Genomic DNA, 50,689 nt, shown 5'->3' with positions numbered 1-50,689 from the left:
ACTTTATTTAGGATAAAAAACTATCTTTATTAGTAAATACGACCTCATATTATACAACCTTCTTACGAATAATTATGTGGTATTACCAAACACAATAAAGATTTATTTCATTGCGAAATAATATTTATAGAGTATATTTGCACTTGCTTTTTAGCAGCAATAAAAACAAAAAAATAGTTAAGTTATGGTTTATAAATTTAGAGTAATTCTAGATGCAGAAGAAGATATTTTTAGAGATATAGCAATTCTTGAAGAAGATACTTTAGAAGATTTACACAATGCCATCTTCAATGCTTTTGGTTTTGACGGAATGGAAGTAGCTTCATTTTATACCTGCGATGAAACTTGGAATCAAGAGGATGAAATTCCACTTTTTGATACCGGAGATGTTCTTGGCGAACAAAAAACAATGAGTGATTATACTTTATCAGATATATTAGATAAAGAAAACACTAAAATTATATATGTCTACGATTTTATCCATATGTGGACATTTTTGGTTGAACTAGCTGCAATAGAAGACCAAGCTGTTGGTAATACCTACCCAGAAACTCTTTTCTCTCATGGTGAAATGCCAGATGATTCAGGAGAAAAAAACTTTGAAGCAGATATGCATGATGATATCTATGGCGAATTTGAAGATGATCTAGACGAAGACGATTTAGACATGTTTGAAGGAGACGATAGTTTCGAAGATTATGGATTTGAAGAGAATTGGAATTAAATTCTTGAGGTACTAAGGTTCTGAGTCGCTAAGATTCTAAGACTTTTCATTAAAGAATATTCTTATATTTATTGAAATTAAATTTTCTAAATATGAGCAATTTCAAAAAGCTTTTAATCTGGCAGAAATCAATGTCCCTAATTACCAAAATCTATATTTCAACAAATAATTTTCCAAAAGAAGAAGTCTTCGGATTAACTTCACAAATAAGACGAAGCTCGATTTCAATTCCAAGCAATATTGCTGAAGGATATGGAAGAGAAAGTAACAAAGATTTTTTACGTTTTTTAAACATTTCAATAGGTTCTTTATTTGAAATGCAAACGCAATTAGAAATTGCTAAAAATATATCATATCTAAACGAAGACGAATTTAATAATTTATATGAGGATAGTCGAGAAGTAGAGAGAATGTTGGTTTCTTTTATTAATAAATTAAAAGAAAGAAACTAAATCTCAGTACCTTTAAAACTTAGCAACTCAGAACCTAAAAAGATGATAAACCTTTTCAACACCCACATCGACACGCTTGCGATTCACCGCGTAGGAAACAAGAGCAGAAACGAAGCTATTTTTTTATCAGACCAACCATTTAATCTAAATGATGAGATTGTTCCTTTGATAAAAGAATACTTTTTCAAGCCTTTTAGAGAGAAAGAAGAAAACTATTATCAGTTTGCGCACGAAGTCGATTTGGATTATAACGACATGTTTAAATATGCTACTGAGATTTTTGACAATCCAGGAAATTTACAAGAAGTTTCAAAAAGGATTACTACGCATTTATACGAGCAATCAAACCACCCGCATATTAAAAACGGTGAGGTTTATGTAACGTATTTAACCAACTTAAGCATCGATAATAATGTTGTTGATGCAATTGGAATTTTTAAAAGTGAGTTACAAGCAGACTTTTTACAATTTGAAGAAAAAGATAGCAACCTTGAGATGATTTTGCAACAAGGCATCAACCTTAACAAACTAGACAAAGGGTGTTTAATCTTTAATTATAAAAAAGAGGAAGGTTATAAAATCCTAACTGTAGATAGTAACCGTTATGATGCACGTTACTGGTTAGAGCACTTTTTATCTGTAGATGCTTTTGAAGATGAAAACTTCATCACAAAAAAATATTTAAAGTTCTGTCAGAGCTTTGCAAAAGATGTAGTATTGCCAGCAGAAGACAAAAAAGAAGAAGTAATGTTCATGAACCGTTCTGTGAATTATTTTGCAAAGAACGACCAGTTTGAAGAAACTAACTTCCTTAACGAAGTATTAGACAATCCAGATTTAATTCCTGAATTTAAAAATTATAAAGTTGATAAAGGAGAGAAATACAGTATAGAAGATGTTACAACCTTCCCTATTGCAAACTCTGCAGTTTCTGATGCAAGAAAATCTATCAAAAACGTTATCAACTTAGATACTCATATACAAATTAAGATGGATTTTATTAATCCAGAAAGTGCTGAGAAATTTGTAGAAAAAGGTTGGGATGAAGAAAAACAAATGTATTACTACTTAGTTTACTTCAATAAAGAAGAGAAGAGTTAATATTAGTTCTTATTCAATTTCACACTTACTCAAAATCAAAGCCTCAACTGCATAGTTGAGGCTTTTTTTTATAAAATAAAGGCAAAAATAAAGGGCTTAGATGCTGTTTATTAGTAATTTTGTATACTAATAAATAATACTCCTATGAAATATCATTTATTCAACGAAAGCCCTTTTAAAACTCTAATCTCGTTTCATAAAATTATTGAAGTTTTAGAGCAAATTGCACAATCAGACGTCGATTATCGTTCTAATTATGCCAAGGCACTTTTGAAAGAAGTAGAGAATTTCCCTGAATTTAGAACAGGAATAGAAGATTTCTCGGTGATTAAAAAAAATGAAACTTTAATCAGCCATTTATTAGCCGATTTATTCCCTACAGCATTAACTAATAATGAAATTAAAGCTGTTACGGTTCCATTTCAGAACTTCACATTCAACTATACCGAAAGATTCAAAAAGATACTTAAAGACGCAGGTACAAATTTTGACGTGACCATACGTGACTTTGATGATCAGGAATTTTATATCACTAATTGTTGCTTAATTTTGAGTGCTTACTACAAACAAAATATAGACTTCAACAAACCTTTTTTCTATGATATTCCAAATGCTGACGGAATCATAAATCATTATCGAATTTTGTATAATGCCGATTTCATGGAAATAATTCCTTCTGACGATGCTCTAAAACTAACACAAGAAGATATCGATTTGCTGATTGATAATTATGATAATGTTGCTTTGTGGAAAGAAAAATTCCCTGTAGGGAGTTGGACTCTAAAAGGATTTGGTATTATTGTTTTATTTGATGCTACAACTGAGAATGCTATTTCTAATTTTAAAAGTAATCTATTAAAATCGGACGCAAACACTGTAGGAACTGATGAAATTATAACAGGCATTTTTAAATCAATTTTTAAAGTTCCTAACTTAAAAGTAGGTTTCATTATTTACAATCCAGAAGAAGAAAAATTCATCCGCCCGATGAAATTTGAAAATAAGCTACAAAGTTTTTTACTTTCTAAAGATCAGGAGATAGATTGTAAAAATGCTTTTTTTGGATGTTCTTTTGAAAATCTATTAAATAAAAAAGAACCACTTGTAATTTCTAATGTCAAAAAATTCATAGAAGAATCAGATAACAAAAGACTTGGTGAGCACTTACTAAAACAAAACATAAACAGTTGTGTTTTTGCGCCAATTATAAAAGACGGTCATTTATTGGGCGTGGTCGAATTAGTTTCGTCTGACCCAAGAGTACTTAATACCATAAATGCAACCAAACTAAACTTGATTATTCCTTATTTGGTCGATACCATCGAAAGATACAATATCGATATGCAACATCAGATAGAAGCAGTAATTCAGAGAGAATATACTACTATCCATCCGAGTGTTTATTGGAAATTTAGAAAAGAATCTGAAAAATATTTCCAAAACAGCAATCAGACAAAAGATTATATTTTTAAAGAAATTGTCTTTAAAGAAGTTTTCCCTTTATATGGACAAATTGACATTAAAGGTTCTTCGGAACACCGAAATGAAACAGTAAAATGTGATTTGAAAAATCAATTGGAAATGTTGCTGGAAATTTTTGAAAATCAAAAAGAAAATTCAAACTTAATTCTTCTGGAACAACGCAAGTTCGAATTACATTCGCTACTGGAAGAACTTGATTCACCCTTAAAAGCAGATTCAGAACAACACATTCAGCGGTATATTGAAGACGAAATACATCCGATTTTAAGAAACACCAAAAGCAATTCTAAAGCAGAGAAACTTGAACAAAAATACTTTGAAAGTCTAGACGAGAAAACTGGTTTATTTTATCAGGAAAGAAAGAAATTTGATAATGCAATGTCTATTATCAACAAAAAACTTGCTGCTATTCTTGATAAAAAGCAAATTGAAGCACAACAAATATATCCGCATTATTACGAACGATTCAAGACTGATGGTGTTGAACACAATTTGTACATAGGAGCTTCTATTGCGCCAACAAAACCATTTGATGTAATGTATCTGCATAATTTAAGATTGTGGCAGTTACAAACATTATGCGAAATGGAATTAGAGCATCATCAGCTTAAAACTTCATTGCCATACGACCTTGATGTTACCTCCTTGATTTTGGTATTTAGCTCCCCTATTTCTATCCGTTTCCGAATGGATGAAAAACGTTTTGATGTAGATGGAACTTATAATGCACGATATGAAGTTGTAAAAAAACGTATTGATAAAGCACACATCAAGGATAGCAAAGAACGTATTACCGAAAAAGAAAAAATAACGATTGTATTTTCTCATAACAATGAAGAAGCAGAGTATTTAAAATATATTAAATACCTACAATTCAAAAAAATACTAGAACCTCAAATAGAACAATTTGAGGTAGAAGATTTACAAGGTGTATCTGGTCTAAAAGCTATTCGGGTAAAAGTGGTAAATAATGTTCCATCTGCTCTAAAAATCACATATCAGGATTTACTAGATGAATTAAAATGAGTTTAAAGCATTCTGAAAGCTGCTACAAATGCTAAGACTGTAATAATGATACCAATCATAAAAAGATTGTAAGCAACTCTTAGCAAGCGGTATTTTCTTTCGAGCACAACTCCCAGATAATATAAATCTTTGATCATTGTACCGTATAGATAATCTTTGTCTTTCATCATTTCATTCATTGCCCATTCGTACTCATGCAAAGGCATTTTGTAAAAATTCCCGAAGAACAATAAATTGATTTTTTTTGCTTCGATATCTTCACGTGTAAAAACTCCAGTCGTAACTTTTGGCCTTGTCGAAAGTATGGCAAAAATTATAGTGATAACACTAGATATCAACATTATAAAAGTTGGGATTACCAAATGTGCATTCTTAGGACTATCTAATTTGGGAATAATTGTAGAAAGCGCTATCGAAATAATAATAGCATTTACAGACAAAAGAATATTGGCTTTACTATCGGCAATGCCACTTAATCGGGTATGATTACCCAATGTTACTCTAAAAAGGGTATCAATTCCTCTATCTGGTTTTTCTAATTTATTTTTTTTCTTTTTAGCTACTTCTCCAAACTCTCCACTAATTTTCGATTCTTGTTTATCCATTTCTTTATGAATCTTTTTTAAATTTTTCTCTTTCAAAGGTTGCCATTTTTCTTTGGCATAATCAGTATAAAAATGGTGTTTATTTTCTAAAAAATCAAGATTTATTGTTGCCCATTCTTCGTTTGAGAATAGCTTATTTTCAGTATTCTGCCATTCCAATCTTAAAAGTTCACAACTATAAACGTACTCAACAGTTGTAATATGAACATAGTCAGCATCTTTTATAATTTTTTCTAAATGCGTTTTAGGCTCATAACATTTTGCAGTAGCAGCAATTAAATCGGAAACTTTCTCGATAAACTCAACGGATTTATTTTTATCACTTAAAAAATCGGTTACAATTCTTACACTCTCTTTTTCATGATCGTTATTCCCTTTTACATACCCTGTATCATGAAACCAAGCTGCAACCAAAAGCATCTCTTTATCATCTACCCCTATATTTTCATTGGCACACAGCTCCTTAACAGCATTCACAACATTAGTTGTGTGGTTAAAATTATGGTACGAATATAAAATAGAAAGTTTATCTTTGAGTAAGTTATAAACAAAATCTTCGGACTGCTCTAATAGGGTCATAAACATATTTTTATACTACTAAATTATGAAATTGTTTTCGGATAATCATTTTATAAATAAGATTAACCCTTATTTAATTGGAATTTCAGGTTCATTTTTAATTCAATCTTGCGCAACACATCACGCACAATTTGGGAAAGATGTCAAAAATCCTATTTCACAAAACGCATTAGATACTTCAAAAATTGCCCATACTCTGTATTTAGTTGGAGATGCAGGAAATGCTGACGAAGTGCAAGCTCAACAAACGCTTGAACTTTTGCATAAAAGGCTTCAAAACTCAGATAAAAACTCGACACTTTTATTTTTAGGAGATAATATTTATCCTAAAGGTTTTCCTAATAATGATAACCCAGAAGCAAAAGATCTTGCCGAAAAAAAGCTAACAAACCAGTTAGAATTAACTAAAGGGTATAAAGGAAAAACAATTTTTATTCCTGGTAACCACGATTGGTATAGCGGAATTAAAGGAATGGAACGTCAGTCAAAATTCGTGACCACTTATCTAAACGATAAAAAAGCATTCTTACCACAAAAAACTTGTGCTATCGAAGAATTAAAAATCAATAAAAAAACTACTTTAATTGTTATAGATAGCCAATGGTTTCTAGAAGATTGGGATGATAACCCGACTATAAATGACAATTGCGACATTAAAACTCGTGATGCTTTTTTTGATGAACTAGAAAGTATTTTAAACAAAAACCAAGACAAAACAGTTCTTATAGCAGTTCATCATCCTTTAATGAGTAATGGCACACACGGAGGTCAATTTTCATTAGAAAAACAGTTATTCCCTCTTGAACAAAAAATCCCGTTACCAGTAGTTGGTTCCGTAATAAACTTAATCAGAAAAACTTCTGGAGTAAGTCCGCAAGACATACAAAATAAGACCTATACACAATTTATAAAAAGAGTAAAAACGCTTTTGCAAAGTCAGGATAATGTTATTGTAATTTCTGGTCATGATCACAACCTACAATACATTAACAATAGTAGTATAAAGCAAATTATAAGTGGTGCAGGTTCAAAATCTGAAGCTGCAAAAGCAGTATTCCCAAATGATTTTTCATACGGAGGGAATGGTTATGCTTCATTATCTCTCTACAAAAATGGAGATACAAGACTTGCTTTTTATGGAAATGAAAATAACAAAGAAAAACTCTTGTTTGATCAAAACATCATCACAGTAAAAGATACTGTTTACCACGAGAACCTACCAAGTAAATTTAATGCAATTACAAAAGCTTCTATTTACTCACCCGAAATGACTAAGAAAAGTATTTTTCATAAGTTTTTATTTGGGCAACATTACAGAAAATATTACAGCTTACCCATTGAAGCTACAACACTTTCCTTAGATACTCTTTTTGGAGGTGTAAAACCAAAACGTGAAGGAGGAGGACATCAATCTAAATCCTTACGAATTGTAGATAAAGACGGAAAAGAATATGTTATGCGTGCTTTGAAAAAAAGTGCATCACGTTTTCTTCAAGCCGTAGCATTTAAGGATCAGTTTGTCGAAAATCAATTTGATAAAACATACGCCGAGAACTTTTTATTCGACTTTTACACCACTTCTCATCCTTATACCCCATTTGCAGTAGGAAATCTGGCAGATAAAATTGGAGTATCGCATACTAATCCTGTTTTGTATTATATACCAAAGCAAGAAACCCTTAAAGGGTATAATTATAATTTTGGAAATGAATTATACATGGTTGAGGAACGTCCGGCAAGTAACCAAATAAGTGTAAAAAGTTTTGGTAATCCGTTGGACATTATTAGCACCGATGATGTAATGAAAAATCTTCATAAGGATGAAAAGTATACCATTGATGAAAAAGAGTACATAAAAGCCCGATTATTTGATATGCTTATTGGCGATTGGGACAGACATAGTGACCAATGGCGTTGGGGCGAATATCATGAAGGAGATAAAATAGTTTACAAACCAATTCCTAGAGATAGAGATCAAGCGTTTACAAAATATGATGGTGCATTACTTTCACTTTTAATGCATATGCCAGCGTTACGCCATATGCAGACATTTAAAGATGACATTAAAAATGTAAAATGGTTTAATCGTGAACCTTATCCACAAGATATTGCTTTCCTTAAAACTGCTCATGAAAAAGATTGGATTGATCAAGCCAAATATATTCAGGAAAATCTTAGCGATGCCGATATTGATGCAGCTTTTAATAATTTACCTAAAGAAGTACAAGATGGAACTCTTGCAGATATTAAACGCAAATTAAAACTTAGAAAAAAGGAGCTTCAAAAATATGCAACCGAATATTATAAAGTTTTAGAAAAGACAGTTTTAATAGTTGGAACCGACAAAAAAGACAAATTTATAATTACGCATAAAGCAAAAGACAAACTTGATGTTGATGTATATCGTATTAAGAAAACGGGCGATGAATTAATTTACACTAAAAATTTCACCGCTGGCAAAACCAAAAATCTTTGGGTTTATGGATTAGATGATGATGATATTTTTGAAGTAAAAGGAGATCATAATTCTCGAATAAATATTCGATTAATTGGCGGACAGAACAATGATACATACGCCATTACTAACGGAAAAAGAGTCAAAATTTATGATTTTAAATCAAAAAACAATACCTACAATATAGATTCTAAAACCAGAACAGTACTCACAGATGATTACCAAACTAATCTTTATGACTATGAAAAAGTAAAATACAATGCTTTCTCTGGTTTGCCTTTTGGCGGTTATAATCCAGATGATGGAGTAAAACTAGGGTTTATTGCTAATTATACTGTAAACAGATTTAAACAGAATCCATATACGCAAAAACACATTTTAAAAGCCAATTACTTTTTTGCAACCAATGGATACGAACTTATTTACGATGGGCATTTCCCTAAAGTTTTAGGCAAATGGGATTTTGATATTCAATCTATTTTAACCAGTCCTAATTTTACTATTAACTATTTTGGTTATGGTAACGAAACCGTTAATAATGATGAAGATTTAGGAATGGATTACAACCGTGTTCGTATGCGAGCTCTAAAAGTAACTCCATCTATTAAAAAAGTAGGTAAATATGGAAGTGAAATAAACTTTGCCACAACTTTCGAAAAAATCAGAATAGAAGAAACCTCTGGAAGATTTATAAATGTTCCTGGAGCTACTAATCCTGATGTTTTCCAGAGTCAGCAATTTGCTGGAGCAACAGTAAAATATAGTTTTGAAAATTACGATTTACAATCATTCCCTTCTATGGGGTTTGGATTTTCGATAGCTGGAAGCTGGAAAATGAATTTGGATAATAGCAAACAAAATTTCCCAACATTAGAAAGTAAAATCAACTTTAATCACAAAATTGATTCTAATGGAAAGTTTGTTTTTGCTACTATTATTAAATCAAAAATTCTCTTTAATAATAATTTCGACTTTTATCAAGGAGCAACTTTGGGTGGTGATTATGATTTAAGAGGGTACAGAAACCAACGTTTTTTAGGAAACCAATCTTTTTACCAAAGTAGTGATATCCGTTGGAATCTTGGAAAAATAAGAAAAAGCATCTTGCCTATGTCTTACGGAATCCTTGGCGGATTTGATTATGGTCGTGTTTGGGTTACAGGAGAAGATTCTAACAAGTGGCACCAATCCTTTGGAGGCGGTTTATGGCTCAACGGATTGGATGTTATCACTGCTAGACTTACTTATTTTAAAAGCGTAGACGAAAGAGCTAGAATTGCGTTTGGTATAGGATTTGGGTTTTAATTATTTTTTAAAACTATATTCATATACCATACCTCCTATTTTTTTTGTTTTTTCGTCGGCTATTAATAACGTTTTATTATCCTTAAAGGCAACTGCTTCTTTTTGAGAAAAATGACCTAAATCTATTTCGGTTTGTGTTCCTTTAAGGAAATTATCTCCTTGAAAATCTTGAAAAAGGATTATTTTATCATGACATAAAACAACTACTTTTTTAGTATCTAGGCTAATTGCAGCACTAGTAATTGCACAATGATTGTAGTTACTACATGTTTTAAAAGTGCCTACTAAAGTTGCTTTTTGTTTTCCAGCAGCATTTGGTATTTTATAAATAGAAGCCGTTCCGTCAAAATTCTTGCTTCTGTTTTTAGTAAACAAATAGAAGTTATTATTAAATTCGAAGAAACCTTCGACATCGTAAAACATTTCGGATTTCTTAGGAGGGAAATCTTTTTGTTCAGGATAAGCAAATGAAATTTTATAACTAGAAACGGCATTTTCTTTTCCTAAAGCTGATTTGTCAATTTTATAAATACATAAATCTTTACGAATATTATCGTTGTTTCCAAAATCGCCAATGTATAAATTCCCTGCTTTGTCTTTTGTAATATCTTCCCAATCTACATTTGTAGCATTTGTAATTGTTACCGTTTTGGCAAGTTCGCCTTGAGCGTTTAATCCATAAATTTTATTAGCATTACCACTATCTTCTAAAGTCCAGAGTATACTGTTTTCAGGAGAATAAATTATCCCTGAAACTTCTTTTAATTTCTTAGGCAGAGAGTATAACGTTTCCAATACGGTAGAATCTTGCTGACAAGCCAACAAAATAAATGCAACAATAATTGAGATATAATTTTTCATATAATAGTAATTTAAGATTCTAGATTAAATTAGTGTTTTTAAAATTCCTAGTGATAAAACCAAATGCTGCTGACATAATGTGTCCCATTGATTTTGCATTTTTAAAATTCAAATCATTAGTATAACGATACAATTCCATTTTTAGTTGATTCAAATTTGCTTCAGGCGAAATATTATCCTCACTCATAATATGCAATAATTTTTTAATTCTGTTATCTGCCGAGTGAATACGCTTGGCCAAAATAGCTCGTTCTTCGTCTTTATACTGTACTATCGATCGATCTTCTAATTTATCCTTAACCAACTCAATCATAGGATAATTTTCTTTGAAAAACTGAGGACGATAAACTTTAAAATTCCCTTCATAACATTGCTGATCAAAATCGATTGGACGAATTTTATATACTACTTGGTCAAAATCATGAATTGGGACAATAACATAATTATAAGCTCGCATATCTCCCAAAAGCCTAATCATACAACGTTCATTAAACTTTACAAACTCTTTGGCAATTTGTGATTTTTCGGTTTCGGTACAATTTTTAAGCAAGGTATTCATAAAAATATCTCCTGGAATACCAATTATATGCTCTTCGATTAAAGTGTCTTTATAAACCAAAAAATTTATTTTATCCGGAGATAATATTTCTTCTAATTCGAGACCATAAATTCGCGAAGCATCAGCCTTTTTTATATAAAAATGGACATAATTATCATTTAAAATATTTCGAACTTTAATCCTGAAAGGTTTAGAATTTCCAAACGTACAATAATCAATTGCATCGACATTTAAGTACTGAATAATATCTGTATTACCATCAGAATGCAAAAGAGAATAGATTTTTTTCAGATTCAAATCAATCTCATTTCTTTCGAACTCATTATAATAAACGCGAATCCACAAAGTGTCTTTATCATTCTTGTCGTACACAGTTATAGAACCAGAAAATCGCAATAAATCATCATAAAAAACCGAAACTTTTGAGATTCGCTCATAACGTTCTAAATAATCCAACAGTGGATTTGTTAATGGATAAGATGGTTTTTTAAAAAACATTAAAGGCTCACTCATTTTGAATATATTTGATACAAATTTACATTAAATAAAAATTGAACAGTAACAAAAACTAATCTCACACGTCTTACTAAAAACTAAAACCACAAATAATTTTGGAAACAATACTCACAATACAGAACCTTCATAAAAGATATGGGCGTATTCAGGCCCTTAAAGATATTTCTTTTGAGATTCAAAAAGGCCGCGTTTATGGAATTCTAGGTCCCAACGGAAGCGGAAAATCTACAACTTTAGGAATTGTTTTAAATGTTGTAAATAAAACTTCTGGACAATACAGTTGGTTTGGCGGGAAAGTACAAACTCATGAAGCATTAAAAAAAGTAGGTGCAATTATCGAAAGACCTAACTTTTATCCCTACATGACTGCCGAAGAAAACCTGAAATTGGTTTGTAAAATTAAGAGTATTGATTATTCTAAGATAAACGAAAAATTAGAGTTAGTAGGTTTAAACGAAAGGAAAACCAGCAAGTTTAGTACTTTTTCATTAGGTATGAAACAACGTTTGGCTATTGCATCTGCTCTATTAAATGACCCGGAAATCTTAATTCTGGATGAACCAACAAATGGTTTAGATCCACAAGGAATTCACCAAATTCGTGATATTATCAAAAAAATAGCCTCTCAAGGCACAACAATTTTACTTGCTTCCCATTTATTAGATGAGGTCGAAAAAGTATGTAGCCATGTTGTCGTTTTAAGAAAAGGCGAGATTTTATATTCAGGTCCAGTTGGAGGAATGTCAGCAAATGAAGGTTTCTTTGAAGTTCAGGCAGACGATACCGAAAAATTAATTACTGTAATCGAAACTCATCCTGCAGTAGACCGTGTTGCTAAAGAAGAAGGAAAAGTTTTAGTTTACTTAAAAAATGACTTGAGTTCAACTGACTTAAATAAGTTTTTGTTCTCACAAAACATCACCCTAAGTCATTTAGTAAAACGTAAAAATAGTTTAGAAGAACAATTCCTAGAACTAACCAATAACGCTTCTGCACAAAATAATTAAACCATGAAAAGACTTCTCTCTATAGAACTACAAAAAATCTGGAAAAACAAAGCCAGTCGTGCATTAACGTTAGCCTATTTTATCCTTCTTTCCTTTATCGCATTAATTGCCTCTATAAAATTTGATTTAGGCGTTTTTAAATTTCATTTAGCCGAAATGGGAATTTTCAACTTCCCTTTTATTTGGCATTTCAACACTTACATTGCAGCTTGGTTAAAGTTTTTCTTAGCAATTGTAATCGTATCTATGATGGCCAATGAGTATAGTTATGGAACTTTAAAGCAAAACCTTATTGATGGTTTAAGCAAGAAAGAATTTATTTTATCTAAATTCCTAACAGTAGTTTTATTTGCCTTTTGCTCAACTGTATTTGTATTTATAATGAGCTTAATTCTAGGATTATGCTTTTCTTCTTATACCGAAGTAGGAATCATATTTTCGGGAATGGAATATCTTTTAGCCTTTTTTGTAAAGCTAACGGGGTTCTTTTCTTTCTGTTTATTCTTAGGAATATTAGTAAAACGTTCCGCATTCGCTTTAGGATTTCTGTTAGTTTGGAGTATCCTTGAGGGTATTTTAAAAACTGTTTTTGCTTTTGTAATTTTCCCTGACAGTAAAATCGCCGATTACTTTATCAGATTACTTCCTTTAGAAGCTATGTCTAATTTAATTATAGAGCCATTTTCCAGATTATCAGTTATTAAAAGTATCGGAGAACAGATAGGAGTTGAAAACACTAAAAACTATAGTGTAGACTACATTTCAGTCATAATCGTTCTAATCTGGACTCTCTTATTTGTTTTCTTCTCTTATAAACTACTAAAGAGCCGAGATTTGTAGTATATTTGCTATATTTTTAGCAAATCATGGAATCAAAAAAAATAATATTAGCAAGTTTATTTATATTTTGCCTCGGAATAAAAGCCAATGCACAATACATAACTGTCGATGATACAAAGACCGCACAAGAATTAGTAGAAAAAGTATTAGTTAATAGTTCTTGTGCGACAACATCGGATCCTAAAGCATCGGGAGATAATTATACTACCGGAAGAAAAAGTTATGCTTACTTTACGGCAGGCACAAGTAACTTTCCTTTTAAAGATGGTGTCATACTGAGTACCGGTACAAGTCGAAGCTCCGTTGGTCCTTTTAACAAAAGTAACGGCGGTAACTCAAGCCCATTGTGGGGAGGAGATGCCGATTTAAATCAAGCATTAGGTATAACAACCTCTATAAATGCTACAGTTTTAGAATTTGATTTTACTCCTTTAACAAACTTTATAAGCTTCAATTATATTTTTGCTTCAGATGAGTACCAATCATACTACCCATGTGAATATTCAGATGGTTTTGCCTTTCTTATAAAAGAAGTAGGCAGCACAGATCCTTATAAAAATCTGGCTATATTACCAAATTCTGATTTCCCTGTTTCATCTACAACTGTTCATCCAAAAATAGAACCTGCCGAGGGAAGAAAAGGATGTCCGCCTGAAAATGAAAAATACTTTAATGGATACAACTCAACAAATCCAATTTCCAGTCCTATAAATTATGCTGCACAAACTGTCGTAATGAAGTCAGAAAGCGATGTAATTGCTGGAAAAACATATCACATTAAATTAGTAGTTGCCGACGATAGAAACATATATTATGATTCGGCTATTTTTCTTGAGGCTGGTAGTTTTACTTCTAAAATCAATTTAGGTATAGATCGAGATACAAGCACAGACAATCCCGTATGTTATGGCGACGAAGTAATCCTTGATACAAAACTTGGCTCACCTGCAGGAACAAACTACGCTTACGAATGGTATAAAGACGGTATAAAAGACAATGCTGCAACAGGTCCTACTTACACCGTTAAAGAAGACGGAACATACAGAGTAAATGTTCTTATGCATCCAACAACTTGTGAAGCTGATTCTGAAATAAAAATTGAATATGCTCCAGAAATTGTAGTAACTAATAGTTCATTAGTTCAATGTGATATAGACACAGATGGATACACAACCTTTAATTTAACCAAAGCTGATCCTTTAATAAAAAACAATGATCCAAAAGTAACTGTAGTATATTATGAATCATTAACAGACGCTGAAAATAAGTTGAATCAAATTCCTAATCCTACAACTTATACCAACACTCAACATATTGATGCATTACCTGTTAATGGAATAGATCAACAAATTCTTTACGCAAGAGTCGAAAACAAATACGGCTGTACTAAATATGCAGAGCTTTATTTAAAAATTGCTGGCAACATTGTACTCTCTCCACCTCCTATTGAAGTATGTGACCAAGATACTGATGGTGTTTATGAATTTAATTTAAACACACAGGTTACACCACAACTTTTAAATGGACTACCTTCTGGATTAGTGGTAAATTATTATTTAAGCGAAAGTGATGCAATTACTGAAACAAATCGTTTGCCTAATAATTTCAACAATACAATTGCTTTTGACCAAACCATTTATGCTCGTATTCTAAATGGTCCTGATTGTTATGCAGTAACTCCAATAAAATTAATAGTACATGTATTCGATCCTATTAATTTTGGAGATGAAACGGAGTATTTATGCAAAAACGCTACAATCTATTTATCTGTAGCAACTGGATTTGAAAGCTATTTATGGAATACAGGTTCTACCGCTGCATCTATTCCTGTTAATATTGCTGGTAATTACTCTGTAACCGTATCAGATGTAAACGGATGTACAAAGACAAAGAAATTTAAAGTCATAGCCTCTGATGTAGCAGTAATTACAGGGACTCAGGTTAAAGATTTTTCTGCAAATGAAAATTCAGTTTTAATAGAATATACAGGAATAGGAAATTATGAATTTTCATTAGACGGAGAAAATTATCAGGACGCCCCTTTATTCAAAGGTACACCTGCTGGAATTTACAATGCTTTTGCTAGAGATAAAAATGGTTGCGGAACAACAATGTCTGCTCCTTTTTATGTTCTTGACTATCCAAGATTCTTCACTCCTAATGGAGATGGATATAATGACACTTGGAAAGTTAAATATCTAGAGCATTTACCAGACTATACCATCTCTATCTTTGATCGTTATGGAAAATTATTAAAACAAATGAATACCCTAAGTGCAGGATGGGACGGAACTTACGGAGGCCGTCAACTACCATCAGATGATTATTGGTTTACATTAAAATTTGTTGATGGCACAGAAATTAAAGGACACTTTAGCCTAAAAAGATAAACATTAAATAAGCATCAACAGATTTAATTAATAAGTCTGTTGATGCTTTCTATTTAGACAATCAAAAATGACTTCATCTAATCAATAAATAAAATTTAATAGCTATCTAATTTTTTAATTCCTAAATACATAAAATATAAATCTTAATTTTAGAAATCATAAGACATAAAAAAGCCATTCACAATGTGAATGGCTTTTTTAGTATTATATAAATCCTGATTAGATTTTAAATCTTTTTCTATCAGTTTCAGTCAAATAGATTTTTCTCAAACGAATAGATTTTGGTGTTACCTCTACATATTCATCTTTTTGAATGTACTCTAAAGCTTCCTCTAATGAAAAAATAATTGGAGGGATGATTCTTGCTTTTTCATCATTTCCAGAAGAACGAACGTTAGATTGTTTTTTCTCTTTAGTTACGTTCACACACATATCATCTGCACGAGAGTTTTCTCCAATTACCTGACCTTCGTAAATTTCAGCATTTGGTTCAACGAAGAATTTACCACGATCTTGTAATTTATCGATAGAATAAGGAATAGCTTTTCCTTTTTCCATAGAAATTAATGAACCTTTGTTACGTCCAGAAATTTCTCCTTTGTAAGGCTCATATCCGATAAAACGGTGAGACATAATAGCTTCACCAGCAGTAGCAGTAAGTAATTGATTTCTTAAACCAATAATTCCACGAGATGGAATATTAAATTTAATAATCATACGCTCACCCTTAGTTTCCATGCTTAACATTTCACCTTTACGAACTGTTACGAACTCAACTGCTCTACCTGAAAGATTTTCTGGTAAATCGATTGTTAATTCCTCAATTGGCTCACATTTTTTACCATCAATTTCTTTGATGATAACTTGTGGTTGACCGATTTGTAATTCATAACCTTCTCTTCTCATTGTTTCAATAAGAACAGATAAGTGAAGTACTCCACGACCAAAAACCATGAATTTATCAGCAGAATCAGTTTCACCTAACTTCATAGCTAAGTTTTTCTCTAATTCTTTTGTTAATCTTTCTCTAATATGACGAGAAGTTACAAATTTACCCTCTTTACCAAAGAAAGGAGAGTCATTAATTGTAAACAACATACTCATTGTAGGCTCATCAATAGCAATTGTTTGTAAAGCTTCTGGATTTTCAATATCAGCGATGGTATCACCAATCTCAAAACCTTCAACTCCAATAATCGCACAGATATCACCTGCAATTACTTGCTCTACTTTTTTACGACCAAGTCCTTCAAAAGTATGCAATTCTTTTATTCTTGATTTTATAACTTTACCATCTCTTTTTACCAAAGAAATTGCCATACCTTCTTTTAAAACTCCTCTTTCAAGACGACCAATAGCGATACGACCTGTAAATGCAGAGAAATCTAAAGATGTAATTAACATTTGTGGAGTTCCTTCTGAAACTTTAGGAGCTGGAACATTAGCAATTACCATATCTAGTAAAGGCTCAATGTTTTCTGTTTGATTTTTCCAATCATCAGACATCCAGTTGTTTTTAGCAGAACCATAAACAGTTGGGAAATCCAATTGCTCTTCACTAGCACCTAATTCAAACATTAAGTCAAAAACTTTTTCATGTACTTCTTCTGGAGTACAGTTTTCTTTATCAACTTTGTTGATAACTACGCAAGGCTTCAATCCTAAATCAATTGCCTTTTGTAATACGAAACGAGTTTGTGGCATTGGTCCTTCAAAAGCATCTACTAGTAAACACACACCATCGGCCATGTTTAGTACACGTTCTACTTCACCACCAAAATCGGCGTGACCAGGAGTATCAATAATATTGATTTTTGTTCCTTTGTATTGAACTGATACGTTCTTAGAAGTAATAGTAATACCTCTCTCACGCTCTAAATCATTATTATCAAGAATTAAATCACCTGTGTTTTCGTTGTCACGAAATAACTGACAGTGATACATAATTTTATCAACCAAAGTGGTTTTACCGTGATCGACGTGGGCAATAATTGCAATATTTCTAATAGATTCCATCTGAGATTTTTAATGGGTGCAAAGGTACACTTTTTTTTAATATAAAAACTATTTAGAGAATAGTTTACATATTCTTAACCAATTACACTCAAAAAACACTTTTATTTCAAGGCTTTTAAATATCTTATAATTGATGTTTAATAATTTGGTAATTATTAATTATATTTGAGTAATGAAAAACAAAACCAATCAAATTACATTAATTTACTTTGTCATTTCTTTATTTCTGGCAATCATCTGCCATAAATACCTCCTTAACAATATTTCAAACACTCAATACTACTACTTCAGTTTCATAAAAGACCTTGTTTTCATCATCTTAACCGGACTACTTTACAGATATATCTTATCCAAAAACGACGAGAGAAACATCACAATTTTCGAAAAACTAAAGAAATCGAATGATGAAATTAAAGAATCAAATGAAAAATATAACATAGTTTCAAAAGCTACTAGTGACACTATTTGGGATTGGAAAATCCAAGAAGACAACATCACCTGGAATAAAGGAATCGAAAATGTTTTTGGATACAAACCCGAAGAAGTTGGAGATAATTCCAGATGGTGGTTTGACAAAATCCACCCTGAAGACAGCATCAGAATGTCGGTAAAACTATATTCATTTATAGAACAAAAAACCGAAAAATGGCAAGATCAATACCGTTTTAGATGTGCCGATGCTACTTATAAATACGTCCTTCACCGTAGTTTTTTATTAAAAGACGAAAACGGAAGAGCTATTAGAATGATTGGAGCCATACAAGATATCACAAAACAAAAAGAGGAAGAGCAGCGACTAAAACTACTAGAAACCGTAATCACCCAATCCCGAGATTCGATACTAATTACTGAAGCAGATTCTCATGATGGTAAAATTCCACGAATTGTATATGTAAATCCATCTTTCTCACGAATGTCAGGATACCAATCTGAAGAAGTAGTAGGAAAATCACCTAATATCTTTAAAGGCCCAAATTCCGACTCAAGCGAACTTCAAAAATTAATAAAAGCGATAAAGAACAAAGAAGAATGTTTAATAGAAACCATTAGCTACACCAAAAGCAAAGAAGAATATTGGGTTCGATACTCTATGATTCCAATTTTTAATGCTGAAAATGTAGTTTCGCATTGGATTTCTATACAAAGAGACATAACAGAAGAGAAAAAACTAGAAAAAGAGAAAGAACACCTTATTAGAGAACTAACTCAAAATAATAAAGATTTAAAACAATTCTCGTACATAACCTCTCACAATCTTAGATCACCTTTATCAAATCTAACTGGATTATTAAATCTAATAGAAGATATCCCGATTGAAAACGAAGAATTAAAAGAAATCCTAAACGGATTTAATAAGTCGACTCATTTATTAAACGAAACGATTAATGACTTAGTAAAAGTTATCATAATCAAAGACAATCCATCAATACAAAAGGAAGAAGTTTTACTAAATGAAGTTTTCGAAAACGTATTCAATCAACTAAATTTTCAAATCGAATTACACAAGCCAATCATAAAACTAAAGTTTGAAAAAGTAACTGTACTAAACATCAATAAAGCCTACATAGAAAGCATATTATTAAACCTACTAACCAATTCCATTAAATACAGATCTGAAGACCGTAAATTAAAAATCACTATTTCAGCTGATCAAATAGACGACAACATCATATTAACATTTAATGACAACGGAATTGGAATTGATCTTGAAAGAAACAAAGATAAAGTTTTCGGACTTTACCAAAGATTTCACAACTACCCCGACAGCAAAGGCCTTGGATTATACCTTGTAAAATCTCAAGTCGAAACAATGGGAGGTACAATTAGCATAGATAGCGAAGTCAATAAAGGAACTTCATTTACTCTAATATTCAAAAACAAATAAAATGTTTGATCAAATTTTATGCATAGACGACGACCCCATAGCACTAATGCTATGCAAAAAAGTAATCACTAAAGCTGCATTTTCCAATGAAATAATAACCGCACAAAACGGAGAAGAAGCTTTGTTGTATTTCAACACCCTTAAATACAACACCAAACTCAATGATCTTGATAATAAAAAACCAAGGCTTATTTTCTTAGATTTAAATATGCCTGTAATGGGAGGCTGGGAATTCCTTGATCATTTCTCTACATCTAATTACTCAGATTTTAACACCACCAATGTAATCATACTATCCTCTACCATAGATCCTGAAGATTTAGAAAAAGCAAAAAGATACCCAATGATACTTGACTTCCTCTCGAAACCCATCACACTACAGATGCTTGAATATATAAAAGACAAAATGGATTAAACAGAAAAAACTCCTTAAACAATTAAAACTAATTACTTAAGGAGCCTTTTGAGCATAAAAAAAAGCCCTCTAAAAGAGAGCTTTTTTATATATTTTAGCAAATTGTATGATTACAATTTAGCTACATGTTTCGTTAATTTAGATTTTAAATTAGACGCTTTGTTATCATGAATGATATTCTTTTTCGCTAATTTATCAATCATAGAAATTACAGTTGATAATTTTGAAGTAGCATCTTGTTTATCTGTAGCTATTCTTAACGCTTTGATAGCATTACGAGTAGTTTTGTGTTGATATCTGTTAAGTACTCTTCTTTTTTCGTTACTTCTGATTCTTTTTAATGCTGACTTATGATTTGCCATTTTCTTTTAATTTTAGATGTAATAATTATAAATACTAGTTAAAAAAGAAAAGCCTCCCACAATTGCAAAAACAATCACTTTAGCTTTAACTAATAAAACAAAAACCGAGACACCAGCTCTTATTTTACAAAACTTATTCACAACTAATTTTAGTAGTCCGTAAGGGAATCGAACCCCTGTTACCAGGACGAAATCCTGAAGTCCTAACCCCTAGACGAACGGACCAGTATTCTTCTAAGTTTTTTATTAATTATTCAAAATTGAAATTGTAGCCCGTAGCGGAATCGAACCGCTCTTACATGGATGAAAACCATGCGTCCTAACCGATAGACGAACGGGCCATTTTATTTTCAATCTTCAAATAACTTTTAACTCGCAAAAAAAAGTAGTAGCCCGTAGCGGAATCGAACCGCTCTTACATGGATGAAAACCATGCGTCCTAACCGATAGACGAACGGGCCTGCTTCTGTATTGCGGTTGCAAAGATACAACTGTTTTTTAGATGTACAATAGCTGAAGCAAAAAAAATTAAAAAAATTAATATGCCTTAGCAAAAAGCACCCTTCTTGAAGAAGAATCCCCAGTAAACACACAGGTTCCCGCTTCTTCTACCCCATCTAAAGGAATACATCTAATTGTTGCTTTTGTCAAATCTTTAATCTTCTCTTCTGTAGCTGCAGTTCCATCCCAATGAGCTGATACAAAGCCACCTTTATTCTCTAAAACATCTTTAAATTCATCAAAACTATTTACCTCTGTAATATGAGTATTTCGATAATCTAATGCTTTATTATACAAATCAATTTGAATTTGAGTCAATAAATCGTTCACATAAGTCACAATTCCATCTTTCGAAACCGTTTCTTTTGTCAAAGTATCTCTTCTTGCAATTTCAAAAGTTCCATTTTCTAAATCTTTAGGACCAACCGCAATTCGTATCGGCACTCCTTTTAATTCATACTCGTTAAACTTGAATCCTGGCTTTTGTGTAGTTCTGTCATCATACTTCACAGCGATATTCAGTTTTCTCAACTGAGAAACCAATTCATTTACCACAACCGTAATTTCATCCAGCTGCTCGTCTGTTTTATGAATAGGAACAATCACCACTTGTATAGGTGCTAAATTTGGAGGCAATACTAATCCTTTATCATCTGAGTGCGTCATTACTAAAGCTCCCATTAATCTCGTAGAAACTCCCCAAGAAGTTCCCCACACATATTCTTGCGTTCCTTCGGCATTTGCAAATTTCACATCAAATGCTTTTGCAAAGTTTTGCCCTAAGAAATGAGACGTTCCTGCCTGCAATGCTTTACCATCCTGCATTAACGCTTCTATACAATAGGTTTCTTCCGCTCCTGCAAATCGCTCTGTTTCTGTCTTGATTCCTTTTACAACCGGAATTGCCATAAAATTCTCAACAAACTCAGCATATACATTCATCATTTTTTCAGACTCCTCAACAGCTTCACTTTTCGTAGCGTGAGCTGTATGTCCTTCTTGCCACAAGAATTCGGCTGTTCTTAAAAACAATCGAGTTCTCATTTCCCAACGAACCACATTTGCCCATTGATTGATTAATAAAGGTAAATCACGATATGATTGTACCCATCCTTTATAGGTAGACCATATAATAGCTTCACTCGTAGGACGAACAATTAGCTCTTCCTCTAACTTCGCATTAGGATCAACCATAAGCTTCCCTGGTTTGTCGGGGTCATTCTTTAATCTATAATGAGTAACAATGGCGCATTCTTTTGCAAATCCTTCTGCATTTTTCTCCTCAGCCTCAAACATGCTTTTTGGAACAAATAACGGAAAGTAAGCATTTTGATGTCCTGTTTCTTTAAATTTTCGATCTAACTCAGCTTGCATTTTTTCCCAAATAGCATATCCGTACGGCTTAATAACCATACATCCTCTAACTCCTGAATTCTCGGCTAAATCCGCTTTTACAACCAGCTCGTTATACCATTTTGAATAATCTTCTGATCTTGTAGTAAGGTTCTTACTCATATTGAATAGTTTGGCACAAATTTTGTTTAACTTATTTTAACTAAATAGTTTCACAAAACTAACTATTTTTGTATTGTCCAACAATAAAAAATCCACAGATATGAAAACTAATATTTTTTTCCAAAAAAACACGGCTCTTTTTTCCATTGCAGTCCTATTGTGTTTTCTAGTAACTTCGTGTGGTTCTTATCAAAATAGTTCTTACTATGACAATGATGGCATATATAGAACATCATCTAATAATTACACCGAAAGAGTTACTACAAGCGGCACTAATAATCAATACAAAGATTATTTTAGCTCCCTACAAAACAATGATGAACCTACAGAAATCTTCACAAATGTTGATAATTACGGTTCTTATAACGAATCTGATGACAGTATAACAAACTCAAGCATTAGTTATGCTGGCTGGGGAAGCAATGTTCAGGATGTATCTGTAAACATATACCCAAATACTTGGGGATTATCTTTTGGTTTTGGCTATCCTTATTATGGTGGCTTTGGCTACGGTTACGGATGGGGTTACCCATATTATGGTGGCGGATGGGGATATCCATCCTACTACCCTTATTACGGATACAGACCTTATTATTATGGTGGCTACCGATACAATAACTACTCTTATAACTATGGCCGTAGAGGTTCTTACTATAATAACAGTATAAACCGTAACAATACATATTATAACAACAGAAGTTATTCTAGAAACTCTGACTACTCTACAAACAGAAGAGGAAGCACTAATTATACAAATTCCAGACCTACAGAATTCACTAACAGAAGAGGAAATAGTAACTATAGTGATTACAGAAGAACGGATTCTCAAAACTCTAACTATAACACTAACAGAAGAGGAAGCGGTAACACAAATTATACTGATTACAGAAGAAACGACTCTTATAACAACAACGGTAATTCTAATTACACAAGAAGAGATCAATCTTCAGGTTCACAAAATAGCACTTATACTCCAACACGAAGAAATAACAGCAGTAGCACTCCAAGCAGAAGCTACAATCCTGGTTCATCTAGTCCAACTAGAAGCTATACCCCTTCTAGCACTCCATCAAGATCATATAGCCCTAGCTCATCAGGTGGTGGCGGTGGCAGAATGTCTGGCGGCGGAGGTGGCGGAGGCGGAAGATCCTCTGGTGGTGGAAGAAGATAATTTACATCTTCTTTAAAACAAATTAAAACCTATTTATCTGAACATGAAAAAGTATATATTCCTAATCCTTACCGGACTATCTATTAGCGCAGCACACTCACAAGGTATATCTGACGCAATGCGTTACTCACAAGACAACCTAAACGGAACTGCTCGTTTCCGCGCTATGGGTGGTGCATTTGGAGCACTTGGTGGAGATTTATCTTCGTTAAATGTTAACCCTGCAGGTTCTGCTGTATTTGCAAACAATCAGTTTGGCGTAACATTAAGCAATTACAACACCAAGAATAACTCCAATTATTTTGGAACAAAAACTAACGAAAGCGAAAATTCGTTTATATTAAACCAAGCTGGAGGAGTTTTAGTTTTTAACAACTATGACTCCAAAAGCAACTGGAAAAAATTAGCTGTAGCCGTTAATTACGAGAACACTAACAACTACAACGATGCAATATTCTCAGCTGGAACAAACCCGACAAATTCTGTAGACAAATACTTTTTAAATTACGCTGACGGAATTGTTCCATTAGGCTTAATAAAAAATTCATATTATCGCAACTTAAACTATGGTGCACAACAGGCCTATATGGGCTACGAAGGATACATCATTAACCCTGTGACTCTGGACGACAAGAATACCCAATACACGTCTAATGTTCCAGCCGGAGGAAATTACTATCAGGAAAATGAAATTTATTCGAATGGCTATAACGGCAAATTATCATTCAATTTTGCCACTTCATATAAAGACAAATTATACATTGGTGTAAACTTAAATTCTCATTTTACCGATTACACCAGAAATACTAGTTTTTACGAAGATAACAACAATAATACAACAGCAATTGACAGAATAAATAGATTGCGTTTTGACAATCAACTATATACTTACGGAAATGGTTTTTCATTCCAAATAGGAGCTATCGCAAAAGTAACTGACCAAATAAGATTAGGTCTTGCCTACGAATCAAATACTTGGTACAAACTCTATGACGAAACCACTCAATCATTAGTAACAGTAAGTAGCAACAATGCCGGAGAACTACCTAATAGAATAGTGGATCCACAAATTATCAATGTACTTGAACCTTACAAACTACAAACTCCTGGAAAATGGACCGCAAGTTTTGCATACGTATTTGGGAAAACTGGATTACTAAGTGTTGATTACGCTATTAAAGATTATGGCAACACTAAATTCAAACCTACAAACGATAGCTTTTTTAGAGGGGTAAACAACACCATGAGCGACCAATTAACAAATAGTAGTGAAGTACGTATTGGTGCGGAATACAAAATCAAACTACTTAGCTTAAGAGCTGGTTACAGATTTGAACAAAGCCCATACAAAAACAGCTCTACCATTGGTGATTTAAACGGGTATTCTGGAGGTTTAGGATATAATTTCGGCTCTACTAAAGTAGATTTAGCTTACTCTTATGCTAAGAGAAATTCTCAACAAGCATTTTTTAGCCAAGGATTTACAGACGGAGCTAATATTAATACAAAATTCAACAACGTTTCTTTGACTATGCTATTTGAATTGTAGTTAAAACATAAAAATGAATTTAAAAACAGTCAGCTATTAGCTGACTGTTTTTTTTTAAATAAAATCCTACAATTAATCACGTAGCATTTGTTTTTGTAGTTTATTTACTATATTTTAGTAATTAACTTAAAAACAATAAATTATGATTAAGCTAAAAAATTACTTTATTGCATTGCTATTAGTTAACTCTACATTGTACTCAACAAACAAAAGTGTAAACACTAATTACGACCCTAAGGTTAGTATCGAAATATCAAACATAGTAACCAATGGTTTGGCTCTACCAAATAACACAATCAGCTTTAACGGAGTCGATGATTTAGACATAGAATTTGATGTAAAAGTATCATATACAGGTAGCGATAATAACATCTACCAAGGTTTTTCAAATGGTTACTTTTATGAGCCAAATTCTTTTGATAATGAACCTGCTGAATATTACAATAACGGAGTTGTTCCTCATTTTCTTTTTGAAAATTTAATAAAACTAACTCCCAACGGCACAAGATACAGTCATACTTATCGCCAAAAATTACGCTTAAAAAGAGCTACTGTATACAATACTGGTTGCTCTATTGTTTTTACTTACAGAGGAGAAAACGCAAAAAAAACTTCTAACAAATTAACATTCAAACTTATTGGTGGTACAAAAACAGGAAATGAACCATACAAACCAGCAACAGCAAATATAAATTTAAGAAGTATTTCATACAGCAACGGATTACCATTAATAAATAACACAATAGTCGTTCCCGATTACGAACGTGGTGAAATTGGAACTACCAGTATTAACTTGACATTTGATTACAATTGTACCTATGGATCAAAACTTGAGCTCGGCTACTATCCGGTTGCTGGCATTTTAATAGGTGACAAAACAAAGACAAAGGTAAGTTTAAATCAAGGGAAAGGGATAACACCGACTATTACCAATGGCATCATAACATTTAATAACATAGAAATAAAATCTTCTGACATAACTCCAGATTCCTATTTAAAAATTTCATTCAGCTTCCAAGGAATAAAGACAATTACCATCTATGCTACAGCAAAAACTAGCGGTCTAATTCAAAACAATTACATTTTTGACAACCAATCAATTTCTCCTGGAAGCAAGTCCGCTCCTTTAATCGGTACAGCTTCAACTACAGGCCTAAGTAGATCTTTTGAAAACACATATATAACGCACTATCAATGGCAACAAAAAATAGGAAGCAATAATTGGGCTAACATTACTGGTGCAACATTTCAAAATTACACCCCAACAAATGCATTCACTCAAACAACCTCATTTAGAAGGATTGCAATAAGTAACGACGGACAATATAATTTTAGCGAATACATTACGGTTTCAACCATTCCATCCCCTAAAAATACTATTTGTTGCGACCAAGAATTAGCATCTGCAACAACTCAGCCTACAGCTTTCACAGGAAACGTATTGGATAATTCCATTTCTTATCAATGGCAAATAGAAGAAGAACAAAGAAGTACTCGAACTACAATATGGACAAGTATCCCAAATGCCACAAACTCCAGTTGCACCTATATTTTTCCCGAAAGAGGATTAGGTAAATTAGGAGAAAGAAATCGTGAAGGTGGCGGTAAATTCAGAAGACTCGCCATTCAAAACAACGCAATAATCGGCATTAGCAACGTAATAAACATTACCATAAAACCAATACCTCTAGGAACAGGAATCATAGAAAGAGGAGGTCTTTCAGGAGGAACTCCATCGCCAGCCATAGGAAGAAGAAGCGCAAGATTAACAACAAATGATGAAAACGAGACCACGCTTACAGCAAAAAATCAGGAAAGTTTACATTCTAATCTTGCAACTGACAACTTACTAAACATTGACAACAATTCTTTAGTAATAGACAGTAATTTAAGTTTATACCCAAATCCGATAACAAATAATTTCTACATTCAAAACGTAAACAAATTTAAAAATCCAGAAAAAATAAAACTTTTTGATGTGTCTGGAAACGAAATAAGAATTGACAAAACAATGCATTCTGATAATTTAATCGAAATAAGCACATATTCAACTTTACCAGGAATCTATATTGTACACATTAATGAAGATACACTTGTAACAAAAAAATTAATTAAAAACTAGTTTAAATTTTCTATAATCCTAAAACCACTTCTATATCCTTGAAGTGGTTTTTTATTTCTACACTAGCCCTGATGGGAGCGGCATCCTTTTTCTGGCTTCTTTAGACAGAAAAAGATATAGCGGACAGCAGGAAAAGCTTCTAAAACCAATTATAACAACATCAGAAAAAAGGAGGAATCATGGTGTTTCTAGGAATAAAAAATGTAATTTTGCACTCCAATTTATAAAAGTATGAGAACCAAGTCTTTAAAAAAGAACAAAATCAACGTAATCACTCTTGGGTGTTCGAAAAATGTATATGATAGTGAAGTACTTATGGGTCAACTTCGCGCTAACGGAAAGGAAGTAACACATGAAGCTCCTGCTGCTGAAGAAGGCAATATTATTGTTATAAATACTTGTGGCTTTATCGATAACGCTAAAGCTGAATCGGTAAACATGATTCTGGAGTATGCCGATAAAAAAGAAAAAGGATTAGTAGATAAGGTTTTTGTGACAGGATGTCTGTCTGAACGTTATAGACCTGACTTAGAAAAAGAAATTCCTAATGTAGACCAATATTTTGGTACAACTGAATTACCCCTATTATTAAAAGCACTAGGTGCCGATTATAAACATGAATTATTAGGCGAACGTTTAACTACAACTCCTAAAAATTACGCTTATTTAAAAATTGCTGAAGGTTGCGACAGACCTTGTAGTTTTTGTGCAATTCCGCTTATGCGTGGAAAACACGTATCGCAAACTATTGAAAAATTAGTAAAAGAAGCTGAAGGCTTAGCTAAAAACGGTGTAAAAGAATTAATCTTGATTGCTCAGGATTTAACTTACTACGGTCTTGACATATATAAGAAAAGAAATTTAGGTGAATTACTTGAAGCTTTAGTAAAAGTAGAAGGTATCGAGTGGATTCGTTTGCATTACGCCTTCCCTACTGGTTTCCCAATGGATGTTCTTGAGATTATGAAACGCGAGCCAAAGATTTGTAATTATATTGATATTCCGTTGCAACACATTTCGGATTCGGTTTTAAAATCGATGCGTCGTGGTACAACTCAGGAAAAAACAACTAAACTATTAAAAGATTTCCGTAATGCTGTTCCTGGAATGGCTATTAGAACGACTCTTATTGTAGGTTACCCAGGAGAAACTCAAGAAGACTTTAATATCCTTAAAGATTTTGTTCAGGAAATGAAATTTGACAGAATGGGTTGTTTCGCTTATTCTCATGAAGAAAACACACATGCTTATTTACTAGAAGATGATGTTCCGGATGATGTAAAACAAGCTCGTGCTAACGAAATCATGGAATTACAATCGCAAATTTCATGGGATTTAAACCAAGAGAAAGTTGGACAAACTTTTAAATGTATTATTGACAGAAAAGAAGGTGCTCATTTTGTGGGAAGAACAGAATTTGATAGCCCTGATGTTGATAACGAAGTATTAATTGATGCGTCTAAAAACTATCTAAAAACTGGAGAATTTGTTAATATTAAAATAATAGAAGCTACAGAATTTGATTTATACGGTGAACCTGTTTAAATTTACATTACATTTTTTGAATATTTAGATTTTAAAACATAAGACATGAAAACAATTCAAGCAGCAATAGTATTTGCCTTTATGTTATTTTTTGCAAACCCTGTTTCTGCTCAATACGGAAATGGTTATGGAAACGGCTACGGTAATGGTTATGGTGGTGGTGGCTACGGCGGCAGAATGAATGGTAGTATGAGCCAAGGTATGGGACAGATGGGTAACACCAGCAAACCCAAAGAGACTCCTGTTGAGGAAATTGTTGCCACAATAATGGAAGAATTAAAGCCTGAACTTAACCTTGATGCATTACAAGAAATTGCAGTATCGAATGTTTTGATTGAAAGTATAAAAGAACAAGGCATACTTTTGAAAAACGAAAGTAGCAGCCAAGATGATAAAATAAAACAAATTCAAGCTCTTTCTGAAGTTACTAATAAGAGAGTATCTGATTTTTTAAATAAAGATCAAAAGGAGAAATACACTGTTTTTATGGAGCAACGCAAAAATCAAACTAGCTCTAAAAAATCTAAGAAAAAGAAAAAATAATTGTTTTCACGAAACCTAAAAACAATTTCAAGATATGAAAAAGTATTTTTACTGTCTGATTACAGCAATTGCAATTACTTCTTGCTCAACAAATCCTTATAAGTCTAGCGAAAAAGTATACGACCAACAGCTTAAGACTCTTGAAGATAAAATTACCAGCAAAGAAGCTCAGCCTATACCAGCACCTGCCGTAGCTGTAAGTATAGACACTTCGTATGCTAAGCAATTACATATTTATAGAGATTCACTTTCGATAACCGGATCTACTTCTTTGCAAAATGGTATAAACACAGAATGGATTGGTACGGTAAATTTTAATTTACGTAAACCAAACTTCATCATTATTCACCATACAGCACAGGATTCTTTACAACAAACGGTAAATACTTTTACTAAAGTAAAAACACAAGTAAGTGCTCATTATATTATATCTAGAGATGGTAAGGTAGTACAAATGCTAAACGATTATTTACGTGCGTGGCACGCAGGTAACTCGACTTGGGGAAAAAATACAGATCTTAACTCTTCTTCGCTAGGTATTGAATTAGACAATAACGGAACTGAACCTTTCTCTGAATCACAAATAAGCAGCTTAATAGCTCTATTAACGAGATTAAAAAAAGAATACAACGTTCCAGCACAAAACATTTTAGGACATGCTGATATTGCCCCTGGAAGAAAACAAGACCCTAGTAAATTGTTTCCTTGGAAAACACTTGCTGGTCTAGGTTTTGGAATTTGGCAAGATGAATTTTTAGAAGAAGCTCCGTTTGATTTTAAAATAGAACCTGCTTTACGCATTATAGGATACAATACAAAAAATCTTACATCTGCAATTACTGCTTTTAAACTTCATTATATTCAAACTGAAGTTGATGGTGTACTAGATCGAAAAACAATAAATACTATTTATTCTATCTACAAAAAACAATAAAAAAGAGATTACTCAATATATAAAACACGTTTTAGAAACTTCTAAAACGTGTTTCTTTTTTATAGAAACAATTATAAATAAAAAAGCTGCCAAAACATAGTTATGTTTTGACAGCTTAAAAAAAAAAAAAAATATCAATCTTAATATCTTAAAAAGAATAAGTAGCAGCTACCAATGCGAAGACCATCTTGCCAGTTGGGGCAGAATTACTGTCAAGAAAAACATCTTCGGAAGCACTATCTAATCTTACCTCTGGAATTATCGTCATATTTCCAACTTTATAATTAAGTGATAACGTATTTGCAAAAACACTAGAACCCGCAAGCGTTCCTAAACTCACGGCAGCATCTTTGGCATCAAAATATTCTATTCTATAAGCTAATCCAAGATTATCCTTGAACTTATAATATGCATATCCTACTAACGAAAACCATTCTCCATTAAGGTCACTATCAAAATCATTTGTCGTTTTAGCATAAGTTGCATTAAAACTTAAAGAAAGCGCATCGTTAATTGCCTTGGTTCCCACAAAATCAAATTGTGTTTTATTTTCTCCCGTTGGCACAACTGTAGTTCCGGGAGTCGGATTTGTACTACCTGATGTAAAATTTAAATAAGCACTACCCGTATCAGCTATATATGCCACTTGTCCAATATACGTTTTTTGACTAGAACCTGCTTCCATCGCCGATTTAAAATCTGTGGGGTTTGTAATACCAAACATAGCACTAAACTCTCCGTTTGAATATTGCGCTTTTACTCCCGTATTAAAGAATGGCCCGTATGAAAACGCGTAAGACATACTGTAATTTTTATTATCTATGGCATCTAATAACTCATATCCTATATGAGTACCAAAACTACCTGCTGTTATAGAAAAACTATCCGTTAAATCATATCTCAAAAATAATTGTTTAATCAAGAAAGAGGATTCATTATTATTATATTCATTATAAGAGAACTCCGTTGCTCTTGTTCCAAATCCTAAATCTACAAAAGCAGAAGCTTTTCCGAATTTATGTGAAGCTTCAAGCGATGCCATTCCTAGTTCGAATGAGTCCTGAGAATTTGTAAAACTAGTTAAGCCGTTTTGTTGTTTAGAAAAATCATATTTGTAATAAACATCCGCTGATCCTCCAAACGTAGTTGCTGGAGCAGTGGTTTCTTTGTCTTCTTGGGCAAAAGCAAAAGAACTCGTTAACATCAAAGCTAAAATATGTATTACTTTTTTCATGTTTTAGATGGTTTTAATTTATAATCTGGTTATAGTTAATAATTGGTTTGGTTATTTTTTATAAATGCCATTTATATTCTATATGATATCAAAGAACTGCAGTATTTTAAAACATGTTTCTGAGGCGAATTTATTAACTTTTATATTAGTTAATCACATAAAAATTATTTTTTTGACTCGTTTTGGAAAGAATTACAGATTACAGAAATTACACTACTCAATTATTATTATTTAACATTTTACTGGTGTATTTTTAAAAGATACAACAATCAACAAAAACACAATTCCAACACAAAAACAACAAAACACAAAATAATTTAAAAATTAATTAGGGGTTATTTTTAAAAATAATAACTTTTAAAACAATATACCCATAAAAAAATAGGGTTAAAAAATAAAAATATAAATAAACCCGAAATTCACCACTTAAACACAGTCTCAAAAACTTCTAAATTAAATTCCTACAAAACACAATACCTAAAACAAACTAACGCAACTATAAAAAAATGACTAAAAAAAAGAGTTAAACACAACAAAGCATTGTTTAAAAACTTTAGAAATCTTTTAACCGACAAATACTTTGTCTGAAAAAAATTTAAAAGAAAACAACTCTCCAGAACGGGAGTTACAAAAAAGAAGAGAATTATTTTGAGCAAAAAAAAGTCCCAATCCGAAATTTCGGATTGGGACTTTACTATTTATTTAAAGCTGACTATTTCTTAGCTAAAGACGCACTCATTTCCATAGAAATTGCTGAACGCTCCATCTTTAATTTTCCTGACATTGTTTCGATCACTACAGTTGTTTCTGCAAGCTCTGAAACTTTACCATGAAGACCACTTTTTGTTATAATCTTATCACCTACTTTTAGGCTACTTTCGAATTCTTTTTCATTTTTTGCACGTTTTTGTTGTGGTCTAATCATAAAGAAATAGATTACCACAAACATTAATAGAAACGGTGCAAATTGAGTTAATTGTTCCATAATTTAAATTCTGTTTTTATTTAATTGATTATTACATTAAACCACGACCAGCTTTAATTAACTTTTTGCTAGTCTCTAGTTCTTTTACAAGATTATCTAAAATCCCGTTGATAAAAATACTACTTTTTGGTGTAGAATACTCTTTTGCAATTTCTAAATATTCGTTAAGAGTTACCTTTACTGGAATTGAAGGGAATTTTAAGAATTCACAAATTGCCATTTTCAAGATAATTGTATCAATTTCAGCAATACGATCACTATCCCAGTTTGGAGTTTTATCTACATATTCTTTAGCAAATTCAGTTTCGTTTAAAACTGTTTTTCTAAACAAGTCTTTTACAAAATCTCTATCCTCATTGTCTTTATACAATTTTGGAACTCTAAAGTTATCATCTTCTCCAGCCGTAATCGCTTTTAATTGTTTGATAATATGTGTATTTACTACAGGAATATCATCTACCCAAGTAAGTTTATCATCTTCTAGATACTCGTATAATTTTTCATTAGGAACGATTACCTCAGTAAATAAATCAACAATAAACTGTTTGTCTTCTTCAAACGTATTTACTGCATTACTCATGTATTTAGCATACTGCTTACTCGCCTTTATATCATTAAGAAGCAGTAAAATATAATCGTCATTTAATGTCCAATTATCAATTTTACGATTCTCCATTGCGATACTAAGAGAATTATTTTCGGCTAGGATTTGAAAAATTGCATTTTTAATGAATTTTTCATTAGGATTACGCTCTTGAGGAGTTGCAAGATGTTTTTTGCTTGATAAGTGTAAAAAAATCGTTTCTTTTTTACAAATTTCGATTAACGAAGAAAGCATCACAAGATATAAATCCTGAATATTATCAATACTATAAAAAAGAAATTTCTCTTCTTTTTCAAGATTATCAGAACCGTTTTGATGCATCGCATAAATGGACTGCATTACTTTAACGCGTATGTGTCTTCTATTTACCACCTTGTAAGAACATTTAAAAATTAGTTTGCAAAAATAAGAATTTCATACTTTATAATGAAATTTATATTTATTTTATTTAAGAATTGTTTTCAGTCACAATTATGCTTTATAACAATAAAAAAGAGCTTCAGTTTTTAGTACAAAAAAAAGTCTCAGTTCGCAGTCTCAATTCACACTTAGGAACTGGGACTGAAAACTGAGACTTTAAACTAAACTAATTTTTACTTTTTGCTGTTCTCGATTTTTCTTAAATCGATACGATTTTGAGCAATTGTTAGCGCTGCCTGATGTGTAGTTATGTTATTTTTAATAGCATAATCAAAAATTTCAAGCGTTGTATTGTAAATATTTTCTGTTTTACGCATGATTTCAGCTTTATCATAATGCTCTAATTCTGCATAAACATTGATAATTCCACCAGCATTAATTAAGAAATCCGGAGCATAAAGTATTCCTCTTTCTTGTAATATTAAACCGTGAACATTCTCGTTTGCCAATTGGTTATTAGCTGCACCAGCAATAACTTTAGCTTTTATTTTTTTTACAGTATCATCATTTAATGTTGCTCCCATTGCACATGGTGCATAAACATCAACATCTGCACTATATATATCATCTCCTGCAAAAATAGTAGCACCGTATTTAGCAGCTACTTCATACAATTTTTCTTCGTTGATATCTGTAATAGTTACGATAGCTCCTTCTTTAGTTAAATAATCAACTAGAGTTTCTCCTACGTGTCCAATTCCTTGTACCAATACTTTCTTACCAGCTACACTATCTGAACCAAATTGTTGTTTCACAGCAGCTTTCATTCCTAAAAACACACCGTAAGCTGTAACTGGAGAAGGGTTACCTGAACCACCTCTTTCTTCAGAAATTCCAGTTACATAAGGAGTAACATCTCTTACAATGTCCATGTCTCTGGTTTCCATACCAACATCTTCGGCTGTAATATATCTTCCGCTTAAAGAATGCACAAATTCTCCAAACTTACGCATCAATTCAGGTGTTTTCTGAGTTTTAGCATCGCCCATAATAACGGCTTTACCTCCACCAATGTTTAATCCTGTAATTGCTGCTTTATAAGTCATCCCTCTAGAAAGACGTAAAACATCATTTAATGCTTCCCATTCGTTAGCATAATTAAACATTCTTGTTCCTCCCAAAGCAGGTCCCATAACTGAATTATGAATACCAATAATTGCTTTTAAACCTGTATCTTTGTCGTTGCAAAATACAATTTGTTCGTGATCATCAAATGATAGTTGACCAAAAACGGGATCCATTTTTTGAAGTTCCTTTCCAGTTGCGAAAGCTGCATTCATAGCAATAATTTTTATTAGTTAAAATTACGAATTTGTCAAAAAGACATTTCAAATTTATACAAAAAATATACATACAGCATTTTTTTAATTAAAAAATAACAATCCAGTAATTAAATATTTTCTAACAAAAATCCTGTGAATTGCTCTAAATTGAAGCTTATTAGCAAAACAATTTTAATTCAACATAGAATATCTTAAAAAAATGAAAGAATTACGTTATTTAAACAAATATTTTATTAAATATAAATACAGTTTTTCCTTAGGAATTTTTATCACAATAATCGCACAAATATTCTCTTTATTTACTCCTAAACTGATTAGCAAGTCATTAAGTGCAATTGAGAAGTTTGACAAACTCCCAAAAGCGGAGAAAGCTTCTGAAGCTGTATTGTCTTTTTACAGAGAAGAACTCATACACAACGTTTTACTAATTATAGCTACAACTATTGTTGCTGGTTTCCTTACTTTTTTAATGAGACAAACCTTAATTGTTATGTCTCGCCATATCGAATTTGACCTGAAAAATGAGGTTTTTCAGCAATATGAAAAACTATCTCAGAATTTTTACAAACAAAACCGAACTGGCGATTTAATGAATCGTATTAGCGAAGACGTTTCTAAAGTTCGTATGTATGTAGGTCCAGCGGTAATGTACACGATTAATACTTTTATTCGATTTGCAATCGTGATCATATATATGTACAATGTTTCGCCGCTTTTAACTTTATATACCATTTTACCGCTTCCTATATTATCGTATTGTATTTTTAAATTAAGCACAGAAATCAATAAACGAAGCACTGTTTTTCAGCAATACCTATCGAAAGTTTCAAGCTTTACTCAAGAAATTTTCTCAGGTATTCGAGTAATTAAAGCCTATTCATTAGAAAATCAGCACCAAAACAATATGATTGATTTAGCAAATGAAAGCAAAAGCAAAAGTCTGAATCTTGCCAAAGTACAATCGTTATTTGGTCCATTAATGATTGCCTTAATCGGAATCAGTAATCTTGTTGTAATTTATTTTGGTGGTGTAATGTACATTAACGCAAGTATAAAAAGCCTTGGAACAATTGCCGAGTTTATTTTATATGTAAATATGCTTACTTGGCCTGTAGCTTCTCTTGGTTGGGTTTCATCAATGGTACAGGAAGCTGAAGCATCACAAAAAAGATTAAATGAGTTTTTAAAAATTGAACCGGAAATCAAGAACAATAATCCAAATCATTCGCCTATCGATGGTACAATTGCTTTTGAAAACGTAACGTATACTTACGAAGACACTAATATAACTGCCTTAAAAAATGTATCATTTACTGTAAAAAAAGGAGAAACTTTAGCTATTTTAGGCAAGACTGGTTCAGGAAAATCAACAATATTATCTTTAATTTCACGTCTATACGATGTTCCTCAAGGGCAAATTACGATTGACGGTAATGAAATAAGCAAATTAAATCTTAATGATTTACGCAACAATATAGGCATAGTACCTCAAGACGCATTTTTATTCTCTGATAGTATTAAAAACAATATTAAGTTTGGTAACCAAAATGCAACCGACGAAGAAGTTATTGAGGCTGCAAAAAATGCCGTTGTTCATGATAACATTATTGGTTTTAATAAACAATACGATACAATACTAGGAGAAAGAGGAATCACTCTTTCAGGCGGACAAAAACAACGTGTTTCTATCGCCAGAGCTATTATTAAGAATCCAGCTATTTTACTTTTTGATGATTGCTTATCTGCCGTGGATACTGAGACTGAAGAAACAATTTTAAATAACTTGTTTCAAATTTGTAAAGACAAAACAACCATTATTGTGAGTCATCGTGTATCGTCTGCCAAAAACGCAGATAGAATTATCATATTAGAAGAAGGAAAAATCATCCAACAAGGTTCTCATAATCAATTGATAAATCAAGAAGGCTATTATTCGGCATTATATTTAAAACAACTTTCCGAAAAAGAATTACTTTAATTGTTGTATAATAGATATTTTTTTAAGATTTTTGATTGCTATTAAATAAAAAAATTGATAGAACGGATTATGAGAGAAAATGACATGTTAGAAAAAGAAGAGATTTTTTCTAAAGTACTACGAGCAGGAAGAAGAACCTATTTCTTTGATGTAAGAGCTACAAAAGCAGACGATTACTATATCACGATTACCGAAAGCAAAAAATTCACAGAAGAAGACGGTTCTTTCCATTTTAAGAAACATAAGATTTACTTGTATAAAGAAGATTTTAGCGCTTTCGCAGAAATTCTGGGAGAAATGACTTCATATGTTTTAAATCATAAAGGAGAAGAAGTAATCTCTGAAAGACATCAGAAAGATTTCAAGAAAGAATACAGTTCAGATAAAGAAGAAGTTGTATCTCACAGGTCGAGTTTTACAGATATTGATTTTGATGATATTTAATCAAATCACTGTTAAGAAGTAGAAAGTCCAAAATCTAGTCATTTTTTGGACTTTTTTTATATCTTTTAAATTTCAAAAACACCTATAATGGAAGCAAATCTATTAATATTACCAGGTCTTGGTGATTCTGGCGAAAAACATTGGCAAATTTATTGGCTTAAAAAGTTTAAAAATGCAACCAAACTCGTTCAGGATAATTGGGATGAACCTGTATTAAAAGATTGGCTAGAAAGATTAAACGAAATAATTTCTAAAATAGACAAACCAACCATTTTAGTTGCTCATAGTTTGGCCGTTTCACTTGTTATGCATTGGGCAAAAACTAATAACAATCCTCATATCATAGGCGCATTACTTGTTGCTCCTGCCGATGTAGATTCTCCAATTCATACTCCTGATAGTATTCGTAATTTCTCTCCTATACCTACAACAAAATTACAATTCCCATCTATAGTCGTAGGAAGTCAAAATGATGAATATGCCACTATAGAAAGAACTGCTTATTTTGCCCAAGTGTGGGGAAGCGATTTTGTAGATGTTGGCTTAAGAGGACATATCAATTCTGCATCTGACTTAGAATACTGGGAAGAAGGACAAGAAATTTTAAAACAATTGATTGAGAAGATTGATATAAAAATTTAGTCCCAGTACTCAATCTCAGTACTCAATCTCAGTTTACATTCTTGGTCTACAATCTCAGTTTGAGTAACCTGAAACTGAGATTGTAAACTAATTACCCTATTCTCAAACCGTTTTCGATTTTAAAATCAGGCGCTAACAAGATAACATCTCCATCCTCGCCTACTGCACCAATTACTAAACATTCGCTCATAAATTTCCCTATTTGTTTTCTAGGAAAATTAACTACACCTACGATTTGTCTATTTGCTAAATCTTCTTTGGAGTATCGCTTGGTGATTTGTGCAGATGATTTTCGAATTCCGATTTCTGTTCCAAAATCTATTGTAAGCTGATAAGCAGGTTTACGAGCCTCAGGAAAATCATCTACTTGTATAATTGTTCCTACCCTCATTTCTACTCTTTCAAATTCCGACCAAGTTAAATCCATATTTTATTTTTACTAAATTATTATTTTGCAACCTATTAATATTGTAAGTATTACAGTTAATTATATAACATATATTTTTTTTATTGCTTTTACTTTTACGAAAACCAAATAATCTGCTCTAATTTAAAAAATATAAAATGGAAAATATTCAAATTAGCCCTAGTCAATCTCTAAGAGATTCTCAGTTTAACTTAACTCAACCATCTACAGACAAATATATAGAAACCGCATCAAATGTAAAACTATATGTAAAAGATTATGGCCAGGGAAAACCTGTTATTCTTATTCATGGTTGGCCTCTTTCTAATGAAATGTGGGAATACCAAATAGACTTTTTAGTTCAGAATAATTATAGGGTAATTGCGTATGACCGTCGCGGTTTTGGTAAATCTTCACAACCTTGGGACGGTTATGATTATGATACTCTTACCGATGATTTAAAAGAAATCATCGAACAATTAGAACTTGAGGATGCAACATTGGTAGGTTTTTCTATGGGTGGTGGCGAAGTGGTACGCTATTTTAGCCGTCATGGCGGAAAGAGAGTTACTAAAGCAGCATTAATTTCTTCGATTATTCCCTTTTTATTAAAAACCGATGATAATCCCGAAGGTCATCCAAAAGAAAAAAGTGAAATAACTGCAAATGCTATTAAAGAGGATCGAATCGAATTTCTGGATAATTTCGGAAAGACTTTTTTTGGGATAACGATCATCAACCGCCCTCTAAGCACTTCTTTATTGGAATATTATAAAATGTTGTGTTCATTTGCTTCTCCTCGAGCTACATTAAAATGTGCAGAATCTTTCTCGAATACTGATTTTAGGGATGAACTTGACGCTATAAATGTACCCACTTTAATTATTCACGGTGATGCTGATAAAATAGTTCCTATTGAGTTGACATCAAAAAAGGCAGCCGAATCAATTCGTGACAATACGTATATTATTTATGAAGGGGAACCACACGGAATATTTTACACTGAAAAGGACAGACTAAATTCAGATTTATTGAGTTTCTTAAATTCTTAAATCCCATATAAATATCCAAAGAGCTAATTACTAATAAATAAAAGCTTCTTTGGATATTTTTTTATCACTTATGCCCTCTTATGCAGAATTTTAAAGTTAAATTTGACTAATTAATTATTCTGAAATAATGGCTCGAACTCTTTCAAACATGTTACCGCTTGGTACTCTTGCTCCACAGTTTAAACTAAAAGATACTAATTCTAATTTTGAGTACTCTTATAACGATTTAAAAGGTACAAAAGGAACTCTAGTAATGTTTATATGTAATCATTGCCCATTTGTACTTCATGTTATCGAGGAAGTTGTTATGATTGCCAATGATTATCGTGTACAAGGAATTGGCGTTATAGCTATTTCTAGCAATGATGCCACTCAATATCCTCAGGATGGGCCAGATTTTATGACTGAATTTGCGTTTACTCACAAAATGGACTTCCCTTACCTATATGATGAGACTCAAGAAGTTGCAAAAGCTTATGATGCTGCTTGTACGCCTGATTTTTTCTTATTTGACAATCAGGATAAATTATTTTATCGTGGACAGCTAGACGATTCAAGACCTGGCAACGGAATTACTCTTAGCGGAAGCGATTTAAGAAATGCTATAGACTCTTTAATTTACAACCGAAATATTAAAAATCCCCAGAAGCCAAGTATCGGTTGCAATATTAAATGGAAATAAAAATTAATCATTGAAAAACTTTGATTAACTTTGCAATTCATAATAAACAATCCTCATGTTGAGCATTATACAATTGACAATCATTTCATTGTTGTTTTCTTTCGCAAGAAAACCACGTGTCGTTGTATTAAATTCGCACACCAAGGCCTTCGTAAATTAGGCCTCCGTCTATTTCAATTTCTTCTTTCAGGCGGAGGATTACATTTTAAAATTTAGTTATTCATTTTATTCACAACGGATTTTTCCTTTGTGCTAAAATTTATAATTTCTACGCCTTTTACCACTTTACATTTTTTGCATTTATAATAAACATAAATCCTGTATTTTAAATTAAAACAAATACGAGGCTTTTGAGATTGCCTAGAATAAAAATCTCATTCTAATAAAAATAATACAATAGATATGAAACCAACACCCACTTTCTGTTCAACAGATTATCAACTCTTGAGGGAATTGATATTAAAAAGTAAAAACGCTACAAACTCTAAAGAGGTCGGACAACTTGCACAAGAATTAGACCGAGCTATTATTAGTAAAGGAGATGTACTTGATGATTCGATTATAAGAATCAATTCGCATGTCACAATTGAAGATGTCAAGGCAAAGAAACAGATGAAAATTCAAATCGTTCTACCTTCACACGCTGACGTAAAAGAAGGAAGAATTTCTATACTAGCTCCATTAAGTGTTGCTATTATCGGCTTTAAAGAAAATGACGAAGTAGATTGGGAATTGCCTGCTGGAATAAAGACTTTAAAAATAATCGCGGTATCTAATGCTTTACCTGTAAGCAATCCGTAATTTTTTAAACACCTCACTCGTGAAGGTGTTTTTTTATGCCTGATTTAAAACAAAAAAACTATCCAGATATCTCACCGAATAGTTTTATAATACTGATTATATATAGATTCTTTTACAACTGTGAAGTAATATAATCTGAAATCGAAGCCATTTGTGTATCATCAAGATGCGCTTTCTTTTGCATACGTACCAAAATTGGTTTCCAATCTTCTTTTGTAAAATCTGTAGCTTTAAATAATTTATGGCATTTGCCACAATTATTATCGTAAAGACTTTGCCCCGAAGCTAATGCTGGAGTAACTTCTGTAGCTTTTACAGGTTCAGCAGTTTCTACAACTTTTGTAGCTTCTTTTTTAGTAGCGCACGAAAAAACAATCACAGCTAATGCTGCTATGGTTAAAATTCTTGATTTCATTTTTTAGTTTTTTTTGAAGTAAATATAAAAAAAATCCCAAAACTCTCGCTTTGGGATTCAAATATTACAAAATATAATTTTGCTTATTTTTTATTATTTAACGTCCATTAATTCAACGTCAAAAATTAAGTTTGCGTTTGGTGGAATAACTCCTCCTGCTCCAGATGGACCGTATCCTAAGTGAGATGGAATTACAAAACGTGCTTTATCTCCAACTTTCAATAAAGCAATTCCTTCGTCCCAACCTTCGATAACCTGACCTTGACCTAATCTAAATTCGATTGGTTTTTTTCTTGGGTAAGAAGAATCAAATACTTTACCATTATCTAATGATCCTTCGTAGTGTACAGCAACAGTTTTTCCGTTTTCTGCTTTTTTACCATCTCCTCTTTGGATAAATTGGTAACGTAAACCACTTTCTGTTTTTTCAAAACCTGCAGCAAGTTTTTCTATTGCAGCTTCAGCCTCAGCTTTCATTGCAGCATCACGTTTGTTACGTTCTCCTTTAAAAGCGATAAAAGCTTCGATAGCGTTCCACTTTTCAGCTTCTTCACCTACTCTTACGATTTCTACATTAGTCAAATCATCTCCTTGAGCAATTGCATCAACAATATCCTGACCTTCTACAACGTGACCAAAAACAGTATGTTTTCCGTCTAACCAGCTTGTTGGAACGTGAGTTATATAAAATTGAGAACCATTTGTTGCAGGTCCTGAATTTGCCATTGCTAAAACTCCTGGACGATCATGTTTTAAACTTGGGTGAAATTCATCATCAAATTTATATCCAGGACCACCTGTTCCAGTTCCTTGTGGACAACCACCTTGAATCATGAAATCAGGAATTACTCTATGAAATTTTAATCCGTCGTAAAACTTATTTCCTTGTGGTTTAATCTTATTTTCTAAATTTCCTTCTGCTAAACCTACGAAGTTACCAACTGTCCCAGGTGTTAAATCGTGAGCTAATTTTACTAAAATCGAACCTTTACTAGTGTTGAATTTAGCATATATTCCGTTTTCCATTGTTTTTATTTTTTATTGATGAGCAAATTTACGAATTAATTTGATATTCGTTTATCTTTCTATTTTTTAGATTTATATGTTAATCCATAAACTAATAATGATGACAATGCCAGAACAGCACATCCTATAGTTACTGCATGCCAACCTCCTAGTTTCCATAAAAACAGTCCGTAAGCTGAACCTGCAGCTGTTCCTAAAAAGCTAAATGACATAAATACGGTGTTTAATCTATTTCTTGCTTCTGGTAATAATGAGTAAACTCTTGTTTGGTTTGAAATATGTACTCCTTGAATTCCTATGTCTATACAAACAATTCCTATTATGATTCCTACGATGCTGCTTCCCGAAAAGTAGAATATAATAAAGCTTATCAGCATTAATAAACAACCGTAACCTACAGCTATTCTTGAGTTTCCTTTATCTCCTAATCTTCCTACTAATGGTGCTGCCAAAGCTCCCGAAGCTCCAACAATACCAAAAAGTCCTATCGTTGAACTGCTAAAAAGAAACGGCGTGTCTGATAGTAATAATACCATTGTTGTCCAGAATGCACCAAATTGTGCAAAACAAAATGCATTGATTATTGTTGCCTCTCGTAATAGAGGTTGTGTTTTTATAAGTGTAAAAAGCGATTGCAATAATTGCCCGTATGAACCATGAAATACTGGTTTATTGTATGGAAACTGTTTTTGCATAACAAAAAACATTAGCAAACATATTCCGGCAGCAATCCAGAACATAGATCGCCAACCCCAAAGATCACCAATAATTCCGCTTAAAGTTCTAGATAATAAAATCCCGACAAGTAAACCACTCATAATCGTTCCCACAACTTTACCTCGCTGGCTAGGCTCACTTAATGAGGCTGCCAAAGGCAATATTAATTGAGGAACTATTGAGGTAATTCCGATAAGAAGTGATGCGATTTCTAATACTAAAAAACTTTGGGCTGTAGCTGCAATTACTAATGCAATTACTGTTGCAAGTGTAGTAATTAAAATCTGTTTTTTACGTTCGATTTTATCACCAAGCGGTACCATAAAAAAGAGTCCGATGGCGTAACCTGCTTGAGTAAGGTAAGTTATTGTTCCTGCATCGGCTTCAGGAATCTTAAATTCGTTGGCAATTAAAACAATTAAGGGCTGACAATAATAAAGGTTTGCAACTATAAGTCCAGTGCAAACTGCCATAAACATGACACTAGTTTTGGATAAATTCATTTTGCAAAAATACTACTCTAATTTTTAACAAAACTTTAAAAAAAGCATAAAATTCCCCAAACGCAACTCTACCACAAGCTAATCATCTAAAAATCAACAAGCCTAAATAAGATCATTTGTAATATATCTATAACTAGTTTTTATTGATTCAATGGCATTTGGTTTATAGTTTGTTTCTTGTTCTACAAAGAAATGTTTCATCCCAGAAAGTTCTGCTTCTGCAAAAATAGATTTGAAATTGACAATTCCTGAACCTATCTCTGTATTTAAAGTTACATTATTTCTATCCATGTCTTTTACATGCTACATTGTAAAACGTCCTTGATTTTGTTTAAACAATTGTATTGGATCAATTTTAGAATACGCCATCCAATATAAATCCATTTCAAAAGAAACTAACTTTTTATCGGTCTCTTTTAGCAGAATTTCATAACCTGTTATGTCTCCATATTTTTTAAATTCGAAATCATGATTATGATACGCTAATTTTAAACTTGCTTCTTTACACATTTCCCCAGCTTTGTTTAACAACGAAGCTATCTTTTTGTAATCATCTGCGCTTTTTCTTAAACTTTCGTCGAGCCACGGAACTGTAATATATTCACTCTTTAAAATTTTAGCTGCTTTTATCGCAGCTTCTAGTTCAGTAGTATTTCCGTCGGACAAATATGTTCCTAATCCGTAATGGCCACTCACAGCTTTTAATCCATTAGCGTCCAGCAGTTTCTTTATCTCTTGAGGTGATAACCCCCAAAACTTATCTTTAATGGAGAATCCATACAACTCAACTTCGGTATATCCCGCAAGCGCCACTTTCTCTAAAGTCCCTTTTACATCTTTCGGTAATTCATCTCTTAATGTGTACAACTGTAATCCAATTGTTTTTTTATTGGACGCAAATGCAAAAGATGGAATTAAACAAACTGTAGCGGCAGCAATACTCGTATTGATTATAAAGTTTCTTCTTGACACCATACCAAATAAACATTTTAGACGATTCTTTTACTTTTTCAGAAAATCTTCGCGTATTGGACTAAAAACATCCGTCAAGAGTCCACTTTCTAAACAAACAACTCCATGTATTGCATGTGGTGGAATATAAAAACTATCTCCTCCTTTTAATGTTTTTGTCACGTTATCGATAGTTACTTCAAATTTTCCGCTAGCTACATATGTAACTTGCGAATGATAATGTTCGTGTAAAACTCCTATGCCTCCTTTTTCAAAATGTACATTAACTAACATTATCTTGTCGTCGTATGCCATTATCTTACGTTTGATCCCTTCGCCAACAACTTCCCACTCTATTTCATCATTAAATAGAAATTTTTCACTTGCTCCTAAACTTTGCATAATATCTATATTTTAGTTTAACTCTTCTTCTTGTTATTTTATCTCCTGCATTATATAGTTCTTTAACTTAATGACAATGCAAAATTTACTGCTGCTGCTGAATGAATTTTTGTTGTATCAAAAACTGGAACTGAGATATCATCCTGACTTATAATCATAGGGATTTCGGTACATCCAAGAATAATTCCTTCGGCTCCATTCTCTATCATTTTATTAATGACCATTATATAAGCTCTTTTAGTTTGCTCATTGATGATTCCTCTTCCTAATTCTTCTTTTAATGTTTTCTGGATATAATCTCGTTCATCCTGAAGATAAGGAATAATTGTCTCGATATCATGTTCAGCAAGTTTGTCTTTGTAAAAATCCATTTCCATTGTGAATTTTGTTCCCAACAAACCTACTTTTTTTAATCCTTTCTTATTTATTTCGTTTGCTGTAGCTGTTGCAATATGAATAATTGGTAGCGAAATTTCTTTCTCTACTCTTTCTACAACTGCATGTGCTGTATTAGCACATAAAACTATTGCTTCGGCTCCACTTTTTTCTAAGTTTTTACAAGCATTAGTGATTAACTCAAATGTTACATCCCAATTATTGGCTGTATTATTTCTTTGGAAATCATCGAAATTTAAGGAGTAAATAATGCACTCGGCAAAATTAAGTCCGCCTAATTTCTCGTTTATCCCTTCGTTTATAAATCGATAATAATCTATTGTCGAAACCCAACTAATACCACCAACAAGCCCAATTTTTTTCATATCAATATATTTATTTAACTAATTATAGCTTATCGCCAAAGCAAAACAGTTTCAAACGATTATAAAATAAGCCTGAGACTCAAATCGTTTGAAACCGCTATTGTAAAAGTATTTTTTTTATTCCTTAATAGCTAAATTATCTCTGGTGTTTTTTTGAACTGCAATTGCTCCAAAAATTCCTAATAGAAATGCAAAAGCATAAAACCCTTTTTCGCTTGGCAAAATAGTAGCATTCCAAAGTCCAATCGTTAATAAAGCAATTGACAAAATTGTACCAAACCAGCAAATTCCGTAGTAAATATCAGTTACAGGAAATCCTTCTAATCTATCTCGTACACTTTTTTGTAATGAGATTACGGCAAACAATCCGAACATTAAAACCGTAAAGTAATATCCTTTTTCATTTAATAACATTTCGGCTCTGGCAAGTCCTACTAAGTAACCAATAATTCCCGCTCCCATAGCAATCCATGAGGCTGCGACAAACGCATTCGACGTTTTTTGTACCATTTTTAAGTTTAATTTATAGTTGAGTTAATGTATTATTTTTTAGAAACTTTGCTATTGGCTATTACTTTTTGCCCTTCGATAATCATTTTTGTACCGTAACTAATAGTCGCTATTGCGCAACCAATACTTACAATTACATTAGCAAAATTTACTGTGGTGTTTTTTTGAATTATTATATAAATACCAACAATTGCAATTACTGTTGTCCAGGCTCCGATATAAAAATCGAATTTTCTATTGAACAACTTTCCTAATGGAAAAAAGTGTAATCCAACAATCAGGGCGAAAAAAGGAATAAATAATTCATTGTGGTTTATGTTGACTAAAATATTTTTTACCAGAAATATTGCTAATGCTTCTAACCCAAATATTATTAAAAACCATTTGTCTTTTTTTTCTTCTTCTTTTGTTTTAATAGTATCATTACCATCTACTATACTTTTATAAAACTTTATAAATCGAAAGTAAAAAAACAAAAAGCCTAAAATTATAATTCCTAATGAAGCTCCTACAACTCTCTCTTTATTCTCAAGATTATACTCAGTAATTAATGTCCAGATTATAGTATTTATAATCATCAGGAATAGTCCTCCTATTACTTTTTCAAGATTCTTTTTGGTAACTGGCTCCATTTTATTTGGTTTCGTATTTCGCAAAAATCGCAGAATCTATCGGTGTCCAGAAACAACATTTTTGACCACTTACTTTTAAGGCATTATTTGCCCAAGTATTACAGGTATGTAACAAACTATAGCTTCCGGTTGCTTCATAAAAAGCATCTCTTTTTCCGTAGTTCTGATCTGTTATTATGTGTATAAATTGTCCTTTTTCATCTTTCTTGAAACTGTTTTTTATATAATCTGCTAAGCGAACGTATTGTTCTTTACTGATTACGATTTTTTTACAGCTTTCGTTTTCTTTTATATTCGAAAAGTAGGTTGCGTGTATGGCAGTATTACTTAATCCAGATGCAGCTTTAAGCGCTGTCGATGCTTTAAGGTCTGACCAGTTTGGCGTTTCTAGATAAAATCCTTTATCTCCCCAACCCATTGCTAGATATTGATAGGTTGTATCTTTAGAAATCGTATTTTCATACTTTATCTCTTTGCTCCAGTCCATAAATTCATTACGGGTTGGAACTACAATATCGGTATGCACACCGTTTGTCATGATATAAATAGTAACTTCTTCTTTGGTATTTGGTTCTCTTTCTACTGTAATTCTCGAAATAGAATATGCGAGAACAACATACAGTAAAATAAATGCTACGAAGGCAAGTAGTATTTTACCAATAATTTTAAGGACTTTTTTCAATGTGGTTTTGTGGTTAGTTAATTTTCTAATTTTTCGCTAAAATAGTAGTATTTTATTTAATAAAACAAAAATATTTTTAAATAATAAATCCTTCTAAAATTCACTGGTTAATTCTGAATATTTAGCAAAAAGAAGACCAAAAACTTATCTTTTTTGAAGATTTTTTAATGCCGCCTTGGTTGCATTAAGTCGGATAGCTATAAAATCATCTTGATTAGTTTCTTTAGTTGGTTCTATATTTGTTGCAAAAAAGTAAACTCCATTCTTATTTTCAAAATAACCTACAAACCAACCATTCCTGATTTCGTTAGTATTAGACAAACCAGTTTTTCCTCTTAAAACATAATCATTCGTTTTTTCAACTTCCATGATATCTCTCATTATCGATTCGGTTCTTTTAGAAATAGGTAATTCAGACTGATATAATCTTTTTAAGAAATCAATTTGCTGGAATTGAGTAATTCTTGATTTCCCTTCTAACCAAAAATTATCAATTGTCAGGGTATCAAAAACCATTGTATTGTAATCTAGTTTTTTTAGATAGGCTTTCATTCTTTTCACTCCAACTTTTCTTGCGATTTCCTGATAACAAGGAACACACGAAACTTTAAACGCTTGCTTGAGTGTTAAATCTTGTTCCCAAGCTTTCATCCATCGTTTTTCTCCATTCCATTTAAAAACTGACGAATCACTTTTTACCACTCCAGTCTCTAATGCTATAATCGAATTAGGAATTTTGAATGTCGATGCTGGAATATTTCCTCTTTTTGCCCAATTAAAATCATTAGAATAATAGGTCTTTTTATTGCTATCATAAACTAATATTGAACCTTTTACTTTTAAGCTATCGAGGATTTTTCCAAATTCAGCAACAACAACTTCTTTGTCTTTTCCTGTTTCTTTTTTAGTTTCGGGCTTGTTTTCTTTGTTTTTAGATTGGCAACTTGCGTTTAGGTTTATCAATAAAAAAAAAGATAGGATTAGTGCTGGAGTTTTCATTTTTTGTTATTTATTTATTATTAGCTTATTTTTTATTGAATCTTTTCTAGATCTTTCTTCATTAATTGTGTTGCATCGCCGAGTTTAACTTTCTCAAAATATTTTTCTAGTTCGATTAATCTTTTCTTATTATCATACTTTATACTCGAATTTAATTTTCTCTGACAAGCTGAACATAACCTAATGGTGCTGTTGTCTGTTTCTACTAAACTAATTGTCCCATTCATGACACAATCGGCCGTTATACAATGATACAATCCGAACATATGTCCTATTTCGTGAGAACATGTTTTTAGTAATCGAGATAAACATAAATCAAAATTAGTTGGTGTTAGTACCTCATCTTGTAATCTATAAATGGAACTTACTCCTATTTTATCTCTATAAGATGCTAACCCAAAAACGTAATTCCATTCAGGTTTAGGAAACAAATCTACTTCTGTTAATGCCATTAAAGCAATTCTATTTAATGGTTTTTCTTTTTTAAGTACACTATCTAAAATATAACCTGCCAAGAACTGTTCATTATCTTCATGTCCAATTCGTCTGGCTGAACCAGGGATTATATCATTAGAGAATTTTTCTAATGTTTTAGTTTTTAATTGAAAGAAAATCTCAAGATATTCTCTAACTAATTCGATTTGTTTCTTTTGTAAATCATTAAAATTCCCAATAGGTCTTATATAAATAATATTTGAATTATCTGTTGGAACTACGTGTCTAGAATTTATAAATTGCTCAAAACTTTGTCCCTTTTCTTTATGTGTAAAAAGCCACTCTCCTTCAACAGGTCTTGATAACTTCACATCATTGTCTGCTATAGCATCAAAGTATTGATCTTCCTTATTCTGATTACACGAACAGATAGTCAGGAATAGTAAGAGTATTAGTTTTTTCATAAAAGGTTGTTTTTTTTACTGGAATTATATTTTCTTTTACCCATTATAATTCATCGATATTACTATATCATTAGTTATTTCTATATCTAATAAATGGTCTTGATAAAAATCATCTCCTCCTGAAATGGAACAAAAGACAACTCCAGAATCTTCTATAATTATTCTTGTGTTATAAATTACTAACGTATCGTACCAATCTTTATTTGCTATATCTTCTTTATATTCTCTATTATAAAAATCGATTAAATCTGTTTTGCAATCACTTAACCAATTCATACACTTGATTATTTTATTTGAATAATTCTCAATATGTTCGCTTGGGAGTTGAATTGAAATTGTATCTTCTTTAATTGTTTTATTAAATATGATGATTTCTTTATTAACGATTTTAAATTGGTTTTTATAATTCTTTGATACTACAAAATCACTTATCTCTAGTTTGGGTTGTTCTTTCTTTTCCCGATATTTTCTGATATCTTTTATGATGAAGTTATTTTTGTGTGATTTGGATTTTTCTTCCAGTACATACATTTTGGTTGCCTCTTTTCTATTGGTTAAATCGGCAATTGTTTTAAAAACTTCGTAAGCTGATTTATGAAATCCTAACAGGCTGTAAATATTTGAAAGAACTAAATCTTCTTCTTTTGTTCTGTTGGTATTCTCTAATTCATAAAGTAAATCATAAAGTTTCTCGACACTTTGTATTGATGCATTCGATTTTCTAAACTCTTTAGATAACTCTATATAATCTTTTGTGTAATCGCTGTTCATTTTTATTTTCAATATAGTATAGAGGGTTTTTCTTTAGCCGAAAATACAATTAAAAATAATATATCCATTCAAAAATCATGATTTCTGATGTGTCTAGCCCTGATGGAAACGGCATCCTTTTTCTGGCTCTTTTTGCCAGAAAAAGATATAGTGAACAGCAGGAAATAGCTCCTTATTATAATTGTGAATTATTAATTATGAATTGTTGATTTGGTTAATTGTTTAATTGTGACATCCTGATTAGGTAATTTGTTTAATCGCAAGATATGTGATGTTGATTTGGCTAATCGTTTAATTGTGAAATGTAAAAGTGACATGCTTAATTCAAAAATCTTTAAATCCTTCAATTTTTAAATCTTTAAATTTCTCAAATATTTACTTTGTATCTTTGCAGCCTAGAACCTTTTGAAAAGAAAAAATGCGCATAGAT

General features: G+C 32.0%; 47 protein-coding genes and 3 tRNA genes (1 of these 50 running past the window's edge). 23 read left to right on the top strand and 27 right to left on the bottom strand.

What is annotated here, in order from left to right:
* Positions 1–184: 184 nt before the first annotated feature.
* The 4 genes from IW20_RS12040 (at position 185) to IW20_RS12025 (ending at position 4,785) form a co-directional block, all read left to right on the top strand.
* A complete protein-coding gene (locus IW20_RS12040; RefSeq protein WP_035622458.1) occupies positions 185–724 on the top strand; it encodes an IS1096 element passenger TnpR family protein in 540 nt (179 codons plus the stop codon).
* Positions 725–816: 92 nt separating this feature from the next.
* Positions 817–1,176, top strand: coding sequence for a four helix bundle protein (locus IW20_RS12035; protein ID WP_035622455.1), 360 nt, complete (start codon positions 817–819; stop codon positions 1,174–1,176).
* Between the two features lie 42 nt (positions 1,177–1,218).
* Positions 1,219–2,277, top strand: a complete 1,059-nt coding sequence (locus IW20_RS12030) for a nucleoid-associated protein (RefSeq protein ID WP_035622453.1) — start codon at positions 1,219–1,221, stop codon at positions 2,275–2,277.
* Positions 2,278–2,421: 144 nt separating this feature from the next.
* Complete coding sequence (locus tag IW20_RS12025; RefSeq protein WP_035622450.1) at positions 2,422–4,785, top strand: GAF domain-containing protein; 2,364 nt, start codon at positions 2,422–2,424, stop codon at positions 4,783–4,785.
* A gap of 2 nt (positions 4,786–4,787) precedes the next feature.
* On the opposite strand, the gene IW20_RS12020 is transcribed toward IW20_RS12025, so the two are convergent.
* Positions 4,788–5,969 (bottom strand): Pycsar system effector family protein, encoded by a 1,182-nt coding sequence (locus IW20_RS12020; RefSeq protein WP_035622447.1) that lies wholly within the window; start codon positions 5,967–5,969, stop codon positions 4,788–4,790.
* Positions 5,970–5,994: 25 nt separating this feature from the next.
* Here IW20_RS12020 and IW20_RS12015 point away from each other — a divergent pair, with 25 nt between their 5' ends.
* Positions 5,995–9,729, top strand: coding sequence for a metallophosphoesterase (locus tag IW20_RS12015; RefSeq protein ID WP_035622446.1), 3,735 nt, complete (start codon positions 5,995–5,997; stop codon positions 9,727–9,729).
* Here IW20_RS12015 and IW20_RS12010 read toward each other — a convergent pair whose 3' ends face one another.
* Together IW20_RS12010 and IW20_RS12005 are read right to left on the bottom strand one after the other, a co-directional pair.
* Complete coding sequence (locus tag IW20_RS12010; RefSeq protein ID WP_035622444.1) at positions 9,730–10,590, bottom strand: hypothetical protein; 861 nt, start codon at positions 10,588–10,590, stop codon at positions 9,730–9,732. It lies immediately after the preceding gene.
* A 19-nt stretch (positions 10,591–10,609) separates the two neighbouring features.
* A complete protein-coding gene (locus IW20_RS12005; protein ID WP_035622441.1) occupies positions 10,610–11,662 on the bottom strand; it encodes a hypothetical protein in 1,053 nt (350 codons plus the stop codon).
* A gap of 98 nt (positions 11,663–11,760) precedes the next feature.
* Between IW20_RS12005 and IW20_RS12000 the strand changes: the two genes are divergently transcribed.
* From IW20_RS12000 to IW20_RS11990, 3 genes are read left to right on the top strand one after another with little or no spacing between them, the layout of a single operon-like run.
* Positions 11,761–12,672 (top strand): ABC transporter ATP-binding protein, encoded by a 912-nt coding sequence (locus tag IW20_RS12000; protein ID WP_035622439.1) that lies wholly within the window; start codon positions 11,761–11,763, stop codon positions 12,670–12,672.
* 3 nt (positions 12,673–12,675) lie between these two features.
* Positions 12,676–13,512: an ABC transporter permease gene (locus tag IW20_RS11995; protein ID WP_035622437.1), complete on the top strand. Its 837-nt coding sequence runs from the start codon at positions 12,676–12,678 to the stop codon at positions 13,510–13,512.
* A gap of 26 nt (positions 13,513–13,538) precedes the next feature.
* Complete coding sequence (locus IW20_RS11990) at positions 13,539–15,902, top strand: T9SS type B sorting domain-containing protein (protein ID WP_035622435.1); 2,364 nt, start codon at positions 13,539–13,541, stop codon at positions 15,900–15,902.
* A 219-nt stretch (positions 15,903–16,121) separates the two neighbouring features.
* Here IW20_RS11990 and typA read toward each other — a convergent pair whose 3' ends face one another.
* A complete protein-coding gene (typA, locus tag IW20_RS11985; protein WP_035622434.1) occupies positions 16,122–17,918 on the bottom strand; it encodes a translational GTPase TypA in 1,797 nt (598 codons plus the stop codon).
* A gap of 172 nt (positions 17,919–18,090) precedes the next feature.
* Here typA and IW20_RS11980 point away from each other — a divergent pair, with 172 nt between their 5' ends.
* Both IW20_RS11980 and IW20_RS11975 read left to right on the top strand, forming a co-directional pair.
* The gene (locus tag IW20_RS11980; RefSeq protein ID WP_035622431.1) at positions 18,091–19,803 is read left to right on the top strand and encodes a PAS domain-containing sensor histidine kinase; all 1,713 of its coding nucleotides are present in this window, start codon (positions 18,091–18,093) and stop codon (positions 19,801–19,803) included.
* Between the two features lies 1 nt (position 19,804).
* Complete coding sequence (locus IW20_RS11975; RefSeq protein ID WP_035622428.1) at positions 19,805–20,218, top strand: response regulator; 414 nt, start codon at positions 19,805–19,807, stop codon at positions 20,216–20,218.
* 110 nt (positions 20,219–20,328) lie between these two features.
* Here IW20_RS11975 and rpsT read toward each other — a convergent pair whose 3' ends face one another.
* From rpsT to proS, 5 genes are all read right to left on the bottom strand, one after another.
* A complete protein-coding gene (gene rpsT, locus IW20_RS11970) occupies positions 20,329–20,580 on the bottom strand; it encodes a 30S ribosomal protein S20 (protein WP_035622425.1) in 252 nt (83 codons plus the stop codon).
* A 153-nt stretch (positions 20,581–20,733) separates the two neighbouring features.
* Positions 20,734–20,805 (bottom strand) — tRNA-Glu (locus tag IW20_RS11965).
* Between the two features lie 44 nt (positions 20,806–20,849).
* Positions 20,850–20,921 (bottom strand) — tRNA-Glu (locus tag IW20_RS11960).
* A gap of 48 nt (positions 20,922–20,969) precedes the next feature.
* Positions 20,970–21,041, bottom strand: a tRNA-Glu gene (locus IW20_RS11955).
* Between the two features lie 76 nt (positions 21,042–21,117).
* On the bottom strand, positions 21,118–22,596 hold the full coding sequence (gene proS, locus IW20_RS11950; RefSeq protein ID WP_035622422.1) for a proline--tRNA ligase: 1,479 nt from the start codon (positions 22,594–22,596) through the stop codon (positions 21,118–21,120).
* 100 nt (positions 22,597–22,696) lie between these two features.
* Between proS and IW20_RS26105 the strand changes: the two genes are divergently transcribed.
* The 6 genes from IW20_RS26105 to IW20_RS11920 all read left to right on the top strand — a co-directional run bounded on the left by IW20_RS26105 (position 22,697) and on the right by IW20_RS11920 (position 30,460).
* Positions 22,697–23,767, top strand: a complete 1,071-nt coding sequence (locus tag IW20_RS26105; protein ID WP_035622421.1) for a hypothetical protein — start codon at positions 22,697–22,699, stop codon at positions 23,765–23,767.
* 43 nt (positions 23,768–23,810) lie between these two features.
* Positions 23,811–25,316, top strand: a complete 1,506-nt coding sequence (locus IW20_RS11940; protein WP_035622419.1) for an OmpP1/FadL family transporter — start codon at positions 23,811–23,813, stop codon at positions 25,314–25,316.
* Between the two features lie 142 nt (positions 25,317–25,458).
* Positions 25,459–27,438, top strand: coding sequence for a T9SS type A sorting domain-containing protein (locus IW20_RS11935; RefSeq protein WP_035622417.1), 1,980 nt, complete (start codon positions 25,459–25,461; stop codon positions 27,436–27,438).
* Between the two features lie 231 nt (positions 27,439–27,669).
* Positions 27,670–28,983, top strand: coding sequence for a 30S ribosomal protein S12 methylthiotransferase RimO (gene rimO, locus IW20_RS11930; protein ID WP_035622415.1), 1,314 nt, complete (start codon positions 27,670–27,672; stop codon positions 28,981–28,983).
* 45 nt (positions 28,984–29,028) lie between these two features.
* Positions 29,029–29,526 carry a hypothetical protein gene (locus IW20_RS11925; protein ID WP_035622413.1) on the top strand — a complete coding sequence of 166 codons (498 nt, stop codon included), beginning with the start codon at positions 29,029–29,031 and terminating at the stop codon, positions 29,524–29,526.
* A gap of 34 nt (positions 29,527–29,560) precedes the next feature.
* Positions 29,561–30,460, top strand: a complete 900-nt coding sequence (locus IW20_RS11920; RefSeq protein ID WP_035622412.1) for an N-acetylmuramoyl-L-alanine amidase — start codon at positions 29,561–29,563, stop codon at positions 30,458–30,460.
* A gap of 148 nt (positions 30,461–30,608) precedes the next feature.
* Here the strand turns inward: IW20_RS11920 and IW20_RS11915 are convergent, their stop codons facing one another.
* From IW20_RS11915 to IW20_RS11900, 4 genes are all read right to left on the bottom strand, one after another.
* The gene (locus tag IW20_RS11915) at positions 30,609–31,694 is read right to left on the bottom strand and encodes an outer membrane beta-barrel protein (RefSeq protein WP_035622410.1); all 1,086 of its coding nucleotides are present in this window, start codon (positions 31,692–31,694) and stop codon (positions 30,609–30,611) included.
* A gap of 712 nt (positions 31,695–32,406) precedes the next feature.
* Positions 32,407–32,679, bottom strand: coding sequence for a preprotein translocase subunit YajC (gene yajC, locus IW20_RS11910; protein ID WP_035622409.1), 273 nt, complete (start codon positions 32,677–32,679; stop codon positions 32,407–32,409).
* A 31-nt stretch (positions 32,680–32,710) separates the two neighbouring features.
* Positions 32,711–33,622 (bottom strand): transcription antitermination factor NusB, encoded by a 912-nt coding sequence (gene nusB, locus IW20_RS11905; RefSeq protein ID WP_035622480.1) that lies wholly within the window; start codon positions 33,620–33,622, stop codon positions 32,711–32,713.
* Between the two features lie 254 nt (positions 33,623–33,876).
* The gene (locus tag IW20_RS11900; RefSeq protein ID WP_035622407.1) at positions 33,877–34,983 is read right to left on the bottom strand and encodes a Glu/Leu/Phe/Val family dehydrogenase; all 1,107 of its coding nucleotides are present in this window, start codon (positions 34,981–34,983) and stop codon (positions 33,877–33,879) included.
* Between the two features lie 202 nt (positions 34,984–35,185).
* Here IW20_RS11900 and IW20_RS11895 point away from each other — a divergent pair, with 202 nt between their 5' ends.
* The 3 genes from IW20_RS11895 (at position 35,186) to IW20_RS11885 (ending at position 38,050) form a co-directional block, all read left to right on the top strand.
* A complete protein-coding gene (locus IW20_RS11895; protein ID WP_035622405.1) occupies positions 35,186–36,964 on the top strand; it encodes an ABC transporter ATP-binding protein in 1,779 nt (592 codons plus the stop codon).
* A gap of 69 nt (positions 36,965–37,033) precedes the next feature.
* On the top strand, positions 37,034–37,408 hold the full coding sequence (locus IW20_RS11890) for a PUR family DNA/RNA-binding protein (protein ID WP_035622403.1): 375 nt from the start codon (positions 37,034–37,036) through the stop codon (positions 37,406–37,408).
* An 87-nt stretch (positions 37,409–37,495) separates the two neighbouring features.
* Positions 37,496–38,050, top strand: a complete 555-nt coding sequence (locus IW20_RS11885) for an RBBP9/YdeN family alpha/beta hydrolase (RefSeq protein WP_035622401.1) — start codon at positions 37,496–37,498, stop codon at positions 38,048–38,050.
* A gap of 91 nt (positions 38,051–38,141) precedes the next feature.
* Here IW20_RS11885 and IW20_RS11880 read toward each other — a convergent pair whose 3' ends face one another.
* Positions 38,142–38,477, bottom strand: coding sequence for a tRNA-binding protein (locus tag IW20_RS11880; RefSeq protein WP_035622398.1), 336 nt, complete (start codon positions 38,475–38,477; stop codon positions 38,142–38,144).
* A 137-nt stretch (positions 38,478–38,614) separates the two neighbouring features.
* Between IW20_RS11880 and IW20_RS11875 the strand changes: the two genes are divergently transcribed.
* The 3 genes from IW20_RS11875 to IW20_RS11865 all read left to right on the top strand — a co-directional run bounded on the left by IW20_RS11875 (position 38,615) and on the right by IW20_RS11865 (position 40,991).
* Complete coding sequence (locus IW20_RS11875) at positions 38,615–39,508, top strand: alpha/beta fold hydrolase (protein WP_035622395.1); 894 nt, start codon at positions 38,615–38,617, stop codon at positions 39,506–39,508.
* Between the two features lie 127 nt (positions 39,509–39,635).
* A complete protein-coding gene (locus IW20_RS11870; protein WP_035622393.1) occupies positions 39,636–40,190 on the top strand; it encodes a thioredoxin family protein in 555 nt (184 codons plus the stop codon).
* Between the two features lie 402 nt (positions 40,191–40,592).
* A complete protein-coding gene (locus IW20_RS11865) occupies positions 40,593–40,991 on the top strand; it encodes a GreA/GreB family elongation factor (protein ID WP_035622391.1) in 399 nt (132 codons plus the stop codon).
* 112 nt (positions 40,992–41,103) lie between these two features.
* On the opposite strand, the gene IW20_RS11860 is transcribed toward IW20_RS11865, so the two are convergent.
* The 13 genes from IW20_RS11860 to IW20_RS11805 all read right to left on the bottom strand — a co-directional run bounded on the left by IW20_RS11860 (position 41,104) and on the right by IW20_RS11805 (position 50,259).
* Positions 41,104–41,406: a c-type cytochrome gene (locus IW20_RS11860; RefSeq protein ID WP_035622388.1), complete on the bottom strand. Its 303-nt coding sequence runs from the start codon at positions 41,404–41,406 to the stop codon at positions 41,104–41,106.
* A 93-nt stretch (positions 41,407–41,499) separates the two neighbouring features.
* Complete coding sequence (locus IW20_RS11855) at positions 41,500–42,432, bottom strand: peptidylprolyl isomerase (RefSeq protein ID WP_035622385.1); 933 nt, start codon at positions 42,430–42,432, stop codon at positions 41,500–41,502.
* A gap of 59 nt (positions 42,433–42,491) precedes the next feature.
* Complete coding sequence (locus tag IW20_RS11850) at positions 42,492–43,622, bottom strand: MFS transporter (protein WP_240478484.1); 1,131 nt, start codon at positions 43,620–43,622, stop codon at positions 42,492–42,494.
* A 132-nt stretch (positions 43,623–43,754) separates the two neighbouring features.
* Positions 43,755–43,943, bottom strand: coding sequence for a hypothetical protein (locus IW20_RS26700; protein WP_240478483.1), 189 nt, complete (start codon positions 43,941–43,943; stop codon positions 43,755–43,757).
* A 12-nt stretch (positions 43,944–43,955) separates the two neighbouring features.
* Positions 43,956–44,627: a sugar phosphate isomerase/epimerase family protein gene (locus IW20_RS11845; protein WP_240478482.1), complete on the bottom strand. Its 672-nt coding sequence runs from the start codon at positions 44,625–44,627 to the stop codon at positions 43,956–43,958.
* Between the two features lie 27 nt (positions 44,628–44,654).
* A complete protein-coding gene (locus IW20_RS11840) occupies positions 44,655–45,005 on the bottom strand; it encodes a cupin domain-containing protein (protein WP_035622379.1) in 351 nt (116 codons plus the stop codon).
* A gap of 62 nt (positions 45,006–45,067) precedes the next feature.
* The gene (locus IW20_RS11835; RefSeq protein WP_035622376.1) at positions 45,068–45,766 is read right to left on the bottom strand and encodes an aspartate/glutamate racemase family protein; all 699 of its coding nucleotides are present in this window, start codon (positions 45,764–45,766) and stop codon (positions 45,068–45,070) included.
* Positions 45,767–45,883: 117 nt separating this feature from the next.
* Entirely contained in the window at positions 45,884–46,276 is a 393-nt protein-coding gene (yiaA, locus tag IW20_RS11830) for an inner membrane protein YiaA (protein ID WP_035622373.1), read from the bottom strand.
* Positions 46,277–46,308: 32 nt separating this feature from the next.
* Entirely contained in the window at positions 46,309–46,908 is a 600-nt protein-coding gene (locus IW20_RS11825) for a hypothetical protein (RefSeq protein WP_035622370.1), read from the bottom strand.
* 1 nt (position 46,909) lies between these two features.
* Entirely contained in the window at positions 46,910–47,590 is a 681-nt protein-coding gene (locus IW20_RS11820) for a TIGR02117 family protein (RefSeq protein WP_035622368.1), read from the bottom strand.
* A 144-nt stretch (positions 47,591–47,734) separates the two neighbouring features.
* Positions 47,735–48,589, bottom strand: a complete 855-nt coding sequence (gene blaOXA, locus IW20_RS11815; protein WP_035622366.1) for a class D beta-lactamase — start codon at positions 48,587–48,589, stop codon at positions 47,735–47,737.
* 32 nt (positions 48,590–48,621) lie between these two features.
* Positions 48,622–49,488: an archaemetzincin gene (locus IW20_RS11810; RefSeq protein ID WP_035622363.1), complete on the bottom strand. Its 867-nt coding sequence runs from the start codon at positions 49,486–49,488 to the stop codon at positions 48,622–48,624.
* A 36-nt stretch (positions 49,489–49,524) separates the two neighbouring features.
* The gene (locus IW20_RS11805) at positions 49,525–50,259 is read right to left on the bottom strand and encodes a hypothetical protein (protein WP_051885713.1); all 735 of its coding nucleotides are present in this window, start codon (positions 50,257–50,259) and stop codon (positions 49,525–49,527) included.
* A gap of 418 nt (positions 50,260–50,677) precedes the next feature.
* Here IW20_RS11805 and trmD point away from each other — a divergent pair, with 418 nt between their 5' ends.
* A protein-coding gene (gene trmD / locus IW20_RS11800) for a tRNA (guanosine(37)-N1)-methyltransferase TrmD (RefSeq protein ID WP_035622360.1) crosses the window boundary here: on the top strand, positions 50,678–50,689 show its 5' portion. 669 nt of this gene lie beyond the right edge of the window; 12 of the gene's 681 nt are visible here — the first part of the coding sequence; its start codon is at positions 50,678–50,680; its stop codon lies beyond the right edge, outside the window.

It is taken from the genome of Flavobacterium hydatis, assembly GCF_000737695.1.
Classification (GTDB): domain Bacteria; phylum Bacteroidota; class Bacteroidia; order Flavobacteriales; family Flavobacteriaceae; genus Flavobacterium; species Flavobacterium hydatis.
This window is presented reverse-complemented; position numbering and strand designations above follow the sequence as displayed.

What these genes read in the sequence shown, in the direction of transcription:
- IW20_RS12040 (WP_035622458.1), top strand. Translation starts at nt 185, where the DNA reads ATGGTTTATAAATTTAGAGTAATTCTAGATGCAGAAGAAGATATTTTT.
- IW20_RS12035 (WP_035622455.1), top strand. Translation starts at nt 817, where the DNA reads ATGAGCAATTTCAAAAAGCTTTTAATCTGGCAGAAATCAATGTCCCTA.
- IW20_RS12030 (WP_035622453.1), top strand. Translation starts at nt 1,219, where the DNA reads ATGATAAACCTTTTCAACACCCACATCGACACGCTTGCGATTCACCGC.
- IW20_RS12025 (WP_035622450.1), top strand. Translation starts at nt 2,422, where the DNA reads ATGAAATATCATTTATTCAACGAAAGCCCTTTTAAAACTCTAATCTCG.
- IW20_RS12020 (WP_035622447.1), bottom strand. Translation starts at nt 5,969, where the DNA reads ATGACCCTATTAGAGCAGTCCGAAGATTTTGTTTATAACTTACTCAAA.
- IW20_RS12015 (WP_035622446.1), top strand. Translation starts at nt 5,995, where the DNA reads ATGAAATTGTTTTCGGATAATCATTTTATAAATAAGATTAACCCTTAT.
- IW20_RS12010 (WP_035622444.1), bottom strand. Translation starts at nt 10,590, where the DNA reads ATGAAAAATTATATCTCAATTATTGTTGCATTTATTTTGTTGGCTTGT.
- IW20_RS12005 (WP_035622441.1), bottom strand. Translation starts at nt 11,662, where the DNA reads ATGAGTGAGCCTTTAATGTTTTTTAAAAAACCATCTTATCCATTAACA.
- IW20_RS11995 (WP_035622437.1), top strand. Translation starts at nt 12,676, where the DNA reads ATGAAAAGACTTCTCTCTATAGAACTACAAAAAATCTGGAAAAACAAA.
- IW20_RS11990 (WP_035622435.1), top strand. Translation starts at nt 13,539, where the DNA reads ATGGAATCAAAAAAAATAATATTAGCAAGTTTATTTATATTTTGCCTC.
- typA (WP_035622434.1), bottom strand. Translation starts at nt 17,918, where the DNA reads ATGGAATCTATTAGAAATATTGCAATTATTGCCCACGTCGATCACGGT.
- IW20_RS11980 (WP_035622431.1), top strand. Translation starts at nt 18,091, where the DNA reads ATGAAAAACAAAACCAATCAAATTACATTAATTTACTTTGTCATTTCT.
- IW20_RS11975 (WP_035622428.1), top strand. Translation starts at nt 19,805, where the DNA reads ATGTTTGATCAAATTTTATGCATAGACGACGACCCCATAGCACTAATG.
- rpsT (WP_035622425.1), bottom strand. Translation starts at nt 20,580, where the DNA reads ATGGCAAATCATAAGTCAGCATTAAAAAGAATCAGAAGTAACGAAAAA.
- proS (WP_035622422.1), bottom strand. Translation starts at nt 22,596, where the DNA reads ATGAGTAAGAACCTTACTACAAGATCAGAAGATTATTCAAAATGGTAT.
- IW20_RS26105 (WP_035622421.1), top strand. Translation starts at nt 22,697, where the DNA reads ATGAAAACTAATATTTTTTTCCAAAAAAACACGGCTCTTTTTTCCATT.
- IW20_RS11940 (WP_035622419.1), top strand. Translation starts at nt 23,811, where the DNA reads ATGAAAAAGTATATATTCCTAATCCTTACCGGACTATCTATTAGCGCA.
- IW20_RS11935 (WP_035622417.1), top strand. Translation starts at nt 25,459, where the DNA reads ATGATTAAGCTAAAAAATTACTTTATTGCATTGCTATTAGTTAACTCT.
- rimO (WP_035622415.1), top strand. Translation starts at nt 27,670, where the DNA reads ATGAGAACCAAGTCTTTAAAAAAGAACAAAATCAACGTAATCACTCTT.
- IW20_RS11925 (WP_035622413.1), top strand. Translation starts at nt 29,029, where the DNA reads ATGAAAACAATTCAAGCAGCAATAGTATTTGCCTTTATGTTATTTTTT.
- IW20_RS11920 (WP_035622412.1), top strand. Translation starts at nt 29,561, where the DNA reads ATGAAAAAGTATTTTTACTGTCTGATTACAGCAATTGCAATTACTTCT.
- IW20_RS11915 (WP_035622410.1), bottom strand. Translation starts at nt 31,694, where the DNA reads ATGAAAAAAGTAATACATATTTTAGCTTTGATGTTAACGAGTTCTTTT.
- yajC (WP_035622409.1), bottom strand. Translation starts at nt 32,679, where the DNA reads ATGGAACAATTAACTCAATTTGCACCGTTTCTATTAATGTTTGTGGTA.
- nusB (WP_035622480.1), bottom strand. Translation starts at nt 33,622, where the DNA reads ATGCAGTCCATTTATGCGATGCATCAAAACGGTTCTGATAATCTTGAA.
- IW20_RS11900 (WP_035622407.1), bottom strand. Translation starts at nt 34,983, where the DNA reads ATGAATGCAGCTTTCGCAACTGGAAAGGAACTTCAAAAAATGGATCCC.
- IW20_RS11895 (WP_035622405.1), top strand. Translation starts at nt 35,186, where the DNA reads ATGAAAGAATTACGTTATTTAAACAAATATTTTATTAAATATAAATAC.
- IW20_RS11890 (WP_035622403.1), top strand. Translation starts at nt 37,034, where the DNA reads ATGAGAGAAAATGACATGTTAGAAAAAGAAGAGATTTTTTCTAAAGTA.
- IW20_RS11885 (WP_035622401.1), top strand. Translation starts at nt 37,496, where the DNA reads ATGGAAGCAAATCTATTAATATTACCAGGTCTTGGTGATTCTGGCGAA.
- IW20_RS11880 (WP_035622398.1), bottom strand. Translation starts at nt 38,477, where the DNA reads ATGGATTTAACTTGGTCGGAATTTGAAAGAGTAGAAATGAGGGTAGGA.
- IW20_RS11875 (WP_035622395.1), top strand. Translation starts at nt 38,615, where the DNA reads ATGGAAAATATTCAAATTAGCCCTAGTCAATCTCTAAGAGATTCTCAG.
- IW20_RS11870 (WP_035622393.1), top strand. Translation starts at nt 39,636, where the DNA reads ATGGCTCGAACTCTTTCAAACATGTTACCGCTTGGTACTCTTGCTCCA.
- IW20_RS11865 (WP_035622391.1), top strand. Translation starts at nt 40,593, where the DNA reads ATGAAACCAACACCCACTTTCTGTTCAACAGATTATCAACTCTTGAGG.
- IW20_RS11860 (WP_035622388.1), bottom strand. Translation starts at nt 41,406, where the DNA reads ATGAAATCAAGAATTTTAACCATAGCAGCATTAGCTGTGATTGTTTTT.
- IW20_RS11855 (WP_035622385.1), bottom strand. Translation starts at nt 42,432, where the DNA reads ATGGAAAACGGAATATATGCTAAATTCAACACTAGTAAAGGTTCGATT.
- IW20_RS11850 (WP_240478484.1), bottom strand. Translation starts at nt 43,622, where the DNA reads ATGGCAGTTTGCACTGGACTTATAGTTGCAAACCTTTATTATTGTCAG.
- IW20_RS26700 (WP_240478483.1), bottom strand. Translation starts at nt 43,943, where the DNA reads ATGGATAGAAATAATGTAACTTTAAATACAGAGATAGGTTCAGGAATT.
- IW20_RS11845 (WP_240478482.1), bottom strand. Translation starts at nt 44,627, where the DNA reads ATGGTGTCAAGAAGAAACTTTATAATCAATACGAGTATTGCTGCCGCT.
- IW20_RS11840 (WP_035622379.1), bottom strand. Translation starts at nt 45,005, where the DNA reads ATGCAAAGTTTAGGAGCAAGTGAAAAATTTCTATTTAATGATGAAATA.
- IW20_RS11835 (WP_035622376.1), bottom strand. Translation starts at nt 45,766, where the DNA reads ATGAAAAAAATTGGGCTTGTTGGTGGTATTAGTTGGGTTTCGACAATA.
- yiaA (WP_035622373.1), bottom strand. Translation starts at nt 46,276, where the DNA reads ATGGTACAAAAAACGTCGAATGCGTTTGTCGCAGCCTCATGGATTGCT.
- IW20_RS11825 (WP_035622370.1), bottom strand. Translation starts at nt 46,908, where the DNA reads ATGGAGCCAGTTACCAAAAAGAATCTTGAAAAAGTAATAGGAGGACTA.
- blaOXA (WP_035622366.1), bottom strand. Translation starts at nt 48,589, where the DNA reads ATGAAAACTCCAGCACTAATCCTATCTTTTTTTTTATTGATAAACCTA.
- IW20_RS11810 (WP_035622363.1), bottom strand. Translation starts at nt 49,488, where the DNA reads ATGAAAAAACTAATACTCTTACTATTCCTGACTATCTGTTCGTGTAAT.
- IW20_RS11805 (WP_051885713.1), bottom strand. Translation starts at nt 50,259, where the DNA reads ATGAACAGCGATTACACAAAAGATTATATAGAGTTATCTAAAGAGTTT.